The sequence below is a fragment of the Flavonifractor sp. An52 genome (genome assembly GCF_002159385.1).
GTDB lineage: Bacteria > Bacillota > Clostridia > Oscillospirales > Oscillospiraceae > Flavonifractor > Flavonifractor avicola.
Genome location: NZ_NFIB01000005.1, coordinates 1 through 55,916, shown reverse-complemented (window position 1 = coordinate 55,916; position 55,916 = coordinate 1). Strand labels below are relative to the sequence as shown.

Genomic DNA, 55,916 nt, shown 5'->3' with positions numbered 1-55,916 from the left:
CACCGGCCATGGGAGCAAAGATACCGTCGGCAGCGGCAAAGGTGCCGGTCACCTGGGTGCGGGTCTTCTCCCCCTGGAACACAGTCTCAGAGGGCAGCAGGCCCAGCCCTGCCAGGGTGCCGCCCCCCTCCACCCCGTCCGGGTCGGAGACGGTGCTGCCCAGCATCTGATAGCCGCCGCAGATGCCCACCACCGCGCCGCCTTTGGCGGCGTGCTTCAAAATGGCGCTTTCCAGGCCGCTCTGCCGCAGCCACCGCAGATCGTCCATCGTATTCTTGGTGCCGGGCAGGATGATGAGGTCCGGGTGGCCCAGTTCCCCTGCGCTCCCCACATAGCGGAGGGAGACCTCCTCCATCCGCTCCAGGGGGTTGAAGTCGGTGAAATTACTGAGCCGGGGCAGGCGGATCACCGCCACGTCCACCAGGCTAACTTTACCGGATCTGGACAATCGGGCGGACAGGGAGTCCTCGTCGTCCACGTCCACCTCCAGCATGGGCACCACCCCCAGCACCGGCTTGCCCGCCAGTTCCTCCAGCTGGGTGAGGCCGGGGCGGAGAATCTCCACATCGCCCCGGAACTTGTTGATGATGAGGCCCTTTATCAGGTCCTGCTCGTCGGGGTCCAGCAGCTTCACCGTGCCGTAGAGGGAGGCGAACACGCCGCCCCGGTCGATGTCGCCGCACAGCAGCACAGGAGCCTTGGCCCGCCGGGCCATGCCCATGTTGACAATATCGTCCTCTTTCAGGTTGATCTCCGCCGGGCTGCCCGCCCCCTCAATGACGATGATATCATACTCCTCCGATAGAGAGGAATAGGCCTCCATCACGTCGGGAATCAGGTTTTTCTTATACTTGAAGTAATTTCCGGCCTTCATAGTACCCCGGGGAATGCCATTGACGATGACCTGGGAGCCCACATCGCTGGTGGGCTTCAAGAGGATGGGGTTCATCCGCACATCGGGGGCCACCCCCGCCGCCTCGGCCTGCATGACCTGGGCACGGCCCATCTCCAGCCCGTCGGGGGTGATGGCAGAGTTGAGGGCCATGTTCTGGGACTTGAATGGGGCCACCTTGTAGCCGTCCTGCTTGAAGATGCGGCACAGTCCCGCCGCCAGCAGAGACTTGCCGGCGTTGGAGGCGGTACCCTGGATCATAATTGCCTTTGCCATCACTGCACCTCGCTGAGGGCGGCCAGCAGCCGCCGGTTTTCTTCTTCGCCCCGGACGCACACCCGGTACCAGTCGGAGCCCAGGCCGTAGTAGTTGGCGCAGGAGCGGATGAGCACCCCCCGCTCCAGCAGTCTCTCTTTCAAATCGGCTACGCCGGGCAGCCGGAACAGGAGATAGTTGGCCTGCCCGGGAATCACGGTACAGCCTGCCGCCGTCAGACCGGCGGCCAGACCGGGCCGGGAGTTTTCCACAAGGCGCCTGCCCTCCGCCGGCCAGTGGGGACAGCAGGTCAGGGCGGCCACACCCGCCGCCTGAGCGGGGGTGGACACGCTCCAGGGCTGGGCAAATTTGCCCAGCTGCTCCCGCAGTCCCTCGTTGGCCGTCAGGCAGTAGCCCAGCCGCAGACCCGCCATGGCGTAGCTTTTGGTGAAGGCCCGCAGCAGCACCAGATGGGGGTGGTTGGCCAGCCAGGGGGCCAGCCCCGGCCCGCCGGCGGCCAGAGGCAGGAAGCACTCGTCCACCACCAGCACCGCACCCACAGCACCGCACCGCTTCACCGCTTCTTCCAATAGATCCTGGCCGATCAACCGCCCGGTGGGGTTGTTGGGGGTACACAGGAACACCAGGTCGATGCCCGGTTCGATGGCGTCCACGAAGCCAGCGTCCAGGTCGAAGTTCCTGCTCTGGTCCAGGGTATACCGGGCCACCTGGCAGCCCACGCAGGTCACGGCCTCCTCATATTCGGAGAAGGCGGGGGCGGTAACCAGAGCTTTTTTCGGTTTCAGCGCAAACACCAATCGGAAGATCAGGTCGGCGGCGCCGTTGCCGCATACCACCTGCTCCTCCCCCACCCCGTCGTGGGCGGCAATGGCCCGCCGCAGGTCCCGGCACAGAGGGTCCGGGTAGCAGGCCGACTGGTCCGCCGCCCGCCGGGCCGCTTCCGCCACCGGGGCAGGCATCCCCAAGGGGTTCAGGTTGGCGGAAAAGTCCAGGACCTCCCCGCCATAGGCAGCCTGGGCGGTGAGGATATCCCCGCCGTGGGTGTAGACTGGCATAACAACGCTCCTTTTCGTGGCCCTTGCGGGCCTTTGCCCTCAGGGGAACAATAAAATCAACAGAGGCACCCCGCAGAAGAGCAGCAGGGCGAAAAAGGCGGTGGCATACAAAATCCGGCCCGACCGCAGGATGTCCAGGGGCTCCGGGGGCCGCTGATCGTCCCCGATGTAGGGCTTCTCCACCAGCTTGCCGAAGTACCAGTTGGGGCCCGCCAGCTGGAGCTGGAGGGCGCCGGCACAGGCGGCCTCGGTGTGGGCGGAGTTGGGGGACTTGTGCTTTTTCCGGTCCCGCTTGAAAATACGCCAGGCATTCTTCCCGTCATACCCCGCCGCCACAGCCCCCAGGCACATGAGCACGCCGGAGATGCGGGCGGGCAGGAAGTTGAGCACGTCGTCCCACCTGGCCGCCGCCCGGCCAAAGTAGAGATATTTGTCGTTTTTATAGCCCACCATGGAGTCCATGGTGTTGGCGGCCTTATAGAACATACCCAGGGGCGCGCCGCCGATGGCCAGGAAGATGAGGGGGGCGATGACGCCGTCGGAGGCGTTTTCCGCCACCGTCTCTACCGCCGCCTTGGTTACCCCGGCCTCGTCCAGCCGGTCGGTGTCCCGGCCTACGATCATGGAAACAGCGTACCGGGCTTTATCCAGATCCCCGGTCTTGAGGGCATCGTACACTTTACGGCTCTCGGCGGCCAGAGACTTGGTGGCCAGCAGCTGGTAGCTGATCACGCTCTCCACCGCCAGGGACAGCCAGGGGCTGACCAGCCAGCACCCCCACAGCAGCAGCACCGTCAGGCCGGTGGGGATGAACAGGGTGAGAAGCACCAGCACCACGCCCCCTGCCAGCTCACCGCCGTGAGACCTGGGGAAAATCTTCCGCAGTCCCTTCTCCAGCACGGAGATGAGGGCGCCGATGGCCCGCACCGGGTGGGGGGCCCAGTGGGGGTCCCCCAGCAGCAGGTCCAGGCAGAAGCCAATGAGCAGCGCCGTCAAATGACTGATCCACCAACTCATCCCTTGTACTCCTCCAGCACCGTCAGTTCCAGGGTATCCGGGTCCAGGGCCATACGGAAGCCACCGCAGTTGGGGCACATCCAGCCGTAATACTCCCGCTCCGGGCGGCCATACTTGGACAGCAGGCCCATCAGCGCCCCGCCGTGGGACACCACGCCCACCCGCTCAAAGCCGCGGGCAGCGGCATCCCTGGCCAGCTTCCCCAGGCCGATGGATACCCGCTCCACCACCTGCTCGGCGGTCTCCCCTACCGGCATAGCAGCAAAGTTCAAACGGTCGCCCTGGCCGATCCAGGCCTGATACAGGGGATCGTCCTTCAGCTCCTCGTGGTTTTTCCCCTCAAAGGGGCCGAAGTCGGTCTCCCGCAGCTCTTCGATCACGGTGGTCTCCACCCCCGGCCACAGCAGCTCTGCCGTCTGGCGGCACCGCATCAGGGGGGAGCGGTAGATGTGCTCCACATAGGGCAGGGTGGGCCCCACTTTACGGGCCAGCTCCTCCCCCTGGGGGGTGAGCGGTACATCCAAAGTGCCCACAAAGCGCTTCTCCAGGTTGCCCTGGGTGGTTCCGTGCCGAATGAGGATCAGTTCCATGGTTTGTCTCCTTTCAGGGTCATGGGCAGGCCGCAGAAAATGCGCTCCACACGCTCCGCCCGCTTAGCCAGGCGGCAGCACAGCCGACCCACATCCTCTCGCCAGGCCCGCTGGGCCGGGTCGATGGGTACCACGCCGCAGCCCACCTCATCGCAGATGAGGATCAGGTCGGGATTGGCGGTCAGCAGCTCCTCCTCGTCCAGGTGAGGCCACTGCTCCAGGCCGTCAAAGACGGGCTTGGTTCTGGCTTCCTCCGGGGTATGGGCCACCTGGTCTGGGGTATATCCGGTTTTTTGCAGCACATAGTCCAGTTTTCCCTGGCCCGCACCGCCAACGATGAGTATCATACCAACACCTCGATTTTCTGGACCACAGCCACCATCAGCACCATGCCCAGCTCGCAGATCTGGAGGAAGAAGCCAGCCAGATCGCCGGTGACGCCTCCAAACTGCCGCTGGCTCATGACCCGATAGTACAGGCAGGCCAGTCCTGCCCCCAGCAGGGCGGCGCCGCCGGTCCACAGGTCCAGCCACAGCATGGCGGCCACGCAGGCCACCACCCAGATCACCATGACGCCACGGGCCTTGGCGGTATCCATGGTGTCGGTAAAGGTGGCCAGCAGGCCGGTGCCCCGGGCGTTGGGCAGGGTAACGGCAAAGAGACCGGACAGGCTGCGGGAGAGCACCGGCCCCAACGCCAGCACCAATGCGGCCCGCCCCGCTGCCGCCACCTCACTCCAGCAGGCGAAAAATACCAGCAGGTAGAGCCCGCAGCAGATGATGGCAAAGGCCCCGGTGTGGGAATCCTTCAAGATCTCCAGCTTGCGCTCCCTGGTCTGGTGGGAGGACAGGGCGTCGCAGGTGTCGCAGAAGCCGTCCAGATGGATACCGCCACTGAGGGCGATGGGGATGAGCAAGGCGAAGGCGGCGAAGAAGAGGGGGCCGAAGCCCAGGTACCGGGCCAGGGCCATCCAGCCGTACAGCACCGCACCGATAACCGCTCCCACCAGAGGGAAGAAGCACAGGGCCCAGGACAGGGCCTTCTTTTCCCAGTCCACCCGGGGCATAGGCACTTTGGAGTACATGGCAAAGGCAATGATGAGACTTTTCACGCACGTTCTCCTTTCCACGCCACGGGGATGCCGCACACCACTTCGTAGACCTGTCCCGCCAGGGCGGCTACCCGGCGATTCAGTTCCCCCAGCACCGACAGATAGTCCAGGGTGACGGGGTCGTAATCCATGCCGTCGGAAAAGAGCTCGTTGGTGACCACCACCAGCAGCTCCGCCTGCTCCGCCGCCCGGCGGATGCCGGAGAGCACCCGGTCCAGAGTGCCGTCCTTTCCGTCGGGGGAAAAGTACTCGTTGGCGCACAGGTTGGACAGATCCTCCAGCAGCGCGGCGCAGCCGGGAGGCAATATGATATCCGCCAGATTGGTGGGACATTCCACCGTCTCAAAGCCCTTACCGGCCCGCATCTGCCGGTGGCGCTCCACCCGGCGGACGCTCTCGGCGTCCCACACCTGCATGGTGGCCAGGTAGATCCGCTTTTCCAGGCCGGAGGAGGTCACCAGAGATTCGGCAAATTCCGACTTCCCGCTGGCCGAGCCGCCGGAGACTAAGATCAGCATAACGCATTCTCCATTTCGTAGGGACGGCCTTTATGGTCGCCCGCCTCAGCTCAGGGGCTGGTAGGCCTCAATGTCCACGGCCTCAAAGGTGGCCATCTCCCGGTACACCGCCAGGCCCATGTCCAGCAGGGGCATCACCGCCACCGCGCCGGTGCCCTCTCCCAGCCGCATACCAGCGTAGAGGAAGGGCTCCAGACCCAGCTCGCCCAGCACCAGCTTACTGGCCGGCTCGTCGGAGGCGTGGGAACCCAGCATATAATCCTTGCAGGTGGGACAGATCCGCACAGCAATGAGGGCGGCCACCGAGGAGATAAAGCCGTCCACCAGCACCGGCACATGGCATATGGCCCCGCCCAGGAACACACCCGCCAGGCCCGCCAGATCCAGGCCGCCCACCTTGTGGAGCACGTCGATGGGATCACTGGGGTCGGGCTGATTGACGGCGATGCCCCGCTCAATGGCGTGGATCTTCCGCACCAGGCCCTCGCTGGACAGGCCGGCGCCCCGGCCGGTCATGACCTCCGGCTCTTTATTCAAAAATACAGCGGCCACGGCGGAGGATGTGGTGGTGTTGCCAATGCCCATCTCGCCGGTGCCCAGCAGTTTGACGCCGCCGTCACACAGCTCTCGGGCCACTTCCACACCCACCAGCACGGCCCGCTCGGCCTCCTCCCGGGTCATGGCGGGGCCCTGGGACAGGTTGGCGGTGCCCCGGCGGATGTTTCTCTGCAAGATCCTCTCTCCATGGAGGGGGGTGGCCACGCCGATATCCACCGGCACGATCTCCACCCCGGCGGCCCGGCCCATGGCGCACACACTGGTGTCACCGGTGGACATATTCTCCGCCACGATGGCGGTAACCTCCTGCCCGGTCTGAGTGACTCCGTCAGCCACCACGCCGTTGTCGGCACACATCACCACCACCGCCCGCTTGGAGATGTCCACATTGGGGGTGCCGGTGATGGCCGCCATGCGGATTACCGCGCTCTCCAGGGCGCCCAGACTGCCCAGGGGCTTGGCGATGGAGTCCCAGCGGGCCTTGGCCTGTGCCGCCGCGTTCTGATCGGCGGGGGTAATGGAACGGACCACTTCTTCCAGTGTCATAGCGATTCCTCCTTGTAGCGGCGGGCCGCCGCCACGAAATTGCGGGCCATCTCAGGTCTGGCCCAGAAATGAAAGTGGGGAAAACCGGCGTACAGCGTAGGTGCATGAACACCGCAGTCCCACCCGCGATTGCTCAACGGCTTCTGGGCCCGGAAGCTGTCGCCGGGGTGCTGGCTGTCCCAGTAGTGGAACTCGTGGGCGGGCAGCTCTTCCCCCGCCTGACACAGCAGGCCGTCGGTCCGGGCGGTGAGGGTCACATAGCCGAACCGGCCCAGCTTGCCGGTATTCCAGGCCCTGCCGGGGATCACCCCCGCCATGGGCCAGTCTGTTCCGTTGGTATCTTCCAGCATCTCGTGGAGGTAGAGGAAGCCGCCGCACTCGGCCACGGTGGGCAGGCCACCCGCCATCGCGTCCCGGATGGCGGCCAACATGGCGGTATTTTGGCTCAGCTGCTCTGCCAGCAGCTCCGGGTAGCCGCCCCCCAGGTAGAGGCCGCAAGTGCCTTCCGGCAGAGCCTGGTCCTCCAGAGGGGAGAACTCCACCAGCCTGGCTCCCAGCTTCTCCAGCAGCTCCAGGCCGTCGGCATAGTAGAAGCAGAATGCCTTGTCACGGGCTACCGCGATGACCGGCGTACCCTCTACCGGCTCCGGCAGGTCCAGAGGCCCGGCGTCCAGGTCGGGGGCGGAGGCGGCCAGGGCCAGCAGGCCGTCCAGATCCATGGTTTGCTCCGCCTGGGCGGCCAGCTTGTGGAGCTTCTCCTTCAGGCCCGCCACCTCGTCGGCGGTGACCAGGCCCAGGTGGCGGCTCTCCAACGCGCAGTCAGGCAGGCTGGGCAGGAAGCCGTACACCGTGACGCCGGTCTCGGCCTCAATGCACTCCTTTAGCCGGGGGTAGAGCATAGGGGACACCCGGTTCAAGATAACGCCCTGGATGCCGCTGTCCGGCCGGAAGGTTTTCAGGCCGTGGACCACGGCGGACAGAGTGAGGGCGCTTCCCCGGCCATCCACCACCAGCACCGCCGGGGTGCGGGTGGCTTTGGCCAGATGGTAGGCGCTGGCCTCATGGCTCATGGCGATGCCGTCGTAGTAGCCCATGACTCCCTCGATGAGGGCCAGGCCGGACCCCACGCTGTTGTGCTCCAGCAGGGACCGGGTGCGGTCCTCCCCCAGGAAGAACAGATCCAGGTTGCGGCTCTTGGCCCCGATAACCTTGCTGTGGAACATGGGGTCAATGTAGTCGGGGCCGCACTTGAAGGCCACGGGATTGATTCTTCGATCCATCAGGGCCTGCAAAAGGGCGCAGGTAACCGTGGTCTTGCCCCCTCCGCTGGCGGGGGCGCACAGCAGCAGCCGGGGGGTACTCATGCGCGTCCCTCCCCGGAGAAGATCCACACCGGATTTTGGGCGTCCATGAGATGATACCGGCCCGCCTGCCGGGTGCGGGTGGCGGACACCTGCACCATATCAGCCCCCTCCAAGGGGGCGAAGAGCCGGGCGGCCTCGGCCACCGTCTCCAGGGTAACGGCGGTACACACCACCCGGGCGGCGGGATTTTTCCGGAAGATGATATTTAAAATCTCCTCCAGCTCACCAGAGGTACCCCCCAGAAAGACCCGGTCAGGGGCGGGCAGGTCCTCCAACGCCGCTGGAGCGGTGCCGGGCACCACCACCAGATTGCTTGTGTGGAACCGGGCCTTGTTCTCTTCCAGCAGGGCCACAGCCTCTTCCTTCTTCTCCACGGCGTACACCTGCCCGGCGGGGCAGGCCAGGGCGCACTCCACCGACACCGAGCCGGTGCCGGCCCCCACGTCCCACACCACATGGTGCTCCTCCAGCCGCAGCTTGGAGATGGCCAGGGTGCGCACCTCCTCCTTGGTCATGGGCACGTCCCCCCGGAGGAAAGCGCCGTCGGGCAGGCCGGGGGAGTTGAAGGGCCGCACCACCGGGTCGGGGTTCTCGGCCAGCACCACCGACAGGTCGGCAAAGGACTGCTCCGCCAGCTCCGCCGCGGTGCCGGTGACCACCCGCTCGTCGGGGTAGCTCAGCCGCTCTCCCACCGAGACGGTAACATCGCCCAGACCACGCCGGGTCAGCTCCTTGCAGATGTCCTCCGCCTTGGTGGCTCCGCCGGTAAGGGCAAAGGTACGGCTGTTGCGCTGGATCTCCCCCACCACGTTGTGGCTGCGGCCATGGGCGCTGACGATCTTCACGTCCTGCCAGCTGGTGTGCAGCTTGGCGCAGAAGTAGCTGAGGGAGGAGATGCCGGGAATGGTAATGACCTCGTGATTACCCAGCAGGGCCCACAGGCGCTTGGCTCCGCTGTAGAAGCCGGTGTCCCCGGACAGGAGCACCCCGATGGGGCCCTCCTGCTGCTTTTCGATGTATTCAGCGATATCGCTTCCGGCGATGAGAGGGACGCAGCTGTGGCTCTCCTGGAAGGGCTCCAGCAGCCGGGGAGCGCCCACCAGGGTGGAGCACTCCTTGACGGTCTCCAGCGCCCACACCGTCATGGTCTCGGGGGCGCCCATGCCCATGCCGATGAGATAGACTTTCATGCTTCTCCCTCCCGCAGCAGCTTTTCCTTACATTCCTCCAGGGTCAGGCCAGTCTCGGCCCGGGGCCGCTCCACCACCAGCAGCGCGCACCCCGCCTCACGGGCGGCCTCCGCCTTCTCCCGGAACCCGCCGTAACCCCCGGTGTCCTTGGTCACCAGAGTCTTGATGTGATATTGCTTCAGCAGGGCCACATTCAGCTCCTTGGAGAAGGGGCCCTGCATACAGATGATGTTTTTGGGCGGAAAGCCCAGCTTCAGGCAGCGGTCCAGGGAGTCCGCCATGGGCAGTACCCGGGGATAGCACCGCTCTACCAGGCCGGGCCTGGCAAAGGCGTCCAGCTCCTTGCTGCCGGTGGTGAGCAGCACATTACCCGGCAACCGCTCCAGCATATACGCCGCCCCGGCCATGTCTCCCGCCTTGTGGCACAGATCCTCGCCGTCGGACTGGCGCACCAGCCGCAGGAGGGGCAGACCGGCCCCTTCCGCCGCCGCCTTGATGTTGGCGGTCACCTCCACGGCGTAGGGGTGGGTAGCATCCACCACATGGGTGAAGGGGCGGGAGGCCATCAGAGCCTCCATCTCCCCCCGGTCCATCCGGCCCACATGGGCCTCCGCCTGGGGGGGGAGCAGGGTCTCGCCGTAGTCGGTGGCCACGCACACCAGGGTGGGGATCTTCTGACCCAGCAGCCACTGGGCCAACTCTCTCCCCTCGCCGGTGCCGCCGAAGAGCAGGATGTTCATCTTATTCCCCCCGCTGGAGGTAGCCCCGGGGGGTTACCATCTTACCGCCCAGCACCTTGGTTTGGCTGTTGCCGATGAACACGGTGGTGAACATATCCACCTGGGTGTCCCGCAGCTGGGCCAGGGTGAGGAGCTTGCCCTCCTCCCCTTCCCGGCCGATGTTGCGGACGGTGCCGCACACGGTGTTGGGGTCCTTGTCCCGCAGCAGGATGTCGCAGGCCCGCTGCAAATAGTCGGGCCGGTTCCGGCTGGAGGGGTTGTAGAGGCAGATCATGAAGTCCGCTTGGGCGGCAGCACTCAAACGCTTCTCGATCTTCTCCCAGGGGGTGAGCAGATCGGACAGGGAGATCACCGCGAAGTCGTGGGTCAAAGGAGCGCCCAGCACGGCGGCGCCGCCGCAGGCGGCGGTGATGCCGGGCACCACTTCGATCTCGATGGGCTCATAGTCCTGGGCCACCTCGTAGATGAGCCCCGCCATGCCGTACACGCCGGAGTCGCCGGAGCACACCACCGCCACGTCCTTGCCGGTGAGGGCGGCCTCCACGGCAGCCCGGCAGCGGTCCACCTCCCGGCGCATCCCGGTGGACAGCACCTCTTTCTCCGGGAAATCCGGCTTGACCAGCTCGATATAGGCGGTATAGCCCACGATCAGGTCGCACCCTTCCAAAGCGGCCCGGGCCCGCCCGGTGAGGTCGGCGCCTCCGCCGGGGCCCAGTCCGATGACAGTTACTTTTTTCATAGGATCTTCCTTCCCGCCACCGCCACGGTGACGCCGTTTTTTGCCTGCTTGGGCACCAGAATAGTCCCTCCGGCACACACTGCCGCCCGCTCGCACACGTTGTCCACCCCGGTGATATGGGCCACAAAGGCAGACGGGGTGAATATTCCCTCCGCCTGCTCCAGCTCCGCCGCCGAAAAGACGGACAGGGGCAGGTTATGGGCGGCACAGAAGGCCAGCAGGCCGGGCTCGTTTTCTTTCAGATCAATGGTGGCCACCTGGGCCATCGCCTGGGCTTCATAGCCGGACATGGCCTCATCCGCCGCCGCCTGGATGGTCTCCATGGGAGTTCCTCTCCGGCAGCCAATGCCCAGGACCAGCCCCTTAGGGGCCAGCCGCAGGGTGCGGGAAAAGGGTCCCTTTCCTTTCCGATAGGTGACCCACACCCCCAGCTCCGCATGGTCCCCGGTCAGCCCCTCCGGGCAGGGGTGGCCGAAGTCGCTGACAAAGCCCACCGGCTTCCCCTCCAGCAGGGCGGCGGACACCTCTTTTGCCAGCACCCGGTCGGTAATGACCATGTCCCGCTCCCTGGCCCACACGTCCACGGCGAACAGGCCGTTGACGTCGGTGGCGGTGGACACTGCCGCCTGACCAACCGTGAGGGCGGCCACTTTGATGGCTAACTCGTTGGCCCCGCCCACATGGCCGGACAGCAGGGGGATGACGAACCGTCCAGCCTCGTCCACGCTTACCACGGCGGGGTCGGTAAACTTATCCTTCACATAGGGAGCAATGGCCCGAACGGCGATGCCCGCCGCCCCTATAAAGATGAGGGCATCCTCCTCGGTCCAGGCTTTGGCGGTCCAGCCCTCCAGGCTGTCGTAGGCCTCCGCTCCCACCTCGGGGGCGAACCGGGCGGGCACATGGAGGGTGGCCTCCAAGGCGTCGGCCAGGGTACGGCCCAAGACCGCCCCCCGCCGGGTAAAGGCGATGATGGCCGCCGTCACTTGCTGGCCTCCCGAAATTCATGGGTAAAGGTGGGGTCGTACAGCTTGGACCGCTGGTAATCGTTCCCCAGAAAATAACCGATGGTAATGAGGGCCGTCTTGGTTACATGGTTCTCCTTGGCGGCTTTGGCCAGAGTGGACACAGTGCAGCGGTACACCTTCTCCTCCGGCCAGGTGGCCTTGTACACAATGGCCGCTGGGGTATCGGGAGAATAGCCCCCCGCCATCAGCTCCTCCTCCACCTGCTCCAGCAGGCCGGTGGACAGGAAGAGCACCATGGTACAGCCATGGGAGGCCATCTTCCGCAGCTGCTCCCCCTCGGGCACAGGAGTGCGTCCCGCCATACGGGTAATGATAACCGACTGTGATACGTCAGGCAGAGTATACTCCGCGCAGAGGGCTGCGGCGGCTCCCGAGAAGGAGGACACGCCGGGAGTCACGTCGTAGGAGATGCCCAGCTGATCCAGCTCATCCATCTGCTCCCGGTGGGCGCCGTACAGAGAGGGATCGCCGGTGTGGAGCCGGGCGGTGGTGCCCCCTCTGGCCTCGGTCTCCTTCATCACCTCGATGACCTCTTCCAGGGTCATCTTGGCGCTGTCATAGACCTGGCAGCCCTCCTTTTTATAATCCAGCAGGGCGGGGTTCACCAGGGAACCGGCATAGATGATGACATCCGCCTCCCCCAGCAGCTTAGCTCCCCGCACGGTGATGAGATCGGCCCCACCGGGGCCCGCGCCGATGAAATGTACCATAATCGAAACTCCTATCTGTATCGGCGGACGGCCGTAAAAGTCGCCCCTACGATTGATGTTGATGCAGAGCCAGCAAGTTGTCAGCCCCTGTTGTCTTTCCCAGCAGTCCGTACTGGTTGGAGAAGAACACCGCCGCGATGGCCAGGTCCGGCCCGGCCCGGTGGCGTAATACCTCCTCCAGGGCTTGTGCGATGGAGGCCATCACCGGCTCCAGCAGCCCGGCCTCCTTCAGCAGCTCCACCCCGGCATCGGTGGTAGGGCAGGCAAAGAGGGCTTTCAGCAGCGCCGGGCTCCCGCCCGCCAGGGCAGCGTGGGCGGTGAGGGTCTCCCGCCGGCCATCGGCCACCTTGGAGTGGGTGTTCATGTTCCCCGCCGCCACTTTAATCAGCTTGCCCAGGTGGCCCACCAGCAGGAAGGATCGGAAGCCCAGCCCGGCAGCGTGGTCGATGGCGTGGCCGATATAATTGCTGCAGGTGCAGCGGTGGGTCAGGTCCAGCCCCAGGTTCCCCTCCGCAAAGGAATCCCCGTAGTTGCCGGGGGTAACCAGCAGATCGGTCACGCCTGCGGCTTTGGCTATATCCTGCTCCAGGTAGAGGGAGTCAATGAGGGCGGCCTCGCTCATGGGGCGGACGATGCCGCTGGTACCCAGGATGGAGATGCCCCCTTCAATACCCAGCCGGGGGTTGAAGGTGTGGGCGGCCAGGGCCTCCCCCTCCGGCACCGAAATGGTAATGGACAGCCCGCCGGTATAGCCCGCCCTGGCCATCTCCTCCTCCGCCTGGTGCCGGATCATCCGCCGGGGGGTGGAGTTGATGGCAGCTGCGCCTACCGGCTGGTCCAGTCCGGGCCGGGTCACCCGGCCCACGCCGGTACCGCCGTCGATGATAATGCCGGGGGCGCCGGTTTTTTCCGCCCGGGCAAAAATCAGGGTACCGTTTGTCACATCCGGGTCGTCCCCGCCGTCCTTCCGGACGGCACAGCTGGCCCAGCCGGTTCCGGCGGACTGCTCCAGCAGTTCAGCCTCCACCGTGATCCCCGCAGGGGTATCCACCCGCACCGCGGGCAAAGCCTCCCCGGTAAGCAGCAGCCGGACCGCCCCGGCTGTAGCGGCGGCGGCACAAGTGCCGGTGGTATAGCCGCAGCGCAGCTGCTTGTTCCCCACCGGGATATACAGTTCCAGCACCAGACCGCCTCCTTCGACACAAAAAGGCCCTCCCCAGCTTTGGGGAGGGCCTTTTTCAATGAAAAAATGCCGCACCTCTCCACCTCAGAGCTACGCAATACGGTATCCCTGCAGCGGGTCTCCTGGCTTGCGTTTCCTCCTCCGGCGCACCTTCTCAGCCCCACGGGCCAATGGTATTTGCGCCTTCGTCCACGCTTACAGTAGAGGTAAGACTGCGCCGGATTTGCACCGGCTTCCCCTTTCGCGGCACTGCCACAACTGCGGATACGATTCAATTCTCCGCTCATTATATCAGGACGCAGAGGAAAAGTAAAGGTAATTTCTTGTCATATGAGCGCACAGGGCGGTTCCCATACCATGACAAAATTGGTCAATTTGACCCCATGGCGTTCCACCTGCTGCTCCCGCTCCACCCGCCAGCCCCGGCGCTCAAAGAAGGGCCGGGCGGTGAGAGAAGCATGGGTCAGCCGGGCGCCGGGCAGGCCGTCGCACAGGGCGGCGGCAATCCCCCGACGCTGATAGTCCCTGTGTACATAGAGCCGGTCCAGATAGCCGCCGTCGGCCAGGTCGGCAAAGCCCACAATGACGCCGTCCCACTCCGCCACCAAAGTGGTGTGGGCCTGAAAGGAGGCATCCCAGGCCGCCAGATCCACCTGGCCATCGGCCCAGGCATCCAGCTGTTGCGGGGTATAATCCCGCCCGCACACCCCATGGACCGTCTGATAAAAGAGTTCCGCCAGAATGGGGCAGTCCGACGGGCGATAGGGACGCACCGTCAAACTCATGTGCGGTGCCGCAGGTGTCTGGCCTTGTCCCACAGCAGAGCGCCGTACTGGCATACCTTCAGCAGCACGTTCATTACCGGGTAGGACAGGCCCAGGAACACCACCAGTACCAGGAAGGACTGAATGGTCAGCTGGCTCAGGCCAAAGCTGGCGCCAAACCAGATAATGGCCACCGCGGAGGAGGCAGACATGGCGATCATCAGTACCCGCCGCTTCCAATCGAAGGGCTTACACACCTGATAGAGCACCAGCAGGCCGATGACCACCAGCAGAATGGTGGACATGGTGGACAACTCGTTGGTGGTGAAACCGAAGGCCAGATAGAAGGCCTCCAGCCCCAGCACGATAATCAGGTCGGTAAGGCCGCCTGGCAGGGCCGCCCGGAACACATTGGTGAGGAATTTTCCCTTCACCAGGGCGTGGTTGGGCTCCAGAGCCAGGAAGAGGGAGGGCACGCCGATGGTGACGGCGCTGAGGAAGGAGATCTGCAGCGGGGTCACCGGGTAGGGGAAGGTGGCAAACAGAGAGATGATGGACAGGAAAAAGGAGAAGATGTTTTTCACCAGATAGAGGGCGGCGGCACGCTGGATGTTGTTGATGACCCGACGGCCTTCCGCCACCACCTTGGGCATGGCGGCAAAGTCGGAGTTAAGGAGCACCAGCTGAGCGGCGTGGCAGGCGGCCTCCGCACCGGAGGCCATGGCAATGCCGCAGTCGGCGTCCTTCAGGGCCAGTACGTCGTTGACGCCGTCGCCGGTCATGGCCACGGTGTGGCCCGCCCGCTGAAGGGCCTGGACCAGCTTGCGCTTCTGGTCGGGAGTGACCCGGCCGAACACGGTAAACTCCCGCACCGCCCGGTCCATGTCGGCATCGGAGTGGAGGGTGGCGGCGTCCACATAGCGGTCCGCCCCCTGGATGCCCGCCTGACGGGCCACCTCGGCCACCGTCACCGGGTTATCGCCGGAAATGACCTTAACGGCCACCTTCTGCTCGGCAAAGAACTGGAAGGTCTTGGGTGCCGATTCCCGCACCCGGTTGGACAGCAGTACCAGGGCCATGGGGCACACCCGCCGGGGGTCCAGCCCCTTCTGGTCGGGCATCCCCTGGTATTCGGCAGCCAGCAGCACCCGGTAGCCCTTGGCGGACCAGGGGTCCACCTGCTCCTTCAGATCCCCGTACCGGGGCCCCAGGATGAACTCGGGAGCGCCCACCAGATAAGCGCCGTGGCCGGGAAAGACGGCGGCGCTCCACTTGGTGGCGGAGGTGAAGGGGATGGCCTTTTCCGCGTGCCAGGCCGACCGGCCGTGGAACTTCTTCTGCATGGCCCGGGCAGTATCGTTGTCCGCCTCGGAAACCTGATAAAAGGCGTTGAGGATCTCGGTGACCTCGGTCTCGGCGTACTTTTCCGGGTCCAGGTACACCACCTCGCCCACCTCCATCCGGGGCTCAGTGATGGTGCCTGTCTTGTCCACGCACAGCACGTCCACCCGTGCCAGGGTCTCGATACAGTTCATATCCTGGGCCAGCACCTTGCCCTGGGCCAGCCGGATCATGCTCACCGCCAGAGCCACGCTGGTCAGCAGGTAGAGGCCCTCGGGGATCATGCCGATGAGGGCGGCCACTGTGGACACCACCGTCTCCTGGAAGGTGCGGCCCACAATAAAATATTCCTTGGCAAAGAGGGCAATGCCGATGGGGATGAGCAGGATACCGATGACCCGGATCAGCTTGTCCAGAGAGGACATCATCTCGCTCTTGCCCACAGTGACGTCCTTTTTGGCCTCCAGGGTAAGGCGGGCGGCGTAGGAGTCGGCCCCCACCCGGTCCAGCCGGGCCCGGCAGCGTCCCGCCACCACAAAGGAACCGGAAAGCAGGGCGTCTCCCGGCCGCTTGACGATGGCGTCGGCCTCGCCGGTAATGAGGGCCTCGTTGACCTGGACCTGACCGGCCAGCACCGTGGCGTCGGCGGGGATCTGGTCGCCGGAGGCCAGCTCCGCCACGTCGTCCCGCACCAGATGGGCGGCGGGCACCGAGCCCAGCTGTCCCTCCCGCACCACGTTGGCCCGGGGGGCGGCCAGCAGGTTGAGCTTGTCGATGGTCTGCTTGGAGCGCAGCTGCTGCAAAATGCCGATGCCGGTGTTGGCCATGGCGATGAGCAGGAACAAAAGGTCCTCCACCGATCCCACAAAGATCAGCAGAGCAGCCAGCACCACAAAGATGAAGTTGAAGAAGGTAAAGACGTTGGCCCGCACGATCTGCCCCACGGTCTTGGTGGGGGATTCCACCGGATCGTTGGCCCAGCCGTTCTGCTGGCGCTCCCGCACCTGGGCCATGGTCAGGCCCAGATTGGGATCGGCGCTCACCCGGGGCACATCCCGCCGGGGACGGGGGACAGCCTGAGGAGATGGATGCTGTTTCTGCTTGCCTTTCATGTAGTCGCCCTCAATACTGTAAATTCCGTCCTCAGGACGGACAATTTCCAAAATCTTGTCACATTATAGCCGATTTTTTCAGCGCATACAAGGCCGCCGGATAAATCTTAACCAATTCTCCACAATTTCTTAAGTCAGGGGCATGGAGCCCCTCCTTCTCCGCTATACTGGAATCAAAGGAGGGGTATCCATGGAGCCCATTTCAGACAAGATGCAGGTCCTGCTCCGGCTGGCGCTGTGCGGCGGCGGAGCCGCCCTGCTGTACGCGGGCGCTCTCAAGCTGCCCGCTCTGGCCGACCGCCGCCCCTGGCTGGAGGAGCACCGGCTCCAGGTCATAGCCCTGGGAGCGGCAGGGCTGTTCGGCCTGTCCCTGCTGGCCTTTCCCCGTCCGGCGGCGGGAGAGGAAGAGGAACCGCCCGACTGCTGCGACGGCTACGAGCCGGTGGAGTAAGCCGCCCCAAAAGCACAGGGCCCGCCGGAGGGCGGGCCCTGTTTGGGTTTATCGGAAAAGGGGCAGCAGGGCCGCGCCGATGATACCGGCGTCGTTGCCCAGAGCCGCCCGCACCAGCCGGGTACGGTGGACGCTGTTGCGGGCGTAGTCCTCCCGATTCAGGATGTAGCGCACGGGAGCCATCAGCGTCTCCCCCTGGGCGGAGGGTCCACCGCCGATGCAGAACACTTCCGGCTGGAAGATGTTCACCAGGCTGGCCACACCGCAGCCCAGGTAATCCACATACTCATCGATGACCTTTCCGGCGGCCGCGTCGCCCAGGGCGGCGGCGTCAAAGGGGGTGCGGCCGTTGACCGCCTCCAGAGTGCCCGCCAACTCCCACAGCTTGGAGTCGGGGTGTTCCTCCATGACCTCACGGGTCCGTTTGATGAGGGCGGTAGCGGAGCAGTAGGCTTCAAAGCAGCCCTTCCGGCCGCAGGTACACAGCCGGCCGTCGTGCTCAATGACAAAGTGGCCCACTTCCATGCCGGCGTAGTTGAAGCCAGTATACAGCTTGCCGTTGAGGACAGCGCCGCCGCCCACACCGGTACCCAGGGTAATGGCGATCATGGACTGGCTGCCCTTGCCGGCGCCGGCGGCAAATTCGCCCAGAGCGGCGGCATTGGCGTCGTTCTCCAGGTAGATCTTTTTGTTCAGCCGCTCCTCCATCAGGGCGGTGAGGGGCACATTGGAAAAGTCCAGGTTGGACCAGAACCGGATCACGCCGGTATCAGGCTCAATGGTACCAGGGGAACCAATGCCCACCGACTCAATATCATCCATGGACAGGCCCACCTGCTCCACCGCCGCCCGGGAGGCTGCCGCCATCTGATCGGCTACCTGTTCCGCCGGCACACCCCGGGGGGTTGGCAGACTGACCTTGCCCAAGAGTTCACCGTTTTCAGTCACCACAGCGGCAGCCACGTTGGTGCCGCCCAGATCGATCCCCAAATAGTACATCATCCCGCCTCCTTTGTTCTTCTCCCTGATTATAATGCACCCGGCCCGGCGGCACAAGAGGAAAAAACGGCGTCCATAGGACGCCGTTTTTCAGGTCACGATAGGCCCCCGGGCCTGCTTAGGGTAAGGGGTGGAATCCTCCATTCTCCGCTGGCGGCGGGTCCGCAGATGGACCGCCAGCGCGACAATGGCGCTGATCACCAGGAAGGAGTAGAAGCTGATGCCCCGGGACACCAGCACGGCAGGCGTCACCAGGCTGGAACCGAAGAAGAGGGCCATGGCGGTCACAAAGCCGCCCTCAGAGGCGCCCACGGCGCCGGGCAGCGGCAGATTGGCCACCGCCAGGGTCACCAGCGCCTGGGTGGCGATGATCTCCAGCGGACTGGCACCCGACAGGCCGAAGGCGTAATATACCGCCACAGGAACGGAGAAGAGCGCGGTGAGCTGGACGATGGTGATGAGCACCAGGCCCACCATCATGCCCGGATTCTGTTTGACGCACTGGGCACCCTTGTGGTACTCTTCCATCTGCTTCTCCAGCCGCTGGCGGGCCTTGTCCCCATTGCGGATGATGCGCACCTTCACCAGCAGCTTGAGCACGCCGCCGGTAAGCTTGCGGGCAGCGTTGGGCAGGAACATGAGGGAGAGCATTCCCACCGTCAGGCTTCCGTTGACCACCACACCGTAGAGCAGCAGCAGTCCCAGACCGCTCCCCAGATTCTGCACCAGATAAAAGTGGGTCAGGGCCGCCGCCAGAGCATAGACGATGACCACCGCCTGATAACACACCGCGATGAGCATCATATTCAGCGCGCCGTGGGCCGCCGGGATATTGTCCTTGGACATATAGTAGACCTGGGCCGGCTGACCGCCAGTAGAGGAGGGGGTAATGGAACTGACATAAAAGCCCACAAAGGAATAACCCAGACAGCGGCGGTAGCGCACCTTATGGCCCAGACGCCCCAAAACGATCCTGGAACACAGGGCCTCGCTGCCCACAAACACAAACATCATACCCAGCCCCATCAGCAGCCACAGCGGATTGAGCTGCCGCAGGGTGCTGGCCAGCCGCGAGAAGGACATATCCCGGAGCAGCATATAGCCGGTAAAGGCCATGAGAGCCAGGATCAGCCCGATACCGACCAAGCTCTTCCGTTTGTCCATCAGGCGCACACCCCTTTTCCCGCAGTGAGCCGGGCCAGGATATGGGTCAGGCTCTCCTGCTCCAGCTGTTCTTTCAATGCGTGCATTTTAGCCGACATATCCGCCAGCGTATAGTCGTCATAAATCAGTTCCCGAATGGCGGTCAGGCACTCGTCGGGCTCCTTGGCCGCCACACGGCCCAGTCCCCGCTTCACCAGGAAACGGGCGTTGTTCTTCTCCTGCTCCAGGAAGGGCTCCCAGGCCAGAATGGGCAGCTCGGAGAAAATGCTCTCAAACATGGTGATGCCGCCGGGCTTGGTGAGCACCAGGTCGGCCCAGGCCATATATTCATAGACCCGGTCGGTAAAGCCGATCACCCGGATGTTCTCATATTTGTTGACCAGCCGGTCGTACAGCTTCTGGTTGCGGCCGGTAATGATGGTGGTATGTACGCCGGGCATGGTGTCCAGCGCCTCATAGAAGGAATCCTTCCGGGGCATCATGCCCAGGCCGCCGCCCATAATGAGCAGGTTGCGTTCCTTTCGGTCGCCCCGGTGGACGGGCAGCTTGAACTCCGCCCGGACGGGAATACCGGTGACATAGATGATGTCCCGGTTGACCCCCTTGGCCGCCAGCCGCTCCCTGATCTCCTCGGTACCCACCAGATAGCAGTCGGTAACCCGGTGGATCCACTCGGAATGGCTGGTCAGGTCGGTGACGCAGGTCACCATGGGCAGGCTGCTCCCCGTCTCCTTCTTCCAGCGGGCCACAATGCGGGCACAGATGGGATGAGTGGCGATGATCACATCAGGCCGCTTGCGCTCGAAGAGCTCCTCCACCCGGTCGGGGCACTGCTCATCATTCAGGGGCCGTTCGTCGGAATCCTTGTTCTGGGTAAACTTATAATAAAGGTTGAACAGTCCGCTGCCCCGGGTCACCAGGACATTGAACCACTTGTACATGGACTCGGAGTTGTGGTTGGTATAGGCGATCAGGTCCATGACCTCCACCTGTGCTTCCGGGAAAGCCCGCAGCAGCTGCTGACGCAGGGACATGGAGGCCGACCAGTGGCCCATGCCGAACTTACCCGTTACGATCAGGATATTCACGCTGCTCCCTCCTCACGATACTCTTTCTCATGGTCAAGTATAGCGGGTGTTCTTTTAGAAAATCAGAGCCTGTTTCTTAAAAAGATATTAAGAAAAAGAAACAGATTGTCACTTTCCCGCCCAGACCTGCCGGGGCAGGGGCTCTTTTCCAGCGGTACACACCGCCGCCCGCCAGTCCGGACCGGCGTAGGCCCCAAAGCGCAGGCCGTCTTGTTCCCCCGTCTGTCCCGGCTCCAGCAGAGGCACGCCAATGGTCCGGGGCGCTTGACGCAGGCCGGTCCCCAGGCACTTGACCTTGGCCTCCTTCAGGGTCCACAGGGTATACAGGCTTCCCCAGTCTCCCCCCCGGTCCTGGAACCAGACAAATTCCTTCTCCGAGAGGACATAACGGGCCAATCCTGCCCGCCGGGGCCGCACCCGCTCCACATCCACCCCCAGCGGAGCCTCATCTGCCCCGCACAGGGCCAGGCCGCCGCTGTGGCTCAAGTTGAAGTGCAGGCCGGGCACATCCGGAAACCAGGGCTTCCCCGACTCCATGCGGGCCACCCGGGGCAGTTCCGTCCGGCCAAAGTTCTCCCTGATCAGACGGGCGAGCAGCGCCCAGGCGTCGCCTTCCTCCATCCGGAGCACCATCGTTGCCTGCCTCCTTCCCCAGCCATAAAAAGACGGCGAGCCCCGCCGGCCGCTTCACGGCACGGCAGGGACGCCGCAATATGCGTTTATTCATCATTATATCCGGCCGTCTCCCAATCCGCAAGTCTTTTTTACGTCATGATACCATTTTTCACAGTTTTTTCCTCTTCATTAAAAAGAAGAAGAGCCATTTACCCCTGCATTTGCTTTTACCGGTGGTTGGAGGTACAATAAGATATAATACGCATCAGACCAGACGCTCTTAAAGGCTTTTTAAACAAATTCCCGTTCCGCCCTTAAAAGACGTCTGCTATTCTTTACAGCATACGAGGTGAGCCTATGTATACCATTCTCGTCTGTGATGACGACCGCGATATTGTTTCCGCCCTGGACATCTACCTGACCAGTGAAGGTTACCGCACCGTCAAGGCCTACGACGGGCTGGAGGCCGTCAAGGCGGCGGAGGCCCAGCCGGTGGACCTGATCCTGATGGACATCATGATGCCCGGCCTGGACGGCATCCGGGCTACCGCCAAGCTGCGGGAAAAGTTTAACGTTCCCATTATCCTGCTCACCGCCAGGAGTGAGGACTCCGACAAGGTGCTGGGGCTGAACATCGGCGCCGACGACTACATCACAAAGCCCTTCAACCCCATTGAGGTCATCGCCCGGGTGAAGAGCCAGCTGCGGCGGTATACCAGCCTGGGCGGCAAAAGCGGCACCAGCGAAAACACTCAACTGCTCACCAACGGCGGCATTGTCCTGGACGACAGCGCCAAGTCGGTCACCGTGGATGGGGACCGGGTGAACCTGACTCCCCTGGAATACAATATTCTCCTTCTGCTGCTGAAAAACCCGGGCCGAGTCTTTTCCACCAGCCAGATTTACGAGCTGGTATGGAACGATCCCTCCCTGGGTTCGGAGAACACCGTGGCAGTCCATATCCGTCACCTGAGAGAAAAAATCGAGATCGATCCGGCCAACCCCAGATACATTAAAGTGGTGTGGGGGCTTGGCTACAAGATGGAAAAGCTTTGACCCATTCAAAAGGAGGGGGGAAACACCATGAAAAAACTGGGGACCCGGCTGGCGGTAAAGGCGATCGCCTTCCTTCTGGCCCTGGGCACCGGCGTTGGGGGCTTCTGGGCCACCCTGTTTATCCTCTCCCAGTGGGACACCCTGTGGACCGGCGTAGGCTACTACTCCAGCAACTCCTGCGCCCAATACATGAGCAACCACATGGTGCAGGTGGAAGAACTGGCCCGGCTGCTCCAGTATCAGGCCTGGGAAGCCCCGCTGTCCTACCTGGACCAACAGCGCCTCAGCGATCTGGAATACGCTCTGGACAGCGAGCGCACCAATTTCTGCTTTACCATCCGGCGCAATGACACCGGCGCATTGGTCTACTCCAATCTGGAGGATGGCCAGACGGTGGAGAGCAGCGTCCATACCGTCCTGCGGGATTCCATTGACGTCACCTACAACGACGGCGGCGAGCGCCGGAAGGATTACTTTGTATGGAACGGAGAAAAGCAGTTTTATCTGCTCTATGTGGTGCTGGACAACGGCACCGAGCAGCTGCTCACCCCTACCGACGCCGCCCTGGCAGCTCAATACGGCTACACCTTTAACGGAAACTCCTGGGACTACAACCAAGCCCAGGACAGCCGCCTGCTCTATATGGATCTGGCCATTGAATACGGCGTGGCCTATCCCCTGTCGGTCCACGACGAGTTCTGGGACAGCTCTCAGGATTTCAGCGAATATGCCCGGTATCTGCCCGCTCTGGCGGTGCTCACCGTGGTGCTGGACGTATCCTGTGTGCTGACCTGTGTCTTTCTGTGCCGGGTGGTGGGACGCCGTCCCGGCAGAGAGGATATCGTCCCCAGCCGGTTTGACCGTATTCCTCTGGACCTGCTGGTGCTGCTGGAACTCTGGATCATCATCCTGCTGCTGACCGGCGGCGATCCTATGGCAGTGGCCCTTAACTCCAACGGCCCGTCCACCGATGTGGTGGTGGGGCTGGCCCTCGTCTCCAGCGGGGTGGGTCTGTGTCTGCTCTCCTCCCTGCTCACCCTCATGACCCGCATCCGGACAAAAACACTGTGGACCAACACCCTGATATGGCGGCTGATCCAGGTACTGGGCCGGGCGATCCGCAACGCCGCCCACAGCTGGCCCCTGACCGGGCGGGTCATCGTGCTCTTTCTGCTCTATCTGGTGGGTACCTACCTCACCGCCCTCACCATAGTGCTTGTTCCGGTCTATCAGGGTCTGGTGCTGTGGCTGCTGTGCCGGTGGGCCATCCAGTGGCACCGGGTCCGCCAGGGCACCGACCACATTCTGGGCGCAGATCCCAGCTTTAAGATCGACACCAGGGGCCTGTACCACGACCTGGCCCAGCACGCCAAGCAGCTCAACGACCTGGGCGGCACCATTAGCCAGGCAGTGGATGAGCGCATCCGCAGCGAACGTTTCCGGGCGGAGCTCATCACCAACGTATCCCACGACCTGAAAACCCCCCTGACCTCCATTATCAACTATGTGGATCTGCTGAAAAAGCAGCCCATTGACAACCCCCAGGTCCAGTCCTATATTGAGGTACTCACCCGGAAAAGCCAGCGGCTGAAAAAGCTGACCGAGGATCTGGTGGAGGCCTCCAAAGCCTCCACCGGCACCCTGCCCGTCCATCTGGAACGGCTGGGCATGGTGCAGCTGGTCCAGCAGGCCCTGGGAGAATTTGAGGAGCGATTTACCCAGAGTAATCTGGCGGTGGTCACCCTCTACCCGGAGGAAGACGTGTGGATCATGGCGGACGGCCACCACCTGTGGCGGGTCATCGACAACCTGCTGTCCAACTGCAACAAGTATGCTCTGGAGGGCACCCGGGTCTATCTGGAAATCACCCGCCGGGATAACAGCGCCGTATTCGCGGTGAAAAACATCTCCCGGCAGCAGCTTAACATCCCCCCCGAGCAGCTGATGGAGCGTTTCGTCCGGGGAGACACCTCCCGCACCACCGACGGCTCCGGCCTGGGGCTGTCCATTGCCCGCAGCCTTACCGAGCTGCAGCACGGCCAGTTCGATCTGAGCATCGACGGCGACCTGTTCAAGGCCACCGTCACCTTCCAGCTGGCTCCCCCGCCGGAGGGGGAGGCGGAACCCCAGCTTCCTCCGCCCGCATAGCAAAAACGTCCTGCCGTTTTCACGGCAGGACGTTTTCGTTATCCGCAGGAGGAGCAGCAGTGCCCCTCCTCACAGTCGCAGGGCAGTTTAAGGGACTCGGGCACCGGCTCTCCCTTCTTCTGATAGTAGTCGGCCAGCGCCGCCTTGATGGCCTCCTCCGCCAGCACGGAACAGTGCATCTTGTGGGCGGGCAGCCCGTCCAGGGCCTCAGCCACGGCGGCGTTGGTAAGGGTCATGGCCTCGGCAATGGTCTTGCCCTTGATCATCTCAGTGGCCATAGAGGAGGTGGCGATGGCGGAACCGCAGCCGAAGGTCTTGAACTTCACGTCGGTAATAACGTCGCCGTCGATCTTCAGGTACATCTTCATGATATCGCCGCACTTGGGGTTGCCCACCTGGCCCACCCCGTCGGCGTTCTCGATCTCTCCCACGTTGCGGGGATGCTCAAAATGGTCCATCACTTTATCTGAATACAGCATTGTAGTTGCTCCTTTCCAATTACAGTTCCCAGGTGGGTTTCTGGGCTTCCTTGTCCCACACCGGGGACATCTCCCGCAGGTAGGCTACCACGGCGGGTACTTCTTTCAGGATATATTCCACGTCCTCCTCCGTATTCTCCGCTCCCAGAGAGAGCCGCAGGGACCCGTGGGCAATGGCGTGAGGCAGTCCGATGGACAGCAGCACATGGGAGGGGTCCAGAGAGGCGGAGGAGCAGGCCGAACCGGAGGAGGCACAGATCCCCCTGGCGTCCAGATGGAGCAACAGGGCCTCACCCTCCACACCTTCAAAGACAAAAGAGGCGGTGCCGGGCAGCCGCTTCACCGGGTGACCGGTGCGGCGGGAATAGGGCAGCGCGGACAGGCCGGCAATCAGCTTGTCCCGCAGAGCGGCCAGCCGGGCTGACTCCTCCGGCAGATGGTCCACCGCCTCCTTCAAAGCGGCGGCCATACCGGCGGCGCCGGGCACGTTCTCGGTGCCGGAGCGGCGGCCCTTCTCCTGTCCGCCGCCCTGGATAAGGGCGGGCAGCCGGAGGGGCTTTTTCATATACAGGGCCCCGATCCCCTTGGGTCCGCCGAACTTATGGCCGGACAGGGAGAGCAGGTCCACGTTCCACGCCTCCACATCCACCGGGATGTGGCCCACCGCCTGGACGGCGTCGGTGTGGAACAGCACCTTATGGGCTCTGGCAATGGCGCCGATCTCCGCAATAGGCTGGATGGTGCCGATCTCGTTGTTGGCGGCCATGACAGAGATCAGGATGGTATCCGGCCGGATGGCCTGTTCCAGGTTGGCGGGGTCCACCAGACCGTCCCCATCCACCGGCAGGCAGGTCACCTCATAGCCCTGCTTCTCCAACCACTGGGCAGTGTGGAGGATGGCGTGGTGTTCAATGGCGGTAGTGATGATATGGCCGGTCTTTTTGCCCTTGAGGGCCATCAGTTCGGCCACCCCCCGCAGGGCCCAGTTGTCGGCCTCAGTGCCGCCGGAGGTAAAATAAACTTCTTCCGGCTTTGCGTTCAGGCAGGCGGCCACCTGAGCCCGGGCTTCCTCCAGATGGGTCTTGCCCTCCTGGGCAAAGCGGTACAGGCTGGAGGGATTGCCATAATCCCGGGTAAAGTGGGGCAGCATGGCGGCAAGAGCGGTATCGGTAACGGCTGTAGTAGCCGCATGATCAGCGTAGACAAATTTTTCAGACATCGGTGGCTCCTTTCCGGAATCTACTTAATTCCTATCTGTTTACTAGATTATACGAAATCTCACTTTGTTTGTCAAGCAAAATCTTCCGGCCGCATTTGATTCGGCCGCTAATTAAATTTTCTTAAAGATCCTGCTTTCCCGTTGACGGTATGCGGCGAGGGTGCTATAGTGGAGTCACCAGTTCCTGTAAAGAAATCGAGGTTTCACATGGATAAGAAACTCTTCCGCAGTATCCTGCTCATTATTACATACGCAGTCCTGCTGGTTATGGTCCTGGCCCGTCTGGATGTGATCGGCGGTGTGCTGGGCACTTTACTGGCGGTCTTTAAGCCGCTGATCATCGGCTTCTGTCTGGCCTTTATCCTCAACCGGCCCTGTCAGTTCTTTTACCGGCTGTACAGCCGGGGGCTGGACAAAACACCCGCCCGGGGGGCCGCCCGCCCGCTGGCGGTGCTTACCGCCTATCTGGCCCTCATCCTCCTGATCGTGGCGTTGTTCTCCTTCGTGCTGCCCAAGCTGGTGGAGAGCATCCAGACCTTTGTGCTCAATCTGGGCGGCTACATCACCAACGCCCAGAACTCCATCAACCAGCTGCTGGAATACCTGCACCTGGACATGGAGCAGCTGGACCTGTCCAGCCTGAACACCACCCTGGAGGGTGTGCTCAAAAACGCCCTGAACATCCTGTCCAACCTGGGTCCCCGGTTGGTGGAGTTCACCACCGGTCTGGTCTCCATTCTGGTCACCGGCGTGCTGGCCCTGGTCTTTTCCATCTATATGCTTTCCGGCCGGGACAAACTGCTGGGCCAGTGCCGGCGGCTGCTGAAGGCCTATGTTCCCGCCAAGGTGGCCGGCCCCATCTCGGACGTGGTCTCCCTCACCGCCGCCACCTTCACCAAATTTGTTACCGGTCAATGTATCGAGGCCTGTATCCTGGGCAGCCTGTGTTCCCTGGGAATGCTCTTTATCCAGCCGGATTACGCCCCCCTCATCGGCGTCACGGTGGGAGCCTCCGCCCTCATCCCGGTAGCGGGCGCCTACATCGGCGCCATCGTATCCGCCATCCTGCTGCTGATGGTCTCCCCGCTGAAGGCCTTTATTTTCGTGATTTTCCTTATTATCCTCCAGCAGGTGGAGGGCAATGTGATCTATCCCCGGGTGGTGGGTACCTCCCTGGGACTGCCCGGCATCTGGGTGCTGGCCGCCGTTACCGTGGGCGGCAGCCTGCTGGGCCTGGTGGGTGTGCTCATCAGCGTGCCCATCGCCTCGGTGATCTACACCCTGCTCCGCCGGGACATCCACAAGCGCCTGGGACCCCCGGACCAGGCCTGAAAACCATAAAAAAAGCCTGCTGCCGCAGCAGCAGGCTTTTTTGTACTTGTCAATCCTCCAGAATCTGGATGCCGCCCCCCAGCACACCGTCGCCGATGTACACGCTGAGGGTGGCGTCAATCTTGCCCTCCCACATATGCACAGCGTCGGGGAAGCGCTCCTTCATCCGGACGGCAAATTCCGCCATCTCCTCAGGCGCGCCGCCGTTGGCAATGCCCAGGTTGTACCGGACGCCGGGCCGGATGTGCTGTTCCATCAGTTCCAGGATCTTGTCCTGAACCTGCCGGCGGCCCCGCACCTTGGCCACGCTCTGAAGCTGGCCGTCGGAGGCAAAGGAAATCACCGGTTTGATGCTCAGCAGGGTACCGGCAAAGGCGGCCACCTTTCCAATCCGCCCGCCCTTGCTCAGGTATTCCAGGGTGTCCACCGAGAAGAAGGGGAAGGTATTTTCGATCAGCTTGGGTACCCGGTGGCTCACCAAAGTGTCCCAGTCCATCCCGGCCAGAATGTCCTCCCACAGCTGGAGCACCATGATCCCCATACCCAGGGAGCCGCTTTTGGAGTCGAACACGGCGATGTCCAGGTCCTTCCGGGTCTCCGCCTGGAGGCGCACCATATTATAGGTGCCCGACAGCCCGGAGGAAAGCATGACGGCCAGCACCTTTTCATAGCCGTCGGCCTTGATGCGGTCCAGGGTGTCGCTGATGCTGCCGCCGTCAGGCAGAGAGGTGCGGGGCAGCTCTCCCCGATGGAGGCGGTCATACACATCCTTGGCAAAGATGTCCACTCCGTCGGAGTATTCTCCGTCGTCGCAGACGATCTTCAGGGGCACCGTATAGATGGGCTTATCCGCCCGCAGCGCAGGGGACAGGTCGGCGGTGGAATCGGTAAGCAGCGCGATCTTCTGTACGTTTGACAAGTTGATCATCCTACCCTATAATCAATATTGCGAAACTGACATAACGTCGTTATGTGACTACTTAAATTATAGCGGCAAAGAGCCGCTGCTGTCAAGAGGTGGAAGCCAATGGAGGACTATCGGACCCGCAGAAAAGAGCAGGCCAGGCAGACCGAACAGGCCATTTTGCAGGCCGCCATGGATCTGTCCCGAAAGCAGAGCTTTGACAAGGTATCCATCCGGGAGATCTGCCAGCAGGCGGGCATCACCACCGGAGCATTCTATCACCACTTCCGCTCCAAGGAGGATCTGCTCTCCCGGGGTTTCGCCCCCCTGGACACCTATCTGGAGCAGTGCCTGGCGGGTCATGAGGACGATCCCCCCGCCCGCCGCCTGTGGCGGCTCATGACCAACTATGCGGAATTTTTGGAAAACCTGGGCTGGGAGCTGGTGGCCCGGTACTATCAACGGCGTCTGGACGCCCCCGACGACACTTCCTCCATGGACTCCAGCCGGTTCACCCTCCGGGCCATGGCCAGCTGCCTGGCTCAGGCGGAGGCGGAGGGCGGACTGCTGCCCGGCTGGTCGGCGGAGTGGACCGCCGATTTTCTGCTCCGCCATTTCCGGGGCGTGGTCATTGACTGGACCCTCCACCGGGGCTCCTACCGCCTGCTGACCAAACTGGAGCAGGATTACACCCTCTTCAGCCATGTGTTCCGCACCGGCTGAGGGAGACAGGCAACTTTTGGCCCCATGGCGCATACCCATCTGTGAAGGAGGTGTGTGCCATGTCCCGGCTGCTGTCCAAAGCCAGAGTCCGCGATCTGATTCTGGGTCTTGTTCTGTTGTGCGCCACATTGGCGCTGATGCTCTACCCCAAGCCCTCCATGGAGGCGGCCCGCACCGGCCTCCAGCTGTGCTACAACGTGATCATCCCCTCGCTCTTTCCCTTTTTTGTGCTCTCCTCCCTGGTGGTGGAGCTGGGCCTGGCCCGCTACCTGGGCCGGCTGCTGGAGGGGATCATGCGCCCTCTGTTCCACGTCAGCGGAGCCTGCGCCTCCGCCTTTGCCCTGGGTTTTGTGGGGGGCTATCCGGTAGGGGCCAAGACCGCCATCAGCCTCTATGAGAAAGGGATGTGTACCCGCACCGAGGCGGAGCGACTGCTGGCCTTCTGCAACAACTCCGGCCCCGCTTTTATCCTGGGCGTGGTGGGCGCAGGCATCTTCGCCAGCAGTACGGTGGGAGTCCTCCTCTACCTGGCTCATGCCCTGGCCTCGGTATGCGTGGGGCTGCTCTTCCGCTTCTACAAGGCCGGCGAGGACAGCGGCAGAGGAAAATCCACCCGTCCCGCGCCCCAGTTTCAGGCCCAGCGCTTTTCCACTGCCTTCACCGGCTCGGTGAAAAGCGCCTTTCTCTCTACCTTAAATATCTGCGCCTTTGTGGTGTTCTTTACGGTGGTCATCCAGCTGCTTATCCGCTCCGGCTTTCTGCCCGGCCTGGCCCAGGCGCTGGGCACCGTGCTGGCCCCCTTCGGCCTGACGCCGGAATGGGCCCAGCGGTTGCTCACCGGCGCGCTGGAGATCTCCTCCGGGGTGTCCACCCTGTCGGAGGGTGGCGCCCTCAGCAGCCGGTTGACCATGGCCGCCTTTATGCTGGGCTGGGCAGGTATCTCGGTCCACTGTCAGGTGCTCTCCTTCATCGGGGGCAGCGGTCTTTCGGTGGGCACCTACCTGGTAGGCAAACTGCTCCACGGCGGTCTATCCGCCCTTTTCATCGGGGTATTAGTCCGTTTTGTCCCCCTCAACGCCCCCGTCTCCAATTACCTGGCCGATCAGGTGGCCGGCATCGCCGGTATGGAGTTTCACGGCGCCCTCACCGCCTCCATCCTGGCCACCTGGATGATCTTTCTGGGCTTTCTGCTGGCGGCAGCCCTGGGTTCACGAAAAAGCCTTGGCAAACGCCGCAAGCCCGTGGTATAATGATAGGTACTGAATTTATACAAGGACAGGAGGGATTCCATGCTGTTCCAAAAGGATATCGAACCCCGCTGCTGCTACTGTCAACGGGGCACTCAACTGGACGAGGAGCAGATCCTCTGCGTCAAGAAGGGTGTGGTCTCCCCTGGGGGCAGCTGCCGGGCCTTCCGGTATGATCCGCTGAAGCGGGTACCTACCCCGCCGGTGACGCTCAATCTGGATAAACTGAAAGACGAAGATTTTTCCCTGTAAACAGGCCGGGACCCGCTGCTCAAGCAGCGGGTCCCGGTTTTTTGTCTCAGAAGATCAGCCGCACCGCCCAGGCGGCAGCCAGAAAGCCTGCCAGGTCGGCGCACAGAGCGGCGGGGACGGCATAGCGGGTTTTGACGATGCCCGCCGCCCCGAAGTACACGGCGATGGTATAAAAGGTAGTTTCGGTCGACCCCAGCATCACGGCGGCAGTGCGGCCAATCTCCGAGTCGGGTCCATAGGTAGAGATCAGCTCCGCTCCCACGCCCAGGGCAGCAGAGCCGCTCACCGGCCGCACCAGCATCAGGCCCACCGTCTCCGGCGGGATGCCCACAGCGGTAAGCAGAGGGGCCAGCGCATTGGCGGCCAGCTCCAGGGCTCCGGAAGCCCGGAGCATATAGACCGCCGTCAACAGCCCAACCAGAGCCGGAACAATGCGGATGAGCACGCTCAGCCCCTCCCCGGCCCCCGAGAGCAGAGCGCTGTAGACGTCCACCTTCCGGGCCATACCCCACAGGGCCACCACTCCAATGATGAGGGGCACCAGCATGGTGAAAAAGGTATCCATGCTCAGTCCCTCCACAGCCGGGCCAGCACCTTGGCCGCCAGGATACCCACGCACACCGAAATGGCGGAGGCCAGCCACACCGCCGGCAGAATATCAAAAGGGGTCTCACATCCTGCGGCCAGCCGCACCCCTGCCACAGTGGTGGGGATCAGCTGGATGGAGGCGGTGTTGCACACCACCAGCATACACATCCCGTCGCAGGCCACCCCCGGCCTGCGGCGGCTCATCTTCTGGGCGGCCTGAATGCCCAAAGGAGTGGCGGCATTGCCCAGCCCCAGCAGATTGGCCGACACATTGGCGGAAATACAATCCATTACCTCCCGGTCCCGGGCAAACTCCGGATAGAGCCGCCCCAGCAGCGGGCGCAGCAGCCGCGACAGACCCGCCGACAGGCCGGAGCGCTTCATGATCTCCATAACTCCCATCCACAGGCAGAGCACCCCCGCCATGGCCAGACAGAGATCCACCGCCGCCCCGGCTCCCTCCAGAGCCGCCGCTCCCACCGCCGGACCGTTTCCCGTGGCCAGCCCACACAGGATGGAAATCACCACCATGCCCGTCCAGATCGCCGCCATTGCCATGGCTGTCCGCCCCTTTCCCTGTCCAAATTTCCAGTTCAGACTATCTATACGATCCAGCTTCGGAAAAGATACCCAATTCCAAGGCGAAAAATGGCAGATAATATATGAAGTTTTTGTAACATTGCTTGACAGAACAATACGTTGTGTTATAATTGTGTCAGTTTCTAGTTAATGAAGGGAATAATTGGAAGCTAATAGGGAAAGGAAGTAGCATTTATGAAGTCAACCGGGATCGTACGTAAAGTAGATGAATTGGGCCGCATCGTTCTGCCCATCGAGCTCCGCCGCACGCTGGATATCGCAGAGAAGGACTCTCTGGAGATCTATGTGGACGGTGCATCCATTGTGCTGAAAAAGTATCAGCCTGCCTGCATTTTCTGCGATGATGCAAAGGATGTCATCAACTTCAAGGGCAAGAACGTCTGCACCAACTGCATTCGTGAGCTTCAGCTGAAGTAATCCGAGTTGAAAGAAAAAGGGACTCCTCTGGCGTTTTCGCCGGGGAGTCCCTTTCTTTTTCCATTACTGTTAATAATTATACAATTAACACAAGTTAAAAGAATCCTGCAATTTTGTGCTGTTTTTTCCCATCTTTTTCCCTGTTTTCCCGGCGATTCGACCGTTTTTTTGCTGTTTCAGCATTTTTGGAACGTCTCCAAAAAATACATTTTGTAATATTCAATTCCTCTCATTAGCATAACGGCGTTTTTTCATTCATCGCCCTGCCGTACAGCTCATTCTTAGGCAAACCGGTCTCCTTGGCGGCCTGCCGGGCGGCATCCTTCAGGGACAGCCCTTCGGCCCGCAGCTGGGCCACCCGCTCCAGGCCCTGCTCCAGGGTGGGGGTCTCTTTGGCGCTCTCCGCCGCCCCCTCCACCACCAGGACAAACTCTCCCCGGGGCGGGTTTTCCTCATACCAGGCCACCGCCTCCCCCAGGGTGGTGCGGCGCACCTCCTCGTGGAGCTTGGTCAGCTCCCGGCACAGGGAGATCCGCCGGTCCGGTCCAAACACCTCCGCCAGGTCGGCCAGGGTGGCATTCAGCTTATGGGGGGCCTCATAGAAGATCATGGTCCGCTGTTCCTGCCGGAGCTCCTCCAGGTGGGAGCGGCGGTTTTTCTTGTTCATGGCCAGAAAGCCCTCAAAGGTAAAGCGGCCGGTGGGCAGGCCGGACACCGACAGAGCGGTGATGAGGGCGCAGGGACCGGGAATGGCCACCACCTCCACCCCGCTCTGGGCGCACAGCCGCACCAGGTCCTCGCCGGGGTCGGACACCGCTGGGGTGCCCGCGTCGGTAACCAGGGCGCAGCTCTCCCCCGCCAGCAGGCGGCCCAGCACCGCCTGTCCCCCCGCCTCAGTGTTGTGGCGGTAGTAGGAGATGAGGGGCTTTTTCAGCCCCAGGTGGTTGAGCAGCTTGAGGGTCACCCGGGTGTCCTCGGCAGCAATAAAGTCCACCGCCTCCAGAGTGTCCGCGATGCGCTGGGAAATGTCCCCCAAATTGCCGATGGGGGTGGGTACCAGATATAAAATGCCGGCCATAGGATTACCTCCGGTTCATCAGTAGTGTGGGCAGGACCTCCAGTCCCGGCCTGCCTTGGCGCACCGCCTCCACCAGGACGGCAGAGGGGGGCGTATCGGTGTCATGCTGGATCAGTTGGAGCCGCTTGGGCTCCAGGCCGCCGCCCTGCAGGGCGGCAAAGAGCTCCGCCAGCCGTTCCGGCCGGTGGACCAGAGCAAACCGCCCACCGTTTTTCACCAGTCGTCCGGCGGCGGCGCACCAGTCGGTTACAGAGGCCGCCTCCATGCGGGCGCCTCCGCCGTCTCCCCCGCTGCCCACTTTGAAGTAGGGCGGGTTGGAAACCACAAGAGAGAACCCTCCCGCAGGCAACGTTTTGCACACCTGGCGTACATCGCCGGTGTAAATTTCCCCTGTCAGACCGTTTTCCGTCAGATTCTTGCAGGCCAGAGCGCTGTCCTCGGGGGAGATTTCCACACCGGACAGGGTCAATGTGGATTGCCTGGCCGCCAGCAGCAGGAGCAGGGCTCCCGCGCCGCAGCCCAGGTCGCACACCCGATCTCCCCGCCGCAGGGTGGCGAAGGAGGCCAGGGCCAGACTGTCCTGCCCCAGGGGAAAGCAGGTATCCGACTGCTCATAGCGGTAAGGCCCCAGCTGCTCCGGCGCTCTCATGCCATTTCCTCCATCAGGTGGCGGACGATGCGGCCGGTGAGGCCCCAGATGGGCCGGTCCGGCCAGGCGTAGACAGGCACGGTGGTCTCTCCGCTGCGCCAGCGGTAGCCCCGGGGAAAGCCGATGCTGTCATAGGGGAAATCTTCCGCCACCTGGGGCTTGAGCTCATAGGAGTAGACCTGGGGCGGGTGGGCCAGCAGCCAGGCTACCGGCACCAGAAAGGTACTGTCCACCTCGGCGGGGCTGGGTACCATAGCGGCCATTCCCGCCGGGCTCACGATCCCCAGGAAAGGATGCATGACGAACTTGCCCTGCTGCACCAGCCGGTCCAGAGGTGCAATGAGTTCCACCTCATCAGGGGGAATTGCCAGCTCCTCAAAGGTCTCCCGCAGGGCACAGTCCTGGGGACTCTCCCCCGGCTCCACTCGCCCGCCGGGAAAACACACCTCCCCCGGCTGATGGGCCAATGTGCTGGCCCGCACTTCAAAGAGCAGACTGGGCCCTTCCGGCCCATCCACCAGCGGCACCAGCACCGCATACTGCTGCTTGACGTCCTGTATGCCAGGCATATGGCCCGCCCAGCGGGCCCGGAAATCCGATAAGGTCATAGTGTCTCCATCCAATCACAGAGGGCCTGATGGAAGCGTCCCACATGGACGCCGTCCAGCAGGCGGTGGTTCAGTTCCAGACTGAGACTGAGCAAGGTTCTGTCCCCCCGCTCCTCCCAGCGGCCCCAGCTTACCCTGGGCACCGAATCCCAGGGCACCACATCCCGCTCGTTGGTCAGGGCAGTAATGGGGAACCAGGGCAGACAGGTAAAGTAGATCAGTTCATCCTCCGCCCAGGGCCCGGCGGTGATCAATTCCGTCTGGGCCGCCGAAGCGGCCTTGGCCCGGCGGCAGAAGTCGGCCAGATCCTCCCCCGCCTCCAGGGTGACAATGTGGAAGAGATCGCTCCCCTCCTTCAGGTCGGTAAAGCTGGGCACCAGCCGGTCATGGCGCACGATCCTGCCGTTGCGGTCTTTGTAGAGGAATGCCTCCACCCCCTCCATGGCCTTGGTCACCCCAAAGACCATAGCGGAGTAAAAGGACAGTCCCTCCTGCTTGCACCGCCGCCGGAGCGCCGTCACATCCACCGGGAAGGTCAGGCTGTAAAAGGGGTGGGACATGGGGGCGAAAAAGGCATAGTGTTCCTTCCGGCCCCAGGTCTCCAGATCGATCTCCTGTGTCATAACAATTCCCTCTCTTTTCAGCTCTCCGGCCGGGTGAAGTGAGCCAGCGGATCGGGCCGGCTCCACAGCACTACCGTCCCCGCCTCCCGGCTTTTGGGTACGTCGATGAGCCGCTGATTGGTGCTTCCCCGGAACAGGGCGTCGTAGGACTTGAGATTTTCCACAAAGGGCCCATCCACCAGCACGTCCACCTGCTCCAGCAGAGCCAGCACATCCGGCGCGCCCTGCTCCAGCAGGGTCTCGTAGCGATAACCGGTGTAAGCCCACACATTGAGGCCATTTTCTCTGGCCCGGGCCGCCAGGGCGGCGCACTCCCCCGCCTGGTCAAAGGGCTCCCCGCCGGAGAGGGTGAGCCCATCGGTCAGGGGATTGGACAGCATCTGCTCCGCCAGCTCCGCTACCGTGGCCTCCCGGCCCCCTGCGGGATCGTGAGTCTCCGGATTGTGGCAGCCGGGACAGTGGTGGGGACAGCCCTGGGTAAAGACGGTAAACCGCAGGCCGGGACCGTCCACAATGGAGTCGGACACAACATTGGCAATACGCATATCATTTCTCCTATAAAAAGCGGGAGCTGCTGCACCAGGGTGCAACAGCCCCCGCTTCTTTAGAATTGGAACACAACACCGATCACCGCGGAGGCGGCGATAAACACAATGGGGTGCAGCTTTTTCAGAGGCTTTACCTGGAGGCAGACAAAGACCGCTGCCGCCAGAACAATGCCCTTCCAGTGGAAGAAGTCCGCCGTCCCGAAGGCCGCGCCGGTATTCACCAGGGCAATGGCGCACACCTCCACCAGGGCCGCCGTAATGAGGGCGGTGGAGGCGGGGCGGATGCCGTAAAACACCGCGTCCACCCCACGGCTCTCCCGGAATTTTTTCAAAAATCCGGCAATGATAAGAATGACGATGATGGAGGGACACACCAGCCCCAGGGTGGCGATGATGCCCCCCAAAACACCGCCGGTGTGTAATCCCACATAGGTGGCCATGTTCACCCCCATGGGGCCAGGGGTGGACTCAGAAATGGCGATCATATTGGCCAGATCTCCGGCGGTAAACCAGCCTGTGCGGGCACCGATGTCGGTGAGGAAGGGAATGGTGGCCAGGCCACCGCCAATGGCGAACAGGCCCGCCTTGAAAAACTCAAAGAACAGCTGAAGGTAGATCATGCTTTCAGCCCTCCCTTGGCAGCCCGGACGCACAGTCCGGTCACCCCGGCCAGTACCACCAGCACGATGGGGGAGGTCACAAAGCCCATCACTACCGCCAGCGCGGTGCCGGCAGGGAAGGTGACAAAGTTGCCCACCACTGCCAGAACGGCCACCACCACAAAGATGATCACAGTGGGCACATCCACCACGGTGCTCTTGCGCAGCTTGAGCACGCTGGACAGGATGAGGGCGCACACGCAGGCCCGCACGCCATTGAAGGCGTGGATCACCACCGGCAGCTCGGCAAAATTCTGAAGAAATGCCGCAATGAGCATGATGATGACCAGGCAGGGAAACACCAGTCCCAGGGTGGCCACTACACCTCCCACCGGGCCTTTCAATTTATGGCCCACAAAGGTGGCGGTATTGACGGCGATAATGCCGGGGGTACACTGACCGATGGCAAAGTAGTCGGACAGCTCCGCCTCGGTGGTCCAGTCCCGCTTCTCCACCAGCTCCCTCTGGAGGATAGACAACATGGCATAGCCTCCGCCAAAGGTACACACACCGATTTTGGCGAAGGTCCAGAAGAGTTCGAAACAGAGGCTCACAGCTCCCCTACACCTCCCATTTCCCATACGTGTGTACCGGGGCCCCGGAATGCGGGGCGCGGCCGCTGCCGCGCAGGCGCGGGGTATTCACTACTCCGCGCCGCAGATGAAAAATATCGGGGTCCCCGGCGCGCCGCCGGCGCACTGGGGCACAGGCGCCGATTTTAGCAAAGGTCCAGAACAGTTCAAAACAGAGGTTCACCTTACTCCAAACCCTCCAGTTCCTCCAGCCACAGAGAAGCCATGGCGTCGGAAGGCATCCGCCAGTCGCCCCGGGGACTGAGAGCCACCGAGCCAACCTTGGGGCCGTCGGGCAGGCAGGAGCGCTTGAACTGCTGGGAGAAGAACCGGCGATAGAAGTTCTTCAGCCACTTGAGGAGGGTGGAGCGGTCATAGCGCTTGCCCATGGCCTGCTCCGCCAGCCGCAGCACCTTTCGGGGCCCGAAGCCCCAGCGGATGGCGTAGTAGAGGTAGAAGTCATGGAGCTCGTAGGGTCCCACCAGATCCTCGGTCTTTTGGGCAATCTGCCCCTCGATGGCGGGGAGCAGCTCGGGGGACACGGGGGTATCCAGAATATCCGCCAGCACGGTGGACAGCTGGGGGTCCTCCGCCTCCTTGTCGTCCGAGATAAAGCTGACCAGATGGCGCACCAGAGTCTTGGGGATACCGGCGTTGACGGCGTAGTTGCTCATGTGGTCGCCGTTGTAGGTACACCAGCCCAGGGCCAGCTCGGAGAGGTCGCCGGTGCCGATGACCAGGCCGCCGGTCTGGTTGGCGATATCCATGAGCACCTGGGTACGCTCTCTGGCCTGGCCGTTCTCAAAGGTGACGTCGTGGTCCTCCATGGACTGGCCGATGTCCTTGAAGTGGCGGCGCACCGCCTCCCCGATGTCGATGGTTTTGAGGGTGCAGCCCAGCCGCTCGGCCAGCAGCACCGCGTTGGACTTGGTGCGGTCAGTGGTACCGAAGCAGGGCATGGTCACCGCAATGATATCGCTGGCAGGCCGGTCCAGCATCTCCATGGACACCGCGGTGATGAGCACCGCCAGGGTGGAGTCCAGGCCGCCGGACAGGCCCACCACCGCCGTCTTGGCGTGGGTGTGCTCCAGCCGCTTCTTCAGGCCCAGGGCGGCGGTATACAGGATCTCGTTGCACCGCTCCGCCCGGTCGCTTTGGTCCTGGGGCACGAAGGGGGTGGGGGACACGGGCCGGGTGAGATGGGTATCCGACAGATCCATGTCAAAGGACATCCGCCAGCACTCCTGGGAAGGATCGGCCCGATAGGTATTCATCCGCTGGCGCTCGTAGACCAGCCGGTCCACGTCGATCTCGCTGATGGTGAGGCCGGTGGCAAACCGGCGCTCGGCCAGGATGGAGCCGTTCTCCGCCACAATGTTGTGGCCGGCAAAGACCAGGTCGGTGGTGGACTCCCCCTCCCCGGCGTCGGCATATACATAGCCGCATACCAGCCGGCCGCTCTGGCCGGACACCAGGCCCCGGCGGTAGGCCGCCTTGCCCGCCAGTTCGTTGGAGGCCGACAGGTTCAGGATGATGGTAGCCCCCGCCCGGGCCAGGCGGATGGAGGGGGGCTCAGGGGCCCACAGGTCCTCGCAGATCTCCACGCCAATGACCAGATTGGGCATATCTGAGCAGGCAAACAGATCGTTGTTGGACAGGGAGACCTCCTGGCCACACAGGGGAATTCTGGTCTCCACCCCGGCCCCCGAGGCAAACCACCGCCCCTCATAGAACTCTCCGTAGTTGGGCAGGCAGGTCTTGGGTACCAGGCCCAAAATCTCTCCGCTCTGTATCACAGCGGCGCAGTTATACAGTTTGTTGTCCCATTTGTTCCATACGGGCAGACCTACGGCGGTCACCATGTCCAGATTCTTGGTGGCCTCCAGAATGGTGGCCAGCCCTTCCTCCGCGCCTCTCAGCAGGGTGGGCTGGAGAAACAGGTCGGCACAGGTATAGCCGGTGAGGCACAGCTCAGGCAGGGCCAGCACCTTCACGCCCTGCTTGTCCGCCTCCCGCATCAGAGTAAAGATCTGCTCCGCGTTATAACGGCAGTCGGCCACCCGGATTTTGGGGGTGCCGGCAGCTACTTTTACAAATCCATCGCGCATATCACGCGCCTCCTTCGCTCAGGATCTTTTTCTAGCGAATATGATACCCCAAACCGGTCCCGATTGCAACGTCTCCCAGGCCTGGAGAAACAAAACCCTGCTGAAACCCGGCAAAGGCCGGCTTCAGCAGGGTCTTTGTGAATTGGTCGGGGCTGCTCAGTCCCGATTCTCTCCCCGGTCGCGCCCCTGGCGCTTTCGGTCCGGGTTAAAATCGTTGGCCGCCATAATGTCCTGAAGTTCCTCGGTGTACTTGCTGGAGGTATGGACCACAAAGGCGTCAGAGTCGATGGGGATACCCCGTTCGTCCATCTGCCGGATGCTCCAGATATACAGAGCGTCCAGCGCGGGGATGAGCTGCTCTCCACTGGGGGTGAGCACATACTCCACCTTGGGCGGAATGGTGTCGTAGGAGATACGGCGGATCAGTCCCGCCTCCACCAGCTCCCTCAACTGCTGGCTGAACACTTTCTCGGAAATGGGCAGAGCCTTCAACGTCTGGTTAAAGCGAATGCTCCCGTAGGTGTGGATCTCATGGAGGATGGTCATCTTCCACTTCCCGCCGATGCAGTGCAGCACATAGTGGTAGGGATTTGTCGGTGTGTCAAAATGATCGTTCCACACAAGCAGTTACCTCTTTCTCTTCCCGGATTTACGCAGGGGAGCCGGTTTGGCTCCGCTGATATCATGATAACACAGCCGCCAGTTCACCACAAGATAGCAGTCCAGACTTCCGCGTTATGTATGCCAAAATTTTAACAAAGAATTTGTGCAGCTTTAACAACAGCGTATCATTCTGTCATCTGTTTTAGCTTTTTTGCACATTTTATTCTCGCCCCTTTTGTCCAATTTTACAATTTTCCGACACTTACCATTCGGTGGGTGCAAACCGGCAAGTTACCTACTTACATAATTGTGCGTATTGCACAAAAGCCGCGTCGTGGCTACACTATAACCAGACAAAGTGCTTAGGCCAAAGGGCCTGGCAGAGATCCCAAAACATTAAATATTTTATTTAAAGGAGCGGATTTCAAATGGTTAAGCGTACTGTTGAGGAGCTCAAGACTTATGAGGCCGCCGGCCACTTCGGCTGCGTCGCTATGCGCATTCACGGCAAGGAAGAGACCGGTGCTGAGAAGTTCTGGGTTGGCGTTTCCACCTTCCTGCCCGGCGGCGGTGCTGAGTGGGCTTACGAGGACAACCCGCTGGAGAAGGTCTACTACGTCCTGGAGGGCGAGATGACTGTCACCGATAAGGACGGCAAGAAGTATGTCATCCACAAGAACGAGTCCATCTCCTTCCCCCCCAACGAGGGCCGCGGCCTGAAGAACGAGAGCAACCTGCCCGCCCGTATGCTGGTCATCATCAACTACCCCAACGCCTGATCCGGTTGCGGAACAGACATTTGACCACTCATTCGATATAAGGAGGAAATCATCATGGTTCCCGTGAAGAAGGATTTCGTTGAGAATATGTTCTCCGTTAAGGACAAGGTGGCCCTGGTCACCGGCGCTACCGGCGCTCTGGGCTGCGTGCTGGCTAAGGCTTACGGCTACGCCGGCGCCAAGGTCTTCATGACTGGCCGCAACGACGCCAAGCTGAAGGCTCTGGAGGACGAGTTCAAGGCTGAGGGTATTGACTGCGCTTACTTCGTGGCCGACCCCGCCAAGGAAGAGGATGTGGACGCTCTGGTGAAGGCCTGCGTGGCTCAGTACGGCTGCATCGACATCCTGGCTGTTTCCCACGGCTACAACAAGCCCCAGAATGTGCTGGATCAGTCCGTTGCTGACTGGCAGTACATCATGGACGCTGACTGCAAGAGTGTGTACATCGTGACCAAGTACGTTGCCCATCAGATGGTGGCTCAGTACGAGGCCGACAACACCAAGCGCGGCAAGATGGTCATCGTGACCTCTCAGCGTTCCAAGCGCGGCATGGCCGGCTACACCGGTTACTGCACCTCCAAGGGCGGCGCTGACCTGATGGTCTCCTGCCTGGCCTGCGACCTGTCCGCCAAGTACCACATCAACGTCAACTCCATCTGCCCCACCGTGTTCCGCTCCGACCTGACCGAGTGGATGTTCGATCCCGAGTCCGCCGTGTACAAGAACTTCCTGAACCGCGAGCCCATCGGCCGCCTGGGCGAGCCCGACGACTTCGTTGGCTACGCTCTGTTCCTGTCCTCCGACGCCTCCAACTTCATCACCGGCAGCAACTGCGACTGCTCCGGCGGTTACCTGGTGGTGTAATTTCCGTTTGACGGAAAGGACGGCATAACACAATGAAGAACATTAAGAATATCCTGATCTGCGGCGCGGGCATGATGGGCAAGAACATCGGCTTCGTGTTCGCTTCCAACCCCGACTTCCAGGTGGGTATGTACGACCTGTACCCCACCGACGTGGAGGCCGGTATCCGCACCAACACCAAGCAGCTGGTGGAGAAGGGTGTCATCACCGAGGCCGAGCTTTCTGACCGGCTCTCCCGCATCTCCTTCACCACCGACATCGACAGCGACATCGTCAAGAACGCCGACTTCGTCATCGAGGCCGTGTTCGAGGACATGAAGATCAAGCGCGAGACCTTCGCCAAGCTGGAAGAGCGCTGCGCCGAGGACACCATCTTCTGCACCAACTCCTCCGTGATGAGCCCCAGCGAGATCTCCGCCGAGCTCAAGCACCGTGAGCGCTTCGTGGGCACCCACTTCTGGAACCCCGGCCACCTGATCCCCCTGGTGGAGGTGGTTAAGTCCGACGCTTCCTCCGACGAGACCGCTCAGACTGTCATGGAGGTCCTGCGCTCCGTGGGTAAGAAGCCCGTGCTGTGCAAGAAGGACGTCCCCGGCTTCATCGCCAACCGGATGCAGCACGCCCTGTGGCGTGAGGCCATCTCCATCGTGGAGAACGGCATCGCCGACGCCGCCACCGTGGACGAGGCGGTCCGCTACTCCTTCGGCCTCCGTCTGCCCCAGCTGGGCCCCATGGAGAACGCCGACATGGTGGGCACCGACCTGACCTACAATATCCACGACTACATCCTCCAGGACCTGGAGGATTCCCACAAGCCCTCTCCCCTGCTCAAGCAGCTGCGGGATGAAGGCAAGATCGGCTTCAAGACCGGCGAGGGCTTCCAGAAGTGGACTCCCGAGCAGGTGGCCAAGGCCAACGCCGATCTGAACGAGTACCTGATCCGGATGCTGTACGGCAAGTAAGACATCCGGCCTATCCACAAGCATTTGTATATTATTTAAGGAGGCACCTGTTATGGGTAAAGTTTATGTTGATCTGACCCACCCCTTCAGCGCTGAGATCCCCCGCTGGCCCTACTTCGACAAGCCCGAAATCACCAACGCTCACACCATGGCTAAGGGCGGCGTTCTGACTTCCAAGATCACCTGCACCATGCACACCGGCACCCACTGCGACGCTCCCCGTCACGTCATGGAGTACGAGTTTGACGGCCGCCGCGCCCGTTACACCCACGAGATGCCCATCGACGCCTACACCGGCGAGGCTGTTGTGCTGAAGCTGGACGTGGAGCCCTGGACCCTGATCACCGACAAACACCTGGACGAGGCCTGCAAGAAGTGGGGCGTGGATCCCGCCTCCCTGAAGGGCAAGGTTCTGTGCCTGAACACCGGTATGCACCGCCTGTTCGACGACTCCAAGGCTTACTATCACTACGCCATCGGCACCGGCATTGACGCCGGCAAGTGGTTCGTGAAGCACGGCGTGAAGTGCGTGGCCATGGACGGCCAGGCTCTGGATCACCCCCTGCACACCGCCATGGGCAACAACGGCATGACCCGCATGAACCTGCTGGGCGCCACCGGCAAGCCCATCACCGAGGAGTACAAGGAGCTCTTCGGCGAGGAGGCCTATGCTGAGTTCGATAAGTTCGAGTACATCCGCATCCACGGCCAGGCCGCTTACGACGAGAAGTTCGGCGAGCTGGAGAACCTGGGCGTGTGGGGCACCTGGGAGCCCTGCCACAAGGAGATGCTGGGCCACGGCATCGTGGGCGTTGAGAACCTGGGCGGCGATCTGGACAAGATCAAGCCCGGCACCGTGTTCCAGTTCTTCTGCTTCCCCCTGCGCTGGTACATGGGCGACGGCGCCATGTCCCGCTGCGTGGCTTACATCGACGAGGAGAACATCGATCCCTCCGTGCCCGACCGCACCTACAAGTACGGCGGCACCGGCTATGCCGATGAGGACGGCCACGGCGCCAGCGGCCTGGAGTATATGCAGAAGCTCTTCAACCGCAACAAGTAATCCTTTGTTCCAATAACTTTCCTAATTCCCTTCCATCCCATTCCATGCCGAACGTAAAGCGGCGGGCAGTCGCCCGCCGCTTTATGCGGTATCCTCATTCAGAAAGGACTTTGAACGATCATGGCTGATCTGAAGAATAAGACTATTATCACCGTGGCCACCACCGGTGCCTGGCCCACCAAGGAGAACAACCCCAACGTGCCCATGACCCCCGCTGAGATCGCCGAGGACGTGTACGCCTGCTGGAAGGCCGGCGCCGCTGTGGCCCACCTGCATATGCGCGACGACCAGGGCAAGGGCACCATGGACAAGGAGAAGTTCCGCCAGACCGTGGAGCTGCTCCGCTCCAACCACCCCGACTGTGACATCATCCTCAACATGACCACCTCCGGTGACCTGAACGCCACCGACGAGACCCGCCAGATCCACCTGAAGGAGCTGCGCCCCGAGATGGGTTCCTACGACTGCGGCTCCATGAACTGGCTGCACACCTCCCTCTTCCTCAACCCCCCCGCCTTTCTGGAGGAGCTGGGCAAGAATATGCAGGAGTGGGGCGTCAAGCCCGAGATCGAGGCCTTTGACCCCGGCATGATCGCCAACGCTCAGTACTACCTGAAGAAGGGCGTCCTCAAGGGGCCCCTGCACTTCCAGTTCTGCATGGGCTGCGCCAACGGCATCCCCGGCACCATGAAGAACCTGATCTTCATGAAGGAGACCATGGAGTCCCTGTGCCCCGGTTCCACCTGGAGCTGCTTCGGCGTGGGTCACTCCGCCATGACCATGCTGTACGGCGCTGTGGCCCTGGGCGGCCACATCCGCGTGGGCATGGAGGACAACGTCATGTACGCCAAGGGCCAGCTGGCTCAGAGCAACGTTCAATTCGTGGACCGCGCCCGCCGCGTCATCGAGGAGTTCGGCAAGCAGGTTGCCACGCCCGCCGAGGCCCGTGAGATCCTCAGCCTGAAGTAATTTCACAAGATTTCCTGCAAAAGGACCGGGAGCATACCGACGCGGTGGAGCCGCGCCGGTTTCCCGGTCCTTTTCTTATTTTTATCAGTTGTCCCCTCCGTGAGGCCCGCAGCGCCTCTGTACGCCGTTTTTCCGCCCCACGTATAGAATGACTCATTTGGCTTTTTCCGCGTTTACAGCGCCTTCACGCTCTTTCTGAACACATTGCACAATGACCAACTGTACCGCTGGCTTTTGTGCGTTTTTTTGCGCCGCCCTCATGTTATGCAGGTTTGCCGCCATGCACTTCCAAATTTTATATCCGAAATTTGTGCATACTGAACATTCTATATTTTATACCAAAATTTATTCGCACCTCTTTGTCAAATCTTTAACTATCATTTTATGTAGTTTATACAAAATTAGATACTTACTTCTTGGTTACTATGTACTTATTGGTTAGTAACTCACCAACTTGTGGGGATTGCACAAAAGCCTCCAAATCGATAAAGTATAGCTGCAACAAGGAATGGACTTGCCGGCACTTGTCCTGATCCAAACCATTTAGAGATGAGGGAAAATAAATGGCGAAACAAAATCTCCGCGACGGTAATAAGAATTCCGTCGTCAACTTCGGCGCAGGCTGGGTTGTCATCATCTATTGCCTGCTGATGTTTTTCCTGTACGTTGGTATGTGCAACGACGGCGCTAACATCACCGCCCCCAACGTAGCCGCCCGCCTGGGTCTGGAGCAGGGCGACATCATGAACATGAACTCCCTGGCTGGTATCATCGGCGTGGTGTTCTTCATCGTGGTGGGCCAGATCAACCGCAAGGTTGGCGCCCGCATTACCTCCGGCGTGTGCTGTATTATCTCCGGTATCACCTACATCATTGCCTGCAGCGCTCCCAACATTGCCGTATATACCATTGCGATGTGCTTCGTGTACGGCAGCATCATGTCCGCCGGTTATGTGGCTGGCGGCACCCTGGTTGCTACCTGGTTCCCCAAGAAGAAGGGCGTGGTCATGGGCTACACCACCATGGGCCACAACTTCGCTTCCGCTTTCTATGTGCAGCTGGTTGCCATCCTGATCGCTCCCACCGCTGTTGCCACCAGCGTGGGCGGCGCTGACCTGTCCAACGTGGGCGCAAACTTCCCCGGCGGCATCGTGCCCATCGGCATCGCCGCCATCGTACTCGGCATTCTGGGTATGCTCTTTATCCGCAACACTCCCCAGGAGCGCGGCATCAACCCCGACAACGTCTCCGACGAGGTCTACAAGAACGAGTACGATACCACCGACGCCGTGGAGGGCGACGGCGGCTGGACCACCGGCAAGCTGCTCAAGACCAAGGAGCTGTGGCTGGCCGCTATCACCACCGGTTTCTTCCAGATCTGCTCTGTGGGCGTTATGAGCCAGCTGGTGACCCGTAACATTCAGCTGGGCTTCACTCCCCAGGCCGCTATGAACGTCATGACCATCCTGGCCCTGGGCGGCGTGGTCGGTTCCTGGATCATCGGCATCATCGATGACAAGATCGGCACCAAGAAGACCATGGTTGGCTTCGGCATCTGGTATGCCATCGCCCTGCTGTGCAACTTCGGCGCCACTGACAGCTCCTCCCCCCTGGTGTACGTCTCCCTGTTCATGATCGCCATGGGCATCGGCGGCTCCGCCAACTTCACCACCTCCCTGCCCACCTCCATCTTCGGCCGTCAGGGCTTCGATAAGGTGAACAGCGTGATCTTCCCCATCCAGGGCGCTATCACTGCTCTGTGCTTCCTGGTCAATGGCATGGTGCAGAAGATGACCGGCGGCGAGATCAAGATGGCTTATCTGGTGTTCGCCGGCGTGGCTCTGGTCAACGTGGTGCTGGTGCTCATCGTCAACGAGCATCGCTTCAACCGCGACTGGAAGGCCGCTCACCCCGGCAAGTAAGTTTACCCCCTCTTGGGCGCGCCGCAGAAACTGCGGCGCGCCCCTTTGCTTTTCAAACGCCAAAAAGCCCCGGCCGTATGGCCGGGGCTTTTTGGGTGTGTGTTGTGTGTGTTGCAAAGGTGTTGGAGAGGGATAAGAGAGGAATTGGTTTGGGAGGATGGTCTCGCTTGTGATTCATCTCTGAATCTGTCTGTATCATACCCTGTAAATAAGGCCAAATCGTGTATTCATTGTGAATAAACTGTTAATTTCAATTCCCATATTTTTCTCCCGATCCTTCGCCGGTTCTTTCCCCGATTTTGGCTTGACAGCCGTGTGGTTTGGTGCTATAGTTTCGTTGTTAAAATGGCGATGATGGAGAAGAAACCGCACAGCGGCGGACAGAGAGGAGCCCATTTGGTGGAAGGGCTTCACGACACGCGGCGGCTGTACCACTCCTGAGCCGCCCGGGACGACCGGGCCGGGGCTTTCCCGTTACAGAAAGTCACAAGCGGCATGAAGTCACGCTGCGCGCCCTCCGCGACGGCGCCTAAGTCCTGCGACTGCGCAAAACACCAAAAAGCCCTTTTGCTTTTTGGTATTTCGCTTCGCTCCGGCCTTAGTCACCTGCTCCCGGGCGCCTCCGCGCTCTATGCAAGCAGGGTGGAACCGTGGGACGTTTTTTACGCCTCACCCCTGACCGACAGGGGTGAGGCGTTTTCTTTACCCTCCGCCCCAATTTACAAGGAGGTTTTATTTATGTCCGAAGAAGTCAAGAACGAATTTACCTTTGAAAACCCCGAATACCGTCAGACCTACTGGCATACCTGCTCCCATGTGATGGCCCAGGCTGTCAAGCGTCTATGGCCCGAGGTAAAGCTGGCCATCGGCCCCTCCATCGACGAGGGCTGGTACTATGATATGGACGCTCCCTTCGCCTTCACCCCCGAGCACCTGGAGCAGATTGAGGCCGAGATGCGCAAGATCTGCAAGGAGAAGCTGAAGCTGGAGCGGTTTGAGCTGCCCCGGGAGGAGGCCCTCAAGTTCATGGAGGAGAAGGGGGAGCCCTTCAAGGTGGAGCTGATCCAGGACCTGCCGGAGGACGCCCATATCTCCTTCTACAAGCAGGGTGAATTCACCGACCTGTGCGCCGGCCCCCACCTGGACTCCACCGGCCGCATCAAGGGCAACGCCATCAAGCTGACCGCCTGCAACGCCGCCTACTGGCGGGGCGACTCCAACCGGGAGACCCTCCAGCGTATCTACGGCATCGCCTTCCCCAAGAAGGATGAGCTGGATGCCTACCTGCAGCGCATTGAGGAGGCCAAGAAGCGGGACCACCGTAAGCTGGGCCGTGAGCTGGGCCTGTTCATGCTGCGGGACGAGGGCCCCGGATTCCCCTTCTTCCTGCCCAAGGGCATGGTGCTGCGCAACACCCTGATCGACTACTGGCGTCAGGTCCACAAGCGTTACGGTTATGTGGAGATCTCCACCCCCATGATGCTCAACCGGCAGCTGTGGGAGCGCTCCGGCCACTGGGACCACTATAAGAACAATATGTACACCACCGTCATTGACGACACCGACTTCGCCATCAAGCCCATGAACTGCCCCGGCGGTATGCTGGTCTACTCCAGCGAACCCCATTCCTACCGGGACCTGCCCATGCGGGTGGGTGAGCTGGGCCTGGTCCACCGCCACGAGCTGTCCGGCGCCCTCCACGGCCTGTTCCGGGTGCGCTGCTTCACCCAGGACGACGCCCACATTTTCATGACCCAGGACCAGCTGAAGGACGAGATCAAGAACGTGGTCAAGCTGTTCGACGAGGTCTACTCCGTCTTTGGCCTGCCCTACAAGATCGAGCTGTCCACCATGCCCGAGGATCACATCGGCACCGTGGAGCAGTGGGAGCACAACCAGAACATCCTGAAAGAAGCCATCACCGATATGGGCAAGGAGTTTGAGGTCAACGAGGGCGACGGCGCCTTCTATGGCCCCAAGCTGGACTTCCACCTGGCTGACTCCCTGGGCCGCACCTGGCAGTGCGGCACCGTCCAGCTGGACTCCCAGCTGCCCGAGCGGTTTGAGCTGGAGTACACCGGTGAGGACGGCCAGAAGCACCGTCCCGTCATGCTCCACCGGGTGGTGCTGGGCTCCATCGAGCGCTTTATCGGCGTTATCACCGAGCACTTCGCCGGCGCCTTCCCCACCTGGCTGGCTCCCGTGCAGGTGAAGGTGCTGCCCATTACCGACCGGGCCGCCGACTACGCCAACCAGGTGGCTGCCAAGCTGGATGCGCTGGGCTACCGGGTGGAGACCGACCACCGCAACGAAAAGATCGGCAAGAAGATTCGGGACACCCAGCTGGAGAAGGTCCCCTATATGCTGGTGGTGGGCGACAAGGAAGCCGAGACCGGCGACGTGGCTGTCCGCAACCGCCATGGCCAGCAGACCGTCATGTCCCTGGATGCCTTCGCCCAGCAGCTGAAGGACGAGGTGGACTCCAAGTCCATTGAACAGAAGATCTGATCCCCTTTCAGAGAGCGCTCTGCATCATGCAGGGCGCTCTTTTTTGTCACCCTTTCTCTCCGGCATACTGCGAGCAGACGCTCAATACACTTGAAGGAGCATACGCTATTATGGGAATGCCCGTTATCACCTCCAGCACCACTACCCGTACCCAGGCCATCACCGATATCATCGAGTCTGTGGCGCTCCAGGAGACCGCTCTGTCCCACATCCTCAACGCCGAGGGTGAGAAAATCCAGAAGATGGTCGCCCTGGAGGACGTCACGCCCGATGTGCTGCTTGCCACCAACAAGTCGGTGGAGTCCATGGTCAACGCCGTGTCCAGGCTGGAAATGATCCTTCATTCCAAACTGTCCGTCTTTGACGGCTGTCTGTGCAAGCCTGCCGCGGTGGCTCCCGAGCAGTAAGCCTACTCCGAAAAGCGGGGTTCCATGCGGAGCCCCGCTTTTTTGGAACAGTGGAGGGACACGCCGCATAAGATAAACTGCACATGAGATACCCCCATACCACACCATGGGAGGACCCACTATGGCAATCAACTTTGGCCTTGCCAATGACTATAACGTATTCGTATTCGGCAATTTAAGCCTGAGCAACACCGACGCGGAGGGCCGGGTGGCGGTGGGCGGCAACGCCGTCCTCAGCAACTACGGCGTGGGCGCCGGCATCACCCCCCTGCCCCCGGCAGGCACCGACCCGTCCTTTGTGGTGGGCGGTGCCGTCAACGTGTCCGGCGGCTCCAACGCCAGCGGCAACACCGTCATCAGCCCCACCAGCACGGTAATCAACTACACCATGGGCAACCCCAACGGCGCCCTGACCACCGGTACGCCTATCGACTTTGCCGAGGCGGAGCGCTATCTGAAATGCGCTTCCCTCTTCTGGGGCTCTCTGGAGGCCAACGGCACCGGTACCGTGGTGTTCGGCCAGCTCAACCTCACCGGCACCGATGAGACTCTGAACATCTTCCAGCTGGACAGTACCAACCTGTACGGCTCCGGTCTGTCTCTGGCCCAGCTCAACGGCATCAACATCATCGCGCCCATCAATTCCACCATCCTCATCAATATAACCGGCACCAACATCCTGTATGGCAGCTACCAGATCTTCCGCAACGGTATCACCGCTACCCGGGAGAACGCCCGGAAGATCCTGTGGAACTTCCCTGAGGCCCTGACCTGGTCCAACAGCACCACCGCCATCTACGGCTCCGTCCTGGCCCCTTATGCCGCTGCCGCTACCACCTTCAGCCAGATCAACGGCAATATCATCTTTGACAGCTACACCGGCAACGCCGAGAGCCACAATGAGCTGTTTGAGGGCGAGCTGCCCGAGCCCACCGGCTGTCTGGTGACTACCAGTTCCACCACCTCCAGCAGCACTTCCACCACAACTACGACCACGACCACCACTACCACTACCACTTCCACCACCAGCACCACCTCCACCACCACGGCGGTCCCGCAGCCCCGGAGTCAGGCCATCACTGACCTGTTTGAGTCGGTGGCCCTCCAGCAGGCGGCCCTGTCCCACATTCTCAACGCCGAGGGGGAGAAGCTGCAAAAGATCTTATCTTTTGAGGATCTCAGAACCGAGACCATTCTGCAGGCCAACAAGTCTGTGGAGTCCATGGTGGACGCGGTCTCCGGTCTGGAACTCATTCTGAAGCAGAAGCTGGAGCTCTTTGACGACTGCCTCTGTGACGGCGATATGCCCTAAACCCAACTGTGGCGCGGCAGAATCCTTTGCCGCGCCACAGTTCTCCATCTGGACAAGGAGGTATTTGGTATGAAGGTGGCTCTGTTGACCATGTTTTCCGGCCTGTCCCCCACCTACTCCCTGGTGAATGTGGCGGCCGACCAGATCCGGATGCTGCTGGAGGCCGGGGTGTCCGTGAAGATGCTGGTCAGTGAAAACTGCCCCGACGGGGAGCGGACCGGTATTTTTGCAGATGAGCGGTTGGAGTGGGTCAAGGTCACAAATACCCTCCACGGGCAGCCCATCCAGTGGCACGACTACTCCTCTCCCACCGGACAGGTTCACGAAACCTTTTTTGAGGAGGCCGACCACATTTCCAAAGACCTTGTTACCCATTTAAAGGATGTGGACGTGTGCATCCTCCACGACATTCTCTACCAGGGCTGGCACCTGGTCCACAACATCGCCGTCCGCAAGGCACAGCAGGAGCTGCCCCACCTGCGGTTTCTGGCCTTCACCCACTCTTTCCCGGCGGCCCGACCCCAGGAGATGGAATACCCCTTCTCCGCCCGGTTTACCGACCTGCCCCGGACCAAATTTGTCTACCCCACCCGCTCGGGCATCCCGGCCCTGGCCCGGCAGTACGACGTGCCGGAGGGGCGGTGCGCCGTGGTCTACAATACCCTGCCCCTGATCCCCTCCATGAGTGAAGCGGTACAGACGGTGGCCCGGCACATGGATCTGACCCAGCCCGACCTGCTGGCGGTCTACCCCGCCCGGCTCACCACCGGCAAGCGGCTGGAGAAGGTGGCCGCCTTGGCAGGCGCCATCCGTACCGCCACAGAGCAGGACATCAAGGTCATCTTCTGCGACTTCCCCAGCGCCGACATCCCGCCCAAGGTCTACAAAGCCATGATCCGCACCGAGGGCAAAAAGTACGGTCTGCGGGACGAGGACCTGCTCTTCACCTCGGACATCGGTTTCCCCGACGGCTTCCCCCGGCAAGGGGTGTTTGAGCTGTTCCAGCTGTCCAACCTGTTCATCTGCCCCTCCTACTCCGAGTCCTTCGGTCTCACCGTGCTGGAGGCCGCCAGCCGGGGCAATTTCCTGGTGCTCAACCAGGCCGTCCCCGCCCTGAAGGAGCTGGGAGAGAGCCTGGGGGCCTATTTCATGCGGTGGGATGCCCGGAACTTCGGCTTTGACACCCACGAGAGCTACTCTCCCTCCGAGCAGGCCTACTATGAGGAGCACGGGCGGGCCATCGTCAATCTGATGCGGGAGGACCGGAGCCTGAACGCCAAAACCATCGTACGCAACCGGTACAACGATGAGTGGATCTGCCACAATCAGCTGCTGCCTCTGCTGGAGGGATAAAAAAGAGCCCCGATAAGACGCTGCTCGATGCAGCGACCCATCGGGGTTCTCTTTCCTTTGAAATTAGAAGTCGGCATTACCCACCGTGCGGGGATGCAGCTCCGCCCCGGACACGCTGGCGTGTCCGGGGACCCCTTTTGATCCTGCGCGGGCGGAATGAATCCGCCCTGCGCCAAGGTTTTGCCCCACGGCCAAAACACTTGTACGGCGCAAGCGCCGCCCCATTTAAAATGGGGCCCCGACGTGGAGCTGCACGAAACAGTACCACATCGGGGCCCTCTTTCCTTTGAAATTAGAAATCAGCGTTGCCCACAGTACGGGGATGCAGCTCCACGTCGCGGATGTTGGACACGCCGGTGAGGTACATGACCATCCGCTCGAAGCCCAGGCCGAAGCCGGCGTGGCGGCAGGAGCCGTAGCGCCGCAGGTCCAGGTACCACCAGTAGTCCTCGGGGTTCATGCCCAGCTCCTTGATGCGGCTCTCCAGCAGCTCCAGGCGCTCCTCACGCTGGGAACCGCCGATGATCTCACCGATGCCGGGCACCAGACAGTCGGCGGCAGCCACGGTCTTGCCGTCGTCGTTGAGGCGCATATAGAATGCCTTGATGTCCTTGGGGTAGTCGGTGACAAACACGGGGCGCTTGAAGATCTGCTCGGTGAGATAGCGCTCGTGCTCGGTCTGCAGATCGCAGCCCCACTCCACCTTGTAGTCGAACTTGTCGTTGTTCTGCTTGAGCAGCTCCACCGCCTCGGTGTAGGTAACGCGGCCAAAGTCAGAGTTGGCCACGTGCTCCAGCCGCTCCTTCAGGCCCTTGTCCACAAAGGAGGAGAAGAAGTTCATCTCGTCGGGGCACTTCTCCATGACGGTGTTGATGATATACTTGATCATGGCCTCGGCGGTATCCATATAGTCGTTCAGGTCGGCGAAGGCCATCTCAGGCTCGATCATCCAGAACTCGGCGGCATGGCGCTGGGTGTTGGAGTTCTCCGCCCGGAAGGTAGGACCGAAGGTGTACACGTTGCCGAAGGCCATAGCAAAGTTCTCGGCGTTGAGCTGGCCGGACACGGTGAGGTTGGCCTTCTTGCCGAAAAAGTCCTTGGTATAGTCCACAGTGCCGTCCTCGTTCTTGGGCACGTTCTGGAGATCCAGAGTGGTGACCTGGAACATCTCGCCGGCGCCCTCACAGTCGGAGGCGGTGATCAGCGGGGTCTGGGCGTACACAAAGCCCCGGTCCTGGAAGAAGCAGTGGATGGCGTGGGCAGCCACGGAGCGCACCCGGAAAGTGGCGGAGAACAGGTTGGTGCGGGGCCGCAGGTGCTGGATGGTACGCAGGTACTCCACGCTGTGGCGCTTCTTCTGCAGGGGGTAGTCGGGAGTGGAGGTGCCCTCCACCTGGATCTTGGAAGCCTTGATCTCCAAGGGCTGCTTGGCCTCGGGGGTCAGGACCACGGTACCGGTGACAATGAGGGCGGCGCCCACATTCTGACCGGCAATCTCCTTATAGTTGTCCAGCACATTGGCGTCCAGGACCACCTGCAAATTCTTGAAGCAGGAGCCGTCGTTCAGCTCCACAAAGCCAAAGCTCTTCATATCCCGGATGGTACGGGCCCAGCCGCAGACGGTGATCTCCTTGCCGCCGAACTGCTCCTGGTCCGCAAAAATCTGTGCGATTTTGGTGCGTTCCATTTCCATTTCCCTCGATTCGTAAAATTTAACCTCAGTGGGCACTAGTATATCATTTTTCTTCGATTTTGCAAGGGGTTGCGGGCAATTCTCCCGCCAGAAGGTCCCCGAAAATCAGCTTTTCCTGCTCCGCTGCGCCCACGGACCGGTCCCGGAACTGGTAGAGCACCCAGCCCAGCACCGCCAGAGCCGCCGCCAGGCCGTACTCCAGGCCGCTGAGGGCGCCGGGACTCATGGGCAGCAGGATGTTGCCCGCCAGGAACACCGAGGCCAGAACGCCCAGCACCGCCGTCACCTTCCCGCCGGGCATGGACACCGGCCGACGGAGGCCGGAGCGGGTTTTCCGCAACCACAGCACGGCGGCAAAGGACATGACCCACATGACAATGGTGGTCAAAGAGGCCACATTGATGAAGGGGATGAAGAACAGCTTGCCGGTAAAGGGGGTAAGCACCACAAAGGCGGCGGTGAAGCAGATGCACCGCACCGGCGTGCCGTATTTGGGGTGGAGGACGGCAAACTTCCTCGACACCAGGGCAAAGCGGGACAGGCCGTAAAGCATCTGGGCGGAGGAGTAGAGGGTGGAGTTCATCACGCCCACCGCCCCCACAAAGGCGGTAACCAGGAACAAAAGCCGCACCCAGGGCAGGCCGGTGATGGACACCAGCACGTCCGCAAAGGGGGCGGTGCGGCCCACCGCCTCGGTCCAGGGCATACAGCCCGCCACAGCGGTGGACACCAGGCACAAAATACCGGTGACCAGGATCAGGCAGGTGATGAGGGCGGCTCCCGCCTTGCGGGCGGCGGGGCCGGTGGCGTCGGCGGCGGCCTTGGACACCGTCTCCCACCCGGCCACCGAGAACACCAACAGGGAGAGCAGGGAGGCCGAACCGGCAAAGTCAAACTCCATGCCTCCGTCCGAGGCATACACCGCCGGATCGAAATGGGCAAAGCACACCGCCAGGCCGATGGCGCACATGACCAGCAGCACCACCGTGGCGATCTTGGCCAGGGAGGCACACACGTTGGCTCCCTTGATCTGCACCCACAGGATGGCACCCGCCAACAGCAGCTGGAGGATGAGGTTGGGCAGGGTCACCGGAAAGTCCCCCACATGGTAGAGAACGGCGGTCTCCTTCAGAACGGGGAACAGCTCGTCCAGCAGGGAGATGGCAGCCAGATCCACCCAGCAGAACACGATGGTGTTCATCAGGATGCCCGCCCAGCCCACGGCAAAGCCCCCTCTGGGGCCAAAGGCAGCGTAGGAGTACACCACCTCGCCTCCCGGCAGGGGGAACATGGGGATGGCCTCCATGTAGGCGAAGGCAAAAGGCAGTTCAATGATGATGCACAAAATAAAGGCCACCGCCAGATTCAGTGGCCCGCCTGCCGTGTCCAGCCAGGTGCCGGTAAGCAGCAGCCAGCTGGTGCCCAGCATACAGCCGATGCCCATGGCCACCAGGCCGAAAAAGCTGATGGACTGTTTTCCAGATTGTTCCATATCTATGTACCCCTTTCTTACAGGTTACTGGGGCAAGATCGCCTGGATCCGGGCATTGAGCGCCTCGATGTCTGGCTGGCCCACCAGGTCGTTGGTAAGGCCGTACTCCTGTTTCAGGGACAGGATGCGGTAGACGCTCTCGTCCAGCCGCTCCATAGAGATGCGGCCGGCGTCCACCGCCGAGAGCAGGGCGTCCCGGGCGGCGGTGAGGTTGTCCGCCTCATGGCACACCAGCAGCAGGTCGCACCCGGCCTCCACCGCCATGACGGCGGCCTCCCCCATGCCGTAGGTATTGGAGATGGCGCCCATGGTCAGATCATCAGTACACACCACCCCGTCAAAGCCCAGATCCTGCCGCAGCAGGCCGGTGACCACCTCTGGGGACAGGGAGGCAGGCAAATCGGGGTCGATCTGGGTCATGAGGATATGGGCCACCATGACGCAGGGCGCTCCCCCGTCAATGGCTGCCTGGAAGGGAATCAGTTCAAATTCCTTCAGCTGCTCCACCGTCTTGTCCACCACCGGCAGGTCTACATGGGAGTCGGTGCTGGTATCCCCGTGGCCAGGGAAATGCTTGACCACCGGGATCACACCCCCCTGCTCCAGTCCCTGGTTCACCGCCAGCCCCGCCCGGGTCACCGTGTCGGGGTCGCTGCCGTAGGCCCGGTCCCCAATGACGGTGTTGTCCGGGTTGGACCAGATGTCCAGGCAGGTGGAGAAGTCCAGATTGAAGCCAAATGCGGCGCACTGGGCGGACAGCACCTTCCCCCGCTCCAGAGGATCGCCTCCGCCGGCGATATAGTCATAGGCGGAGGGCAGGTCGTCCACCTCCGGGGGCATCCGGTCCACCCGTCCCCCCTCCTGATCCACGCACAGGAAGAGGGGGATGTTGTCGCCGTTGAGCGCTTTCAGTTCGTTGGTCAGGTCCGCCAGCTGGTCGGCGCTCTCCACGTTCCGGCTAAAGAGGATCACGCCGCCCACCTGGTAGTCCTGGACCGCCTGAAGGCCATCCTCACCGGCCCCAGTTCCCCCGATGCCCGCCACCAGCAGCTGGCCCACCTTCTCTTCGGTGGTCATGGCCGCCAGAGCCTCCGCCACCGGGTCAGGGGTGGGGGTAGGCTCCGGGGT

General features: G+C 61.9%; 56 protein-coding genes and 1 riboswitch (1 of these 57 running past the window's edge). Of the genes, 18 read left to right on the top strand and 38 right to left on the bottom strand.

The features are described from left to right. The 17 genes from B5G06_RS03055 to B5G06_RS02975 all read right to left on the bottom strand — a co-directional run. On the bottom strand, positions 1 to 1,168 hold the 5' portion of the coding sequence (locus tag B5G06_RS03055) for a cobyric acid synthase (protein WP_087187624.1). The gene continues 329 nt to the left of window position 1, outside the view; 1,168 of the gene's 1,497 nt are visible here — the first part of the coding sequence; its start codon is at positions 1,166 to 1,168; the stop codon falls past the left edge of the window. Then, positions 1,168 to 2,223, bottom strand: a complete 1,056-nt coding sequence (gene cobD / locus B5G06_RS03050) for a threonine-phosphate decarboxylase CobD (protein WP_087187623.1) — start codon at positions 2,221 to 2,223, stop codon at positions 1,168 to 1,170. The genes B5G06_RS03055 and cobD overlap by 1 nt, the downstream gene beginning before the upstream one ends. A gap of 39 nt (positions 2,224 to 2,262) precedes the next feature. Further along, on the bottom strand, positions 2,263 to 3,240 hold the full coding sequence (gene cbiB, locus B5G06_RS03045) for an adenosylcobinamide-phosphate synthase CbiB (RefSeq protein WP_087187622.1): 978 nt from the start codon (positions 3,238 to 3,240) through the stop codon (positions 2,263 to 2,265). Beyond that, the gene (locus B5G06_RS03040) at positions 3,237 to 3,830 is read right to left on the bottom strand and encodes a histidine phosphatase family protein (protein ID WP_087187621.1); all 594 of its coding nucleotides are present in this window, start codon (positions 3,828 to 3,830) and stop codon (positions 3,237 to 3,239) included. Before B5G06_RS03040 ends, cbiB begins: the two co-directional genes overlap by 4 nt. Continuing rightward, positions 3,821 to 4,177 (bottom strand): bifunctional adenosylcobinamide kinase/adenosylcobinamide-phosphate guanylyltransferase, encoded by a 357-nt coding sequence (locus B5G06_RS03035; protein ID WP_087187620.1) that lies wholly within the window; start codon positions 4,175 to 4,177, stop codon positions 3,821 to 3,823. Before B5G06_RS03035 ends, B5G06_RS03040 begins: the two co-directional genes overlap by 10 nt. Continuing rightward, the gene (locus B5G06_RS03030) at positions 4,174 to 4,941 is read right to left on the bottom strand and encodes an adenosylcobinamide-GDP ribazoletransferase (protein WP_087187619.1); all 768 of its coding nucleotides are present in this window, start codon (positions 4,939 to 4,941) and stop codon (positions 4,174 to 4,176) included. Before B5G06_RS03030 ends, B5G06_RS03035 begins: the two co-directional genes overlap by 4 nt. Further along, positions 4,938 to 5,459 (bottom strand): bifunctional adenosylcobinamide kinase/adenosylcobinamide-phosphate guanylyltransferase, encoded by a 522-nt coding sequence (locus B5G06_RS03025; protein ID WP_087187618.1) that lies wholly within the window; start codon positions 5,457 to 5,459, stop codon positions 4,938 to 4,940. The genes B5G06_RS03030 and B5G06_RS03025 overlap by 4 nt, the downstream gene beginning before the upstream one ends. A 45-nt stretch (positions 5,460 to 5,504) precedes the next feature. Further along, positions 5,505 to 6,563, bottom strand: coding sequence for a nicotinate-nucleotide--dimethylbenzimidazole phosphoribosyltransferase (gene cobT, locus B5G06_RS03020; RefSeq protein WP_087187617.1), 1,059 nt, complete (start codon positions 6,561 to 6,563; stop codon positions 5,505 to 5,507). Further along, positions 6,560 to 7,927, bottom strand: a complete 1,368-nt coding sequence (locus B5G06_RS03015; RefSeq protein ID WP_087187616.1) for a cobyrinate a,c-diamide synthase — start codon at positions 7,925 to 7,927, stop codon at positions 6,560 to 6,562. Before B5G06_RS03015 ends, cobT begins: the two co-directional genes overlap by 4 nt. After that, positions 7,924 to 9,117, bottom strand: a complete 1,194-nt coding sequence (gene cbiE / locus B5G06_RS03010) for a precorrin-6y C5,15-methyltransferase (decarboxylating) subunit CbiE (protein WP_087187615.1) — start codon at positions 9,115 to 9,117, stop codon at positions 7,924 to 7,926. The genes B5G06_RS03015 and cbiE overlap by 4 nt, the downstream gene beginning before the upstream one ends. Then, positions 9,114 to 9,857 carry a precorrin-6A reductase gene (gene cobK / locus B5G06_RS03005; protein ID WP_087187614.1) on the bottom strand — a complete coding sequence of 248 codons (744 nt, stop codon included), beginning with the start codon at positions 9,855 to 9,857 and terminating at the stop codon, positions 9,114 to 9,116. Before cobK ends, cbiE begins: the two co-directional genes overlap by 4 nt. 1 nt (position 9,858) lies before the next feature. Continuing rightward, entirely contained in the window at positions 9,859 to 10,596 is a 738-nt protein-coding gene (gene cobJ / locus B5G06_RS03000) for a precorrin-3B C(17)-methyltransferase (protein WP_087187613.1), read from the bottom strand. After that, complete coding sequence (locus B5G06_RS02995; protein WP_087187612.1) at positions 10,593 to 11,582, bottom strand: cobalt-precorrin 5A hydrolase; 990 nt, start codon at positions 11,580 to 11,582, stop codon at positions 10,593 to 10,595. The genes cobJ and B5G06_RS02995 overlap by 4 nt, the downstream gene beginning before the upstream one ends. Beyond that, entirely contained in the window at positions 11,579 to 12,334 is a 756-nt protein-coding gene (gene cobM, locus B5G06_RS02990; protein WP_087187611.1) for a precorrin-4 C(11)-methyltransferase, read from the bottom strand. The genes B5G06_RS02995 and cobM overlap by 4 nt, the downstream gene beginning before the upstream one ends. A 46-nt stretch (positions 12,335 to 12,380) precedes the next feature. Beyond that, on the bottom strand, positions 12,381 to 13,517 hold the full coding sequence (cbiD, locus tag B5G06_RS02985; protein ID WP_343286349.1) for a cobalt-precorrin-5B (C(1))-methyltransferase CbiD: 1,137 nt from the start codon (positions 13,515 to 13,517) through the stop codon (positions 12,381 to 12,383). Positions 13,518 to 13,611: 94 nt separating this feature from the next. Beyond that, positions 13,612 to 13,795: riboswitch (cobalamin riboswitch) on the bottom strand. A gap of 48 nt (positions 13,796 to 13,843) precedes the next feature. Continuing rightward, positions 13,844 to 14,296 (bottom strand): GNAT family N-acetyltransferase, encoded by a 453-nt coding sequence (locus tag B5G06_RS02980; RefSeq protein ID WP_087187610.1) that lies wholly within the window; start codon positions 14,294 to 14,296, stop codon positions 13,844 to 13,846. A gap of 2 nt (positions 14,297 to 14,298) precedes the next feature. Continuing rightward, positions 14,299 to 16,734: a cation-translocating P-type ATPase gene (locus B5G06_RS02975; protein WP_087187609.1), complete on the bottom strand. Its 2,436-nt coding sequence runs from the start codon at positions 16,732 to 16,734 to the stop codon at positions 14,299 to 14,301. Between the two features lie 190 nt (positions 16,735 to 16,924). Here B5G06_RS02975 and B5G06_RS02970 point away from each other — a divergent pair, with 190 nt between their 5' ends. Further along, complete coding sequence (locus B5G06_RS02970; RefSeq protein ID WP_087187608.1) at positions 16,925 to 17,185, top strand: hypothetical protein; 261 nt, start codon at positions 16,925 to 16,927, stop codon at positions 17,183 to 17,185. Between the two features lie 48 nt (positions 17,186 to 17,233). Here the strand turns inward: B5G06_RS02970 and B5G06_RS02965 are convergent, their stop codons facing one another. The 4 genes from B5G06_RS02965 to B5G06_RS02950 all read right to left on the bottom strand — a co-directional run bounded on the left by B5G06_RS02965 (position 17,234) and on the right by B5G06_RS02950 (position 21,069). Next, entirely contained in the window at positions 17,234 to 18,184 is a 951-nt protein-coding gene (locus tag B5G06_RS02965; RefSeq protein WP_087187607.1) for an ROK family protein, read from the bottom strand. Positions 18,185 to 18,274: 90 nt separating this feature from the next. Then, a complete protein-coding gene (locus B5G06_RS02960; RefSeq protein ID WP_087187606.1) occupies positions 18,275 to 19,348 on the bottom strand; it encodes a lysylphosphatidylglycerol synthase transmembrane domain-containing protein in 1,074 nt (357 codons plus the stop codon). Next, positions 19,348 to 20,436, bottom strand: coding sequence for an MGDG synthase family glycosyltransferase (locus B5G06_RS02955; RefSeq protein ID WP_087187605.1), 1,089 nt, complete (start codon positions 20,434 to 20,436; stop codon positions 19,348 to 19,350). The genes B5G06_RS02960 and B5G06_RS02955 overlap by 1 nt, the downstream gene beginning before the upstream one ends. Before the next feature lie 108 nt (positions 20,437 to 20,544). Continuing rightward, the gene (locus B5G06_RS02950) at positions 20,545 to 21,069 is read right to left on the bottom strand and encodes a 4'-phosphopantetheinyl transferase family protein (RefSeq protein WP_242955325.1); all 525 of its coding nucleotides are present in this window, start codon (positions 21,067 to 21,069) and stop codon (positions 20,545 to 20,547) included. 339 nt (positions 21,070 to 21,408) lie between these two features. Between B5G06_RS02950 and B5G06_RS02945 the strand changes: the two genes are divergently transcribed. Further along, positions 21,409 to 22,107, top strand: coding sequence for a response regulator transcription factor (locus B5G06_RS02945; RefSeq protein WP_087187604.1), 699 nt, complete (start codon positions 21,409 to 21,411; stop codon positions 22,105 to 22,107). Between the two features lie 27 nt (positions 22,108 to 22,134). After that, positions 22,135 to 24,255, top strand: coding sequence for a sensor histidine kinase (locus B5G06_RS02940; RefSeq protein ID WP_087187603.1), 2,121 nt, complete (start codon positions 22,135 to 22,137; stop codon positions 24,253 to 24,255). A 38-nt stretch (positions 24,256 to 24,293) separates the two neighbouring features. On the opposite strand, the gene nifU is transcribed toward B5G06_RS02940, so the two are convergent. Further along, entirely contained in the window at positions 24,294 to 24,734 is a 441-nt protein-coding gene (nifU, locus tag B5G06_RS02935; RefSeq protein ID WP_087187602.1) for a Fe-S cluster assembly scaffold protein NifU, read from the bottom strand. A 19-nt stretch (positions 24,735 to 24,753) separates the two neighbouring features. Then, the gene (gene nifS, locus B5G06_RS02930) at positions 24,754 to 25,953 is read right to left on the bottom strand and encodes a cysteine desulfurase NifS (protein WP_087187601.1); all 1,200 of its coding nucleotides are present in this window, start codon (positions 25,951 to 25,953) and stop codon (positions 24,754 to 24,756) included. Positions 25,954 to 26,160: 207 nt separating this feature from the next. On the opposite strand from nifS, the gene B5G06_RS02925 reads away from it, so the two are divergent. After that, positions 26,161 to 27,285: an AI-2E family transporter gene (locus B5G06_RS02925; RefSeq protein WP_087187600.1), complete on the top strand. Its 1,125-nt coding sequence runs from the start codon at positions 26,161 to 26,163 to the stop codon at positions 27,283 to 27,285. A gap of 49 nt (positions 27,286 to 27,334) precedes the next feature. Here the strand turns inward: B5G06_RS02925 and B5G06_RS02920 are convergent, their stop codons facing one another. Beyond that, positions 27,335 to 28,213 carry a DegV family protein gene (locus B5G06_RS02920; RefSeq protein WP_087187599.1) on the bottom strand — a complete coding sequence of 293 codons (879 nt, stop codon included), beginning with the start codon at positions 28,211 to 28,213 and terminating at the stop codon, positions 27,335 to 27,337. A gap of 99 nt (positions 28,214 to 28,312) precedes the next feature. On the opposite strand from B5G06_RS02920, the gene B5G06_RS02915 reads away from it, so the two are divergent. The 3 genes from B5G06_RS02915 to B5G06_RS02905 are packed head-to-tail and all read left to right on the top strand — an operon-like array spanning position 28,313 to position 30,411. Next, entirely contained in the window at positions 28,313 to 28,912 is a 600-nt protein-coding gene (locus B5G06_RS02915; RefSeq protein ID WP_087187598.1) for a TetR/AcrR family transcriptional regulator, read from the top strand. Positions 28,913 to 28,971: 59 nt separating this feature from the next. Further along, complete coding sequence (locus tag B5G06_RS02910) at positions 28,972 to 30,162, top strand: nucleoside recognition domain-containing protein (RefSeq protein ID WP_087187597.1); 1,191 nt, start codon at positions 28,972 to 28,974, stop codon at positions 30,160 to 30,162. Positions 30,163 to 30,201: 39 nt separating this feature from the next. After that, entirely contained in the window at positions 30,202 to 30,411 is a 210-nt protein-coding gene (locus B5G06_RS02905) for a hypothetical protein (protein ID WP_087187596.1), read from the top strand. 46 nt (positions 30,412 to 30,457) lie between these two features. Here the strand turns inward: B5G06_RS02905 and B5G06_RS02900 are convergent, their stop codons facing one another. Further along, complete coding sequence (locus B5G06_RS02900) at positions 30,458 to 30,976, bottom strand: spore maturation protein (protein WP_087187595.1); 519 nt, start codon at positions 30,974 to 30,976, stop codon at positions 30,458 to 30,460. A 2-nt stretch (positions 30,977 to 30,978) separates the two neighbouring features. Then, the gene (locus B5G06_RS02895; RefSeq protein ID WP_087187594.1) at positions 30,979 to 31,557 is read right to left on the bottom strand and encodes a spore maturation protein A; all 579 of its coding nucleotides are present in this window, start codon (positions 31,555 to 31,557) and stop codon (positions 30,979 to 30,981) included. A gap of 216 nt (positions 31,558 to 31,773) precedes the next feature. Between B5G06_RS02895 and B5G06_RS02890 the strand changes: the two genes are divergently transcribed. Then, positions 31,774 to 32,016 carry an AbrB/MazE/SpoVT family DNA-binding domain-containing protein gene (locus tag B5G06_RS02890; RefSeq protein ID WP_087187593.1) on the top strand — a complete coding sequence of 81 codons (243 nt, stop codon included), beginning with the start codon at positions 31,774 to 31,776 and terminating at the stop codon, positions 32,014 to 32,016. 232 nt (positions 32,017 to 32,248) lie between these two features. On the opposite strand, the gene rsmI is transcribed toward B5G06_RS02890, so the two are convergent. The 9 genes from rsmI to B5G06_RS02845 form a co-directional block, all read right to left on the bottom strand. Continuing rightward, positions 32,249 to 33,094 carry a 16S rRNA (cytidine(1402)-2'-O)-methyltransferase gene (gene rsmI, locus B5G06_RS02885; protein ID WP_087187592.1) on the bottom strand — a complete coding sequence of 282 codons (846 nt, stop codon included), beginning with the start codon at positions 33,092 to 33,094 and terminating at the stop codon, positions 32,249 to 32,251. A gap of 4 nt (positions 33,095 to 33,098) precedes the next feature. Next, the gene (locus tag B5G06_RS02880) at positions 33,099 to 33,743 is read right to left on the bottom strand and encodes a tRNA1(Val) (adenine(37)-N6)-methyltransferase (protein ID WP_087187591.1); all 645 of its coding nucleotides are present in this window, start codon (positions 33,741 to 33,743) and stop codon (positions 33,099 to 33,101) included. Further along, complete coding sequence (locus tag B5G06_RS02875; protein ID WP_087187590.1) at positions 33,740 to 34,351, bottom strand: NUDIX hydrolase; 612 nt, start codon at positions 34,349 to 34,351, stop codon at positions 33,740 to 33,742. The genes B5G06_RS02880 and B5G06_RS02875 overlap by 4 nt, the downstream gene beginning before the upstream one ends. Next, complete coding sequence (locus B5G06_RS02870) at positions 34,348 to 34,974, bottom strand: CatA-like O-acetyltransferase (protein ID WP_087187589.1); 627 nt, start codon at positions 34,972 to 34,974, stop codon at positions 34,348 to 34,350. Before B5G06_RS02870 ends, B5G06_RS02875 begins: the two co-directional genes overlap by 4 nt. 17 nt (positions 34,975 to 34,991) lie before the next feature. Then, positions 34,992 to 35,519, bottom strand: coding sequence for an anaerobic ribonucleoside-triphosphate reductase activating protein (gene nrdG / locus B5G06_RS02865; RefSeq protein ID WP_087187588.1), 528 nt, complete (start codon positions 35,517 to 35,519; stop codon positions 34,992 to 34,994). A 59-nt stretch (positions 35,520 to 35,578) separates the two neighbouring features. After that, a complete protein-coding gene (locus B5G06_RS02860; RefSeq protein ID WP_087187587.1) occupies positions 35,579 to 36,142 on the bottom strand; it encodes a chromate transporter in 564 nt (187 codons plus the stop codon). Then, on the bottom strand, positions 36,139 to 36,735 hold the full coding sequence (locus B5G06_RS02855) for a chromate transporter (protein WP_087187586.1): 597 nt from the start codon (positions 36,733 to 36,735) through the stop codon (positions 36,139 to 36,141). The genes B5G06_RS02860 and B5G06_RS02855 overlap by 4 nt, the downstream gene beginning before the upstream one ends. A gap of 203 nt (positions 36,736 to 36,938) precedes the next feature. Further along, positions 36,939 to 38,861, bottom strand: a complete 1,923-nt coding sequence (locus tag B5G06_RS02850; protein ID WP_087187585.1) for an NAD(+) synthase — start codon at positions 38,859 to 38,861, stop codon at positions 36,939 to 36,941. A 156-nt stretch (positions 38,862 to 39,017) separates the two neighbouring features. Next, complete coding sequence (locus B5G06_RS02845; protein WP_087187584.1) at positions 39,018 to 39,482, bottom strand: winged helix-turn-helix transcriptional regulator; 465 nt, start codon at positions 39,480 to 39,482, stop codon at positions 39,018 to 39,020. A gap of 410 nt (positions 39,483 to 39,892) precedes the next feature. On the opposite strand from B5G06_RS02845, the gene B5G06_RS02840 reads away from it, so the two are divergent. From B5G06_RS02840 to B5G06_RS02795, 10 genes are all read left to right on the top strand, one after another. After that, on the top strand, positions 39,893 to 40,243 hold the full coding sequence (locus B5G06_RS02840; protein WP_087187583.1) for a cupin domain-containing protein: 351 nt from the start codon (positions 39,893 to 39,895) through the stop codon (positions 40,241 to 40,243). A gap of 54 nt (positions 40,244 to 40,297) precedes the next feature. Continuing rightward, positions 40,298 to 41,107 carry an SDR family NAD(P)-dependent oxidoreductase gene (locus tag B5G06_RS02835; protein WP_087187582.1) on the top strand — a complete coding sequence of 270 codons (810 nt, stop codon included), beginning with the start codon at positions 40,298 to 40,300 and terminating at the stop codon, positions 41,105 to 41,107. Between the two features lie 32 nt (positions 41,108 to 41,139). Beyond that, on the top strand, positions 41,140 to 42,069 hold the full coding sequence (locus B5G06_RS02830; protein WP_087187581.1) for a 3-hydroxyacyl-CoA dehydrogenase family protein: 930 nt from the start codon (positions 41,140 to 41,142) through the stop codon (positions 42,067 to 42,069). Between the two features lie 52 nt (positions 42,070 to 42,121). Continuing rightward, a complete protein-coding gene (locus B5G06_RS02825) occupies positions 42,122 to 43,132 on the top strand; it encodes a cyclase family protein (RefSeq protein ID WP_087187580.1) in 1,011 nt (336 codons plus the stop codon). Positions 43,133 to 43,252: 120 nt separating this feature from the next. Next, positions 43,253 to 44,101 carry a 3-keto-5-aminohexanoate cleavage protein gene (locus B5G06_RS02820; RefSeq protein WP_343212809.1) on the top strand — a complete coding sequence of 283 codons (849 nt, stop codon included), beginning with the start codon at positions 43,253 to 43,255 and terminating at the stop codon, positions 44,099 to 44,101. 563 nt (positions 44,102 to 44,664) lie between these two features. Beyond that, on the top strand, positions 44,665 to 46,023 hold the full coding sequence (locus B5G06_RS02815) for an MFS transporter (RefSeq protein ID WP_087187579.1): 1,359 nt from the start codon (positions 44,665 to 44,667) through the stop codon (positions 46,021 to 46,023). Between the two features lie 738 nt (positions 46,024 to 46,761). Further along, complete coding sequence (thrS, locus tag B5G06_RS02810; protein ID WP_087187578.1) at positions 46,762 to 48,531, top strand: threonine--tRNA ligase; 1,770 nt, start codon at positions 46,762 to 46,764, stop codon at positions 48,529 to 48,531. A 110-nt stretch (positions 48,532 to 48,641) separates the two neighbouring features. Continuing rightward, positions 48,642 to 48,938 carry a hypothetical protein gene (locus B5G06_RS02805; RefSeq protein ID WP_087187577.1) on the top strand — a complete coding sequence of 99 codons (297 nt, stop codon included), beginning with the start codon at positions 48,642 to 48,644 and terminating at the stop codon, positions 48,936 to 48,938. A gap of 121 nt (positions 48,939 to 49,059) precedes the next feature. Then, complete coding sequence (locus tag B5G06_RS02800; RefSeq protein ID WP_158094656.1) at positions 49,060 to 50,250, top strand: choice-of-anchor A family protein; 1,191 nt, start codon at positions 49,060 to 49,062, stop codon at positions 50,248 to 50,250. 69 nt (positions 50,251 to 50,319) lie between these two features. Then, a complete protein-coding gene (locus B5G06_RS02795) occupies positions 50,320 to 51,603 on the top strand; it encodes a glycosyltransferase (RefSeq protein WP_087187575.1) in 1,284 nt (427 codons plus the stop codon). A gap of 292 nt (positions 51,604 to 51,895) precedes the next feature. Here the strand turns inward: B5G06_RS02795 and asnS are convergent, their stop codons facing one another. The 3 genes from asnS to nagZ all read right to left on the bottom strand — a co-directional run. Then, positions 51,896 to 53,290: an asparagine--tRNA ligase gene (gene asnS / locus B5G06_RS02790; protein WP_087187574.1), complete on the bottom strand. Its 1,395-nt coding sequence runs from the start codon at positions 53,288 to 53,290 to the stop codon at positions 51,896 to 51,898. Between the two features lie 49 nt (positions 53,291 to 53,339). Further along, positions 53,340 to 54,788 (bottom strand): APC family permease, encoded by a 1,449-nt coding sequence (locus B5G06_RS02785; protein WP_087187573.1) that lies wholly within the window; start codon positions 54,786 to 54,788, stop codon positions 53,340 to 53,342. A gap of 24 nt (positions 54,789 to 54,812) precedes the next feature. After that, a partial coding sequence (nagZ, locus tag B5G06_RS02780) for a beta-N-acetylhexosaminidase (RefSeq protein WP_143382700.1) occupies positions 54,813 to 55,916 on the bottom strand: 1,104 nt, incomplete at its 5' end.

Excerpts from the sequence above, each read along its gene's own strand:
- cobD (WP_087187623.1), bottom strand. The coding sequence starts at position 2,223 with ATGCCAGTCTACACCCACGGCGGGGATATCCTCACCGCCCAGGCTGCC.
- cbiB (WP_087187622.1), bottom strand. The coding sequence starts at position 3,240 with ATGAGTTGGTGGATCAGTCATTTGACGGCGCTGCTCATTGGCTTCTGC.
- B5G06_RS03040 (WP_087187621.1), bottom strand. The coding sequence starts at position 3,830 with ATGGAACTGATCCTCATTCGGCACGGAACCACCCAGGGCAACCTGGAG.
- B5G06_RS03035 (WP_087187620.1), bottom strand. The coding sequence starts at position 4,177 with ATGATACTCATCGTTGGCGGTGCGGGCCAGGGAAAACTGGACTATGTG.
- B5G06_RS03025 (WP_087187618.1), bottom strand. The coding sequence starts at position 5,459 with ATGCTGATCTTAGTCTCCGGCGGCTCGGCCAGCGGGAAGTCGGAATTT.
- cobT (WP_087187617.1), bottom strand. The coding sequence starts at position 6,563 with ATGACACTGGAAGAAGTGGTCCGTTCCATTACCCCCGCCGATCAGAAC.
- B5G06_RS03015 (WP_087187616.1), bottom strand. The coding sequence starts at position 7,927 with ATGAGTACCCCCCGGCTGCTGCTGTGCGCCCCCGCCAGCGGAGGGGGC.
- cbiE (WP_087187615.1), bottom strand. The coding sequence starts at position 9,117 with ATGAAAGTCTATCTCATCGGCATGGGCATGGGCGCCCCCGAGACCATG.
- cobK (WP_087187614.1), bottom strand. The coding sequence starts at position 9,857 with ATGAACATCCTGCTCTTCGGCGGCACCGGCGAGGGGAGAGAGTTGGCC.
- cobJ (WP_087187613.1), bottom strand. The coding sequence starts at position 10,596 with ATGAAAAAAGTAACTGTCATCGGACTGGGCCCCGGCGGAGGCGCCGAC.
- cobM (WP_087187611.1), bottom strand. The coding sequence starts at position 12,334 with ATGGTACATTTCATCGGCGCGGGCCCCGGTGGGGCCGATCTCATCACC.
- B5G06_RS02975 (WP_087187609.1), bottom strand. The coding sequence starts at position 16,734 with ATGAAAGGCAAGCAGAAACAGCATCCATCTCCTCAGGCTGTCCCCCGT.
- B5G06_RS02970 (WP_087187608.1), top strand. The coding sequence starts at position 16,925 with ATGGAGCCCATTTCAGACAAGATGCAGGTCCTGCTCCGGCTGGCGCTG.
- B5G06_RS02965 (WP_087187607.1), bottom strand. The coding sequence starts at position 18,184 with ATGTACTATTTGGGGATCGATCTGGGCGGCACCAACGTGGCTGCCGCT.
- B5G06_RS02960 (WP_087187606.1), bottom strand. The coding sequence starts at position 19,348 with ATGGACAAACGGAAGAGCTTGGTCGGTATCGGGCTGATCCTGGCTCTC.
- B5G06_RS02950 (WP_242955325.1), bottom strand. The coding sequence starts at position 21,069 with ATGGTGCTCCGGATGGAGGAAGGCGACGCCTGGGCGCTGCTCGCCCGT.
- B5G06_RS02945 (WP_087187604.1), top strand. The coding sequence starts at position 21,409 with ATGTATACCATTCTCGTCTGTGATGACGACCGCGATATTGTTTCCGCC.
- B5G06_RS02940 (WP_087187603.1), top strand. The coding sequence starts at position 22,135 with ATGAAAAAACTGGGGACCCGGCTGGCGGTAAAGGCGATCGCCTTCCTT.
- nifU (WP_087187602.1), bottom strand. The coding sequence starts at position 24,734 with ATGCTGTATTCAGATAAAGTGATGGACCATTTTGAGCATCCCCGCAAC.
- nifS (WP_087187601.1), bottom strand. The coding sequence starts at position 25,953 with ATGTCTGAAAAATTTGTCTACGCTGATCATGCGGCTACTACAGCCGTT.
- B5G06_RS02925 (WP_087187600.1), top strand. The coding sequence starts at position 26,161 with ATGGATAAGAAACTCTTCCGCAGTATCCTGCTCATTATTACATACGCA.
- B5G06_RS02920 (WP_087187599.1), bottom strand. The coding sequence starts at position 28,213 with ATGATCAACTTGTCAAACGTACAGAAGATCGCGCTGCTTACCGATTCC.
- B5G06_RS02915 (WP_087187598.1), top strand. The coding sequence starts at position 28,313 with ATGGAGGACTATCGGACCCGCAGAAAAGAGCAGGCCAGGCAGACCGAA.
- B5G06_RS02910 (WP_087187597.1), top strand. The coding sequence starts at position 28,972 with ATGTCCCGGCTGCTGTCCAAAGCCAGAGTCCGCGATCTGATTCTGGGT.
- B5G06_RS02905 (WP_087187596.1), top strand. The coding sequence starts at position 30,202 with ATGCTGTTCCAAAAGGATATCGAACCCCGCTGCTGCTACTGTCAACGG.
- B5G06_RS02900 (WP_087187595.1), bottom strand. The coding sequence starts at position 30,976 with ATGGATACCTTTTTCACCATGCTGGTGCCCCTCATCATTGGAGTGGTG.
- B5G06_RS02895 (WP_087187594.1), bottom strand. The coding sequence starts at position 31,557 with ATGGCAATGGCGGCGATCTGGACGGGCATGGTGGTGATTTCCATCCTG.
- B5G06_RS02890 (WP_087187593.1), top strand. The coding sequence starts at position 31,774 with ATGAAGTCAACCGGGATCGTACGTAAAGTAGATGAATTGGGCCGCATC.
- rsmI (WP_087187592.1), bottom strand. The coding sequence starts at position 33,094 with ATGGCCGGCATTTTATATCTGGTACCCACCCCCATCGGCAATTTGGGG.
- B5G06_RS02880 (WP_087187591.1), bottom strand. The coding sequence starts at position 33,743 with ATGAGAGCGCCGGAGCAGCTGGGGCCTTACCGCTATGAGCAGTCGGAT.
- B5G06_RS02875 (WP_087187590.1), bottom strand. The coding sequence starts at position 34,351 with ATGACCTTATCGGATTTCCGGGCCCGCTGGGCGGGCCATATGCCTGGC.
- B5G06_RS02870 (WP_087187589.1), bottom strand. The coding sequence starts at position 34,974 with ATGACACAGGAGATCGATCTGGAGACCTGGGGCCGGAAGGAACACTAT.
- nrdG (WP_087187588.1), bottom strand. The coding sequence starts at position 35,519 with ATGCGTATTGCCAATGTTGTGTCCGACTCCATTGTGGACGGTCCCGGC.
- B5G06_RS02860 (WP_087187587.1), bottom strand. The coding sequence starts at position 36,142 with ATGATCTACCTTCAGCTGTTCTTTGAGTTTTTCAAGGCGGGCCTGTTC.
- B5G06_RS02850 (WP_087187585.1), bottom strand. The coding sequence starts at position 38,861 with ATGCGCGATGGATTTGTAAAAGTAGCTGCCGGCACCCCCAAAATCCGG.
- B5G06_RS02840 (WP_087187583.1), top strand. The coding sequence starts at position 39,893 with ATGGTTAAGCGTACTGTTGAGGAGCTCAAGACTTATGAGGCCGCCGGC.
- B5G06_RS02835 (WP_087187582.1), top strand. The coding sequence starts at position 40,298 with ATGGTTCCCGTGAAGAAGGATTTCGTTGAGAATATGTTCTCCGTTAAG.
- B5G06_RS02830 (WP_087187581.1), top strand. The coding sequence starts at position 41,140 with ATGAAGAACATTAAGAATATCCTGATCTGCGGCGCGGGCATGATGGGC.
- B5G06_RS02825 (WP_087187580.1), top strand. The coding sequence starts at position 42,122 with ATGGGTAAAGTTTATGTTGATCTGACCCACCCCTTCAGCGCTGAGATC.
- B5G06_RS02820 (WP_343212809.1), top strand. The coding sequence starts at position 43,253 with ATGGCTGATCTGAAGAATAAGACTATTATCACCGTGGCCACCACCGGT.
- B5G06_RS02815 (WP_087187579.1), top strand. The coding sequence starts at position 44,665 with ATGGCGAAACAAAATCTCCGCGACGGTAATAAGAATTCCGTCGTCAAC.
- thrS (WP_087187578.1), top strand. The coding sequence starts at position 46,762 with ATGTCCGAAGAAGTCAAGAACGAATTTACCTTTGAAAACCCCGAATAC.
- B5G06_RS02805 (WP_087187577.1), top strand. The coding sequence starts at position 48,642 with ATGGGAATGCCCGTTATCACCTCCAGCACCACTACCCGTACCCAGGCC.
- B5G06_RS02800 (WP_158094656.1), top strand. The coding sequence starts at position 49,060 with ATGGCAATCAACTTTGGCCTTGCCAATGACTATAACGTATTCGTATTC.
- B5G06_RS02795 (WP_087187575.1), top strand. The coding sequence starts at position 50,320 with ATGAAGGTGGCTCTGTTGACCATGTTTTCCGGCCTGTCCCCCACCTAC.
- asnS (WP_087187574.1), bottom strand. The coding sequence starts at position 53,290 with ATGGAACGCACCAAAATCGCACAGATTTTTGCGGACCAGGAGCAGTTC.
- B5G06_RS02785 (WP_087187573.1), bottom strand. The coding sequence starts at position 54,788 with ATGGAACAATCTGGAAAACAGTCCATCAGCTTTTTCGGCCTGGTGGCC.